The sequence below is a fragment of the Mucilaginibacter gossypii genome (genome assembly GCF_900100945.1).
Taxonomy (GTDB): Bacteria; Bacteroidota; Bacteroidia; order Sphingobacteriales; family Sphingobacteriaceae; genus Mucilaginibacter; species Mucilaginibacter gossypii.
On sequence record NZ_FNCG01000007.1, the window covers coordinates 104,091 to 161,761 of the forward strand.

Below are 57,671 nucleotides of genomic sequence, written 5' to 3' on the forward strand. Positions count from 1 at the left end.
GTTGTTCCAAATATCAGTTGTTCAAAGAATGAAAGCAAATCACAATGGACGTGCACTGGCTTAAAACAGTACGTAGTACTTTTGAATCTACTATTATGCTTCAGGTTTACAACCACCGGTTCCACATTTGCGATCCACAGCTTCGGCATAATTTTTAAAAAATCTCTTTAATAAATTGAAGCAAGACGCAACCGACTATTGTACAACTCTTAGTCTGCAGGGCCGGAAATTCCAGTCGCATTTGTCTATGAACTGATTTGGTCAGTTGCGGGTTTCCGCAAAATATGGTGTATGAGGTTGGCTATTTTTATATCCATTAATTTCCTTATATCATGAAACAAATAGTAGCAATTAAAACTGGACCAAAGCGTCAGAAAGAAGACGGCTCAGATGACAAAAGACAACGTGTTGATCGACCAAACGCGCCAAAGCACCCTACGCTTAAACCACACATTCACAAACCCGGTGAAAAGCGTTAATCTGTGACTGATGCTGATATATCTCACATATCAAGACAGACTATTTAACCGCCACATTTTTTAGAAATTCTTTTTTTACAAAATCATATTTATTATGGCAGCAGCATATGTAGAACACAGACCTCACGCTTCAAGCGAGCACACTCCGACTTCCCACTATGTAGTCATCGTTAATGGCTCTCAGGTTGGCAGTAATTTCTCCACCCAACTTGCAGCAAAAAACTATGCTTGTAATAATGGTTACCGCCCGGTACACGTGGCAAGGCAACGTCACTTGCAAGACAGGTCACAACCGGCTCATTGGCGATCTGATCCTTGTTGAAATCGTAAAGGTGCGGTCTGGCGGTATATCTCCGACCGCACCTTTACGATTTCCCTATCAACGAGCCTCCTCACAATTTGGATAGTGAGGAGGTCTTATGATTTACGGGCTATGGGCAAACCAAATAGTATATCCGATCCTATTTTGGTTTTCAGCATCTACATACATCCGAAATACTTATTATAAAAGCGCATGCCGCCGCCAATTGCAATGACACATTTATTCTTTTTTACGCATTTGTGAAAAGCAGTTGCCGACAGCCAGATTCCCGCGTTGATTGCTTAGCCTCCCTCCAAGTGACATAGTGTCCTCCCCGTTTTCTTTGCGCTATCCAGACTGACAGTGATGATCTCGTGCTTGCAATTCCGCAGGCCGCCGCAGTTCTTGCGTAAATGATACCTTTTGGCTCCCTGGCTATCGCAAATATATACGGAACCGGGTGGGGCCGGTTTGGGTGCCAGCATCCACAAAACCCAGGGGAAGGCCAAAAGGATCAATATAGCATTTTTCCATGCCATTGACCATCTTTTCTGACTAGAAGGCCTGGCTTCAATTTCTCCTCCGTTTTTTCCACTTCCAACTTCGGATTGCTGACTTTTGTATTCCCGAACCTGGCCTTCATCCACTCCTGAACCCGACCTCGCTGCATCGATAAGTGCAGTTATCGGTTTTCCGCCTTCGGGCGTTACAACAATATAATGTTGATAAGGTCTGGCTTCAAAATCCGTCAGCCAGGCCAGCAATTCTACTACCCGCTCTTCCGGCTTTTGCGTTCTGCCCTTTATAAAATTAATGAGTGGTTTAAAGCAGCTGACGTTAATTTCAGTTATGGCGCTCACATACCCAGTCTGATCCTGGTGACTTTTAAAAAAAGTAGCTAAAACTTTTTCATCTGATCGCTTAAATCTGCTGGTGCAGACAAAAATCGCCTCGTCTCTTAGCGTTACTGCTGTTGGGTGATCCATACCAAACCTAAGATTATTCGCTGCCTTACGCAGCTCATAATCCTGTAATACAGCAGCTCTATATTCATCAAAGCGAAACGACATGTCAAATCTATCGTTAAACCTTAACCTTTTCCAATCTTTGTATAACTGTAAGCAGGGCATCCAGATGGGAATAGATTTCATCTACGGACTGAATCTCATGCCTGACTTCTTTTTTGGCTTCATCCAGTACCACGAGGTATTTCCTGCCTGTTCCGAGATACAGCCGGCAAATGGTCTTGCGGTTGTTATCGTCGAGGAGGATGGCGAAATAGGATAAAGCGTCGCGGTAAGTAATGCGGTTCGCACCTACGTGCTGCCGGAGCATGGATTTGACGATATGGAAGCCTTCGATTTCCTCTTCGGTGGTGACGATACCGTTCTGCGGTTCAGCTACGGCTTCTTCCATTTTCACGGCCTCGGCGACTTCCATTTGCTTCTCCTGGTTCAATGCAGATTTCAGCCGCTCACTGATCGCATCGCTGACCAGCAGGTTCAGCGAACGTTTGACGATCGGGGTAAACTGTTCTCTTACCTTGGTCGTGATCACCCCTGAATAAACCTGTTTGGTCAGGAAGGTCACAAAAGCTTCTGAAGGCAGGATCAGCTCTTTATTCAGCAGGCCTTTCAGTTCATTCAGGTACTTCAGCTCGCTGGCGGTGTTCGTGATGCTCTCCACGTCGAAATAGGATTTATGGAACTTTTTCAGCTCCACAATTTCTGTTTCCTTGATCTCCGTAATATTGAACTCGAAGAAAGGGCTTGCATCCATCTTGTTCTTTTCTATGAGGTCAGTGTAGAACCGGTAGTTCAGCCCGTTGGTCAGCAGACCGAATTTCGCTTTGGTGGTATGGAAATACCGGAACAGCTGCGAATTATGCGGATCGAGGTCTTCGAGGTGGTGCTTGCACTCGATGAGGATGGCCGGTTCACGGTCTTTCATGATAGCGTAGTCGACCTTCTCCCCTTTCTTGATGCCGATATCAGCGATAAATTCGGGGTTGACCTCGAAGGGGTTGAATACGTCGTAGCCCAATACCTGTATGAAAGGCATGATTAGGGCGTTCTTGGTGGCTTCCTCGGTCTTGAGCTGTGGGATCAATTTCTCGACACGGGAGGCTAATTGCAGTATCTGATCTTTAAAATCCATTATCGTATTAAGTTTTAGCTGTAGCAAAATTGAATCATTAATTCCTGTGCGCTTTTATGTGCACTTTTCATCAGCCTGATTGGTTTCCATCCTTGGGCTTACCCCATGGGCATCCTTGCCTGAAGGTTGCCGATCTGCCCCAGAAAGCTTGCGAAATCGTCCATCGCACCTTTCTTCGAGGTGGAGATGATTTCGTAAATCCCGGTATCGGAAGTCAGAATATATTCAGAATAAGCGCAAACGGGGATTTGCCGGTTATTATTAAAACGCCTGTCCGGTCCCCCGCGTTTATTGACATACCGCCAGGTTTGATCAATTACCTGTGCATCCGGTGGCAGCCACTCATTTTCAATAAAACGCGTCGTATACCCGGTTATCCGCAGATTTTTATAAAACACCGCCGCGAATTTGTTTCCTTCCCTGATCAGCAGCCTTTCCGGCAGAAAATAAAATTCCAGGGTGTTCAGTTTAAGGCAGGGCGTGGATACGTTGGTGATGAAATACGGAAGCGGAGCTTTATTGGTGAAGACACCGCGTAATGATTTCCGTTTGATGAGCTTACCCGCTCCGGCATTCCGTTTATAATCACTTGTTTGTTGTGCGTTCAGATACTGCCAGATTTTTGCTGAACCGGAAAACCGGGCAAAATGAACACCAAATTGTTCATAAACCTTTCGAAACTGCGGATCCATGTCGTAATGCAGTTCCATCTCAAAGCGCTCTTTGTCCAGCTTCCGCAACCAGCGGATAAGTACCGTAAAAACAAGGATGCCAAACAGGAATTCATAAACGGCATATGGGTTGGCCAGGAAGACCTGCGTTTCTGCAACCGCTTCCAATGGCACATGATCTAGACGCACAAAACGCCGGTTGATATATCCGGTTGAATCATGAAAGCCTACCCCAACCCATTTTGTATTGGTCGAATCGGTCAAACGAAAAGCTTCGTCGTAAACTGCCGCTCTGACAATGTCAGAACCGGCATCCACGCGCTTCCGGATGTTTACACCTTCATAGGAGGTTACTATAACCGAGATACTATCCCTTGCAGGCCGCCTGACCACAGTACGGCTGCCAAAAGAAGTCCACAGCATGACCGCAATAAAAATCAGGAGCGGCAAAATACCGAGCCAGTTCACATAAGCTATCAAGCCCGCTTTTCGGGTCAGTTCAGCTACGAAGTCCATAGAATCCGTATCTGTCAGTTGCCCGATAGCTGCGGAAGCGATATCATGGCCTTTGTCCATTACGGGGGCTAATGCCCGATGCTTTTCTGGTGCCCCTGCCGATGCCGGCCCCTGTAACTTCCTCCGGTAAGTAATGCCATGCGCACTCAGGCTGACGAAGGTGCCTTTGGGCCCGACGTTAACGCGGGCCCCTTTCACCCCCATAGAATAGCTGATACCGCTTTTAGAAAAATTGACCCGGAATGGCCCCGATCCGAAAGACTTACGATATGACCAGCTCATTTTTGATAAGGTTTAGGTTGTTCATTAATAAGTTCAAGATTGAATTTTGCTAACGCCAAGAAAATTCAGGATGATCTGTTCAGCCTCGCCTGCGGAATTAGCGTATGGGTGCAGTTCGAAGCGCTTTACCCTGGATTGCTCCAGCCAGTCCGTCCAGAAAAGTTTCATGATCTCCATATCTGTCGGCTGAACGGTCGCACTGCCCCCTTTCGACATCGACCGGTCATAAAGCTCCATGACCAGCACCTCGAGGTTTTTAAGGTTCTCATTATTGACCGGCCTGATCCGGAACGATTTGTTTTTCCGGAAGAAAACTTTGATATCATTTTCACCGGAGGCCAGGAAAGCCTTTCTGAAACCGTTTATTGTTTTCTGGCTCAGATCGAAACCTTTCCCGAATATTCCCGCCTCGATGTAACCGTCTGTTGTCAAAACCAACACGTTGCGATAAGTATTCACAACGGTCAGTTCCTCATCTTTCTTGGGAGACTCTGCCGGGAGCACGCGTTTGTCATCGATCCCCTGGTTGAAATAAGTCCAGATATCCGCGCCGAAATTCTTGCTGCCAGCCGCCTGATTGATCCGCGTGAACTCTGCCGACATTTTCCCAATATCCTGTTTTAAAGTAGGCTTGGCTGGTACCTTGTTTAAGATATAACTTATGCGTTCGATCTGGTTGGGGAAACGCCCGAAATCAATGAAGAGCTTGTCGGTTTGTACGGCGTACTCGGTGATCAGCCCTTTATTGACAAAATCGACAAGCAGCTTATCCTTTTGGTTCTCCGACCGGTGGGTACGCAGAATCTGCGGGTACAGGTCAGCGGTGATGATGTTCAGGATCTGTACATCGTTGAGCGGCCGCCTGTATAAGTTAGGGTTGACCCGGTTAGACAGATCCGGCGCAAAAGTGATATTGTAATGCGTGATTACATAATTTCTTTTTGACGGAGCGGCCGGCTCATTTTCGCTTTTTAACGGGCTGCTGCAGTTCAGCGAAAGCAGCGCGATAAGCCCTGAAATGATATGCTTATTCACCAGTGTTTAGTTTTACCCTCTTGTCGAGTTTGTTCATATTTAGTTTTTCGTTCTGCCAGGCAAGCGCGACCCCTGCTGCCTCGGAAGTTTTCAAGGATGCTTTTGCTATGGCATATTCATTAAATAGAAAATCGTTCCAACCCTCCAGAAAAACATTAATACGGTCCTTCAATGCGTCAACCGAAATAGGCAGGTTGTCTGACTGGATATGCACGGTATAAATGGCAGCGATCTGGTCTATGATATTGTTGTCCGTGATCAGCTGGCTTTTTTTCTTTTGCAGGTTCTGGTTCAGGACTACAGGCAATCCGGCCAGCTCGTTTTCACTGAGTTTAATATCGGCTTTAAACTGAATGATCTTCTTTTCCAAAGCGGATACATCCTCTTTGAGCTGCATTATCTTTTCACCGTTAAGGTTGATTTCTTCCCGCAGGTGCGCAATAAGCAACTGATTGCGCTGCATTGAAATGTCCGGGTTCCGGTCTTCGAAAATTCCCATCAGCTTTTTAAAAGCGAGCTTGAACAGAAAAAGGCCAAATGCGCCAAAAACAAATACGAGATAGAAATTAGTATCTTTAAAAGCCATTCCATTGCGCCAGGCTTCCGTGACGTTCCCCCTTGCGAAGTTGACCTCATATACCGCCTGTGTGACTTTGAAAGCAACAGCCCCGTCCAGTAAGATAATGCCGAAAATAAACCCGGCGATCACAGCCCACTTATTGGTCAGAAAACGATCGATGACAGCAAAAGCAAGCGGTATAATCACAAATAGAAATATAAAGAGCGGGGCGGTACCACTTTTATGCAGTGCTCTGCCCATTGCGTCCGGATTAAATATCTGGGCAGCCGCTATTGGCATGCCCTGCGCTTCCGCCTCCCTGGCATCAGCGACGCTGAACAGTAAAATATAAGCGGCAGACGAATAAAAAACGATCAGGTAGACCAGCAGCGTCAGATTGAATATAGCCGTAGGAATAAAGTCAAACCATTTAAAACTTGGTTTGATAAATTCCCGTTCCGACAGTTTGATCTGCTGATCGAGCTCTGCATTCTTGTTTTCAAGAAAGGGTATTTTGATAAGCTTCAGGTCATCGATGTTTTTCAAAGCAACATCCGCTTCAACTTCCAATCCGGTACGCCTGGTTTCCAGGTTCGACTTAGTGATCTCATGCTCCCGCTGCAGGAAATCAATCTGGAGTTCACAATTTTTCGCCAGCAGGTCCAGGTTTTTTACGCGGTGTTCCTCGATCTTGGTCAATAAGCGTTTCTTTTTATCGTCGATCACATCAATATCGTTGATAAAAACAGAATACAGCGTATCAAAAGCCTTGTGCAATACCTGGTGGTCTCCATTGTTGGCGCTGCACCGTTCGTATCCCTGTTCCCGCAATAACCGCCTGTCGAAACTTCCTACTTCAGCCGCGATCATCGAATCCAGCACCTTTTCGAACTCCGCGCCTACCTTTGCCGGAACTTCGATGGGAATCCCCTTCGGTCTTTCATTTTTGGCAACAGGAGATCGCCCATCAGCAGTCTCCCCTTTTACCGCTTCAATTCTCTTTTTTATAGCCTCAAAATTCTCAATCAGCGAGGCTATGGTTTCCTGGTGGTTCGTACTAATGATACTTTCATGGTTGTTTTTCCGGGCGTTCACCGTCCAGTTATAAGACCCGTGCAGCGCGATCCGTTTATCGATCACACAGAACTTCTGATTCATGATACCGTAGCCAATATTTTTGATCTTATGGACTATGGCCCCTTTTGAACTCAAAAGGCTAAAATCCAGCTTTTCATTTTCCTGATTATCAGCAACAATGATTTCGAGGTGAATACCTTCGGCTAGTTTGTTGACCAGGATATTAAAGAGATCCTCGTCCGTAAACCAGGCCGTTGCGATAAGGATCTCGAATTCTGCTTTGAGCAACTCTGTCTGTATCCTGGCATAAATGTCCTTGTTATCATTGATAACCTGTTGATCGATCAACTCCATTGAAATTTAAGATGTAAATTTTTGATGTATCATGCGCCCCCGAAAGCTATTTGCCCGGGCCGCAAAAACGTTATTATCCGCCTTTTCCTGCTTCGTATTATAATTTGTCAAAAAAGCTCCGGTCCCGGCAATCTGCTTTGTAATGTTGCTTTCCGCATGTAAACTGAGACACAAACCGATGTGATAGCCAAACCTTTACACCCTGCATCAATCAGGAATAAAAGCAAGTAAAAATGTTTTCATCTCCTTTGTTGACGGGGTTTGACAATCGTTTACAACTTTATCGATACCGGAAAGATGGGATCAGGAATTGCAGTTTATTACCCTTTATTACAATCCCGCGAACAAATAGCACAGCCATCCGCTGTGGGATAAGTTTTCTTTGCCTCAGCAACCGCCCCTTTACAAGAAGGGAAAACACCCAGGTGTTTCCGGTTCGGAAAAACCGGCAGGAACCGGCAATCATCCTGATGAACCTCATGATCCCCGTTGGCCTGGGGACTGGTATTTACGTAATAAGTTTTCATAACCATGTTTGTTAATTAGTGTCGGTTCAAAATTAGTGCTCCCGGGGCCCCATTTTTTGCGGGAAACCGCACGGGATTGGGGCTTTGCGGTTTATCCGGCGACTGTGGGATCAAAGGGCTAACCGGGCGGGCCTGAAAGGAAGAAAATGAATGTGGGGGCTATACTTAAAAAAAGAAGCTGATAGCAGAAAACATCGCGGGTGCCCCGAAGGTGTTCAAAAGCAGCCTATACTGCCATAATGGTAAAAGGTTTTATTTACTCATAAAATTGCTTACTTTAGCAAAAGAAAAGGGCCATCCGGCCCGATTTGTGATAAGGTTTAGGTTTACAGGGGACGGGCGCGATGCTGCGTCCCCTGTTATTTTTATCTCTTTATTTCTTTATCCGGAGCTGGTATGGGCTGCCTACTTGTCGCTTGTTTCAGATGATGCCCATATCCTTGCAGAAAATCACGAGCTGCTCGTTCTTCGAAAAGTTCAGGGCGTCCCGCATCTGCTTCAGGCGTTTTTCAACGCTGCGTAAAGCTGAGGACTGCATGTTCTTTTGTTGCAGATAATCTGGGATGTTTTTTTGAAGCACCCCCTGGGACAACAGGGTGATGATCATTACGTCCAGCTCTGTGAAATCATAGGCATTCTTTCGGGCTGCAACCTGCCGGAGGTGTGCGGGGTAATGTACTTTCCCGGAAAAAATGGTTTCAATAGCGGTGCGCAGCTCCTGCGCGTCATGACGTGCCTTGCGGACGTAGCCGTCGATTTTCAGTTCTTCGAATAACGGTTCAATCACTCCCGCCCTGTGTTCCGCTGAAAACACCAATACCTTCAGGTCTGGCTGCACCTGCCGCACCGCCCTGATCAGCGCTTCGCCATCAGCCAGCCGCTGCGGGTTATCATCCGGTTCAAAAAACAGGTCCGTAACCAACAGGCCGTAAGGCCGTTTGTTCCTTAGTTCAATCGTCACCCGTTTCAGGGCCTCGTCACAGTAATAAGCAAAGTCCGGGTCCGGCATCCCCAAATCCGCCAGCGTCTTCCTGACGGAAATGCTGGCACTCTCATGGTCTTCGGCGATCAATACGTTTTTAAACATCATACAGCTTTTAGATGGCCGGGAAGGTTATATGGATTTTCAGGCCCTTTTCCTGGTCGGTGTCAAAGTTAAGTTCCCCGCCCATGCTTTTGATACGGTTTCCCGTATTCCGCAGGCCGTTCTTTTTTTTCAGGGTGCCGCTGATGCCCCTGCCGTCGTCGGTGTAGTGGATATGTATTTTTTTGCCTTCGACATTGAACCGGAGGGCTACGTTTTCTGCCTGGCTGTGTTTGCGCATATTGACCAGGAGCTCCTGCAGGATGTGCCAGAGTTCATCCTGCTGTCCGGCGTTGGTATGTTCCCAGAGGTTCTCCGTATTACCTGCGGACAACACCCGGATCCGGTCTGTGGCAAAGGAATTCAGCATGGTGCCGACACGCTCATGGAATGGTTTTATCTGGGGCCTTTGATCCTCATAGGAAATATCCCTCGACCTTTCATACAGGTTATCGATACTGTCCAGCAGCACGGCCTTGTCTATTCCGGACCCGTTTTCGACTTCCTTCATGATCCGGTACAGACCGTTCGCCACCACATCGTGTACTTTTTTAGAGGTTTTCAGCTCACTTTCCCTGATCGCGTTCGCCGCCTCCAGTTCCAGCCGTTGCCTCCTTTTACGATACCAGAACCGCAAAAAGAACACGCCCAAAACAATCAGGATAAAAGTCCCTACAATGACCGCCCTTTGCCGGTCGATCTGGTACTTTTTCTCCGTATTTTCTTTTTGCAGTTTGAGCTTGTCCGCCCGTTCTTTCTGTACGTTATAACGGATCAGGGCGAACTGGTTCTTGGATGCATTGCGTGCGGTTTGTATACTATCACCGAGCTCCCGGTATTTTACAAAATAGCCCCTGCTTTCTTTCGGGGGCGCCAGCCTGACCAGTTTTTCCAGGGCGTCCAGCCGGTTGTCCGGGCTTTGGAGCCGCTGCGCCATAGCATAAAGCCTGCGGGCGTAACTTAAGGCCAAATCCGGGCGGCTGGGGGTATAATAATCCGCCAGGTGCGCGAAACTGGAGTTCTGCCCCCATTCATCTTTTTCCTCCACGCGGATAGCCAGCGCTTTTAAAAGGTCCGGTGCGGCATCATAACGGGGATCATTCAGCCATTGGGTGGCCGCCATATTGGTCAGCGCCCGCGCGTAAGCAGCCTTATCCTTCCCGGTTTTCCCCGTAATAGTCCGATAGATGTTCAGCGCGGGGCCATAGGCTTTCTGCTCCCGGTAAGCATTGGCCTTATTGTTCAGGATCACCAGTTTCAGCTGCTCATCGGCAGTGGCAGCGAGCGCCCGGTCATAAAAGCGGATCGCGGCACCGTAGTTCTTCAGGTTAAAGCTGGTCATGCCCAGCTCGTTGTAATCGTTGACCAGGCTGCTGTGGTCTTTGCCGTCTTTTTCATCCAGGAACTTCAGCGAGAGCAGCAGGCTTTCCTGCGCACCGAAATCATCCCCCGCTTCAGACTGGATCATGCCCATATTGGTATAGGCCATGGCCACCTGCTGGCTGTCTTTGGAAGCCGATACGACTTCATTGAAATAGTAAAAAGCGGAATCCGGCTTATTGGAAAGGAAAGCATAGGCTTTCCGGTAAGTATCCCAGTTCGCCTTCGGTACCGGCCGTTTGGCTTCCCGGCAGGAACACAGTACCGACAGGCAGAGGCCTATCCATAAAGACAGCTTTCCCGGTGTGATCATGGGAGCTAAATGTAGGAAAAACCTTTGAAGTACTACAGGACGGAAACAAAAAAGGCAGGCCTTCCGGGCCTGCCTTGATAACAGTATTTAAAAACCACCCGGCGGCGGGGGCGGCGGAGGGGGCAGGTGCCCGTTATCGCCACCGCTGTCGGCGCTAAGGGTTACTGTGCCGGTGCCTGTTCCGGTCTGATGGTTATGTGCAGGGCATGCGAATGCCATAAATATTGCAAAGAATAGGTTAAACATTTTCCAAAAAATTTAAATAAGTAAGCTAATGGCCGGCACCCGGGGGGATCGGTCCCGGGCCTGGCAAACTGCGTAAGAAGCGCTTCTTACATTTTTTTGGGAAGTGCGGGCAACGATCGCGGGAGCCGGGTTACCGCTTCCCAAGCCGGTTAGCGACCGCCGCTTTCGCTGCTCTTTTTTTGAAACCTGGCGGATAGGTTTTCCCTTAGCTATCGGGCTGCCCGTCTGATTACGGAAGCAAATGTATAGCGGTCTAAACCGCTTTGCTGCAAGGAATTCCGGTAATTCCGCTCATTCCGGCAGGATTCCGTAAATGCTGCCGGAATTCCGAAAATTCCCTTAGTTTTACTGTAAATTTTTTTGGAAAATGTTTGCTGATTATCAAAAGCAAGTCCTGCTGACCTATCACGAAAAGAAAACGGCGAACCGGCTTTCGCCCAATTTGGTCCATACCACGCCCGGCAGGTTGCGGGAGGAATGTATGGCCGTTTTTACCGCGCGTTACGACCACCATCATGACGAAAAAATACTCCGGCAATTCTTCGGGCATCGCGAAGATGCAGCCGCGTATTTGCGGGCAATCACCAATCTTAAAGCAGAGAAATTCAAACCGCTTGATAATTTTTTAAAGGGGGGCACCTCCGTAACCCAGGAAAAAAACATCGAGCTTTTGGCCTGGCTGATCGACTTCAGCCCCCGCCCCTACGCGTGGGACCGTTCCTATGCCGAATTAGAAAGGGCGCATCATCCTGAAGCCGGACAAATGAATTTGCCGGGGAGGATCTTAGAAGAGGGAAAGTGGGAAAAAGCAAAGGAAGGGCCGGCTGTCATGACTACGCCCGGAGTACCTGCACAGACAAAAAATCAGTTGCCCGGTCACCACGCAGCGGAAACGCATGACCAGGCTGTTCTTCGCCCGTTCCCGATAAAAACTGCCCGAAACTCCAGGTTAAGAAATACGGCTGTTTTGATGCTGTTATTGTGCGCTTCAGGCGGAGGGATCTTTTGGGCCTGGAATGCGAAGAAAAGTAAGGAACAATGCATGTGCTGGGCAGGGGACCATTACCGTTCCATCTCCTGCCGGGAGAAATTAAGCGGTTCGGATATTTTTGGGATGGACAGCCTGCAAATGGCCCATTTCAAAAAGATCACCAGGCCGGACACGCTCAGCCAAAGGGCGCTGGGCCATGTCTGGTATTCCAAAATCGACGGAGCTGTCGAATTTTATACCGCGGGCGGCTTTCACCCGGTCCACCGGGAACGAAAGCTGAAGCCATTGACCATATACATCCTGAACAAATACGCCAGCCACGCTGTGCCGGTAACGGTGGCAAAGAACTAATGGCAAGCTTTGATCAGCACGGAAGGCGCTTCGCTTCCAACACGGCAAATGCAACAAATGCCAGTCCCGATTGACGATTACCAGACCGGCAGGAAAGCGGATGATTGTTACCAGTCTATAGCTTCGCCGATACTTCGATAAGGAAAACAGGCGTTGACAGCCATCCTGCCAGTAAAAATCCCTATCTCGTGCCGTGCTATGACCAACAACCCGGGCAGCCAGCCTTGTATCCGGTTAAATCGTTCAGCCTATTTTTTGCAAACCCCGCAGGTCAGCCCCTGCTTGGCACAACGCTTACAATATTTGCAATTCTTGCAGGCCCTGCATGGGTTCTCTCCCTTGCAGGTAGCGAAGCTGCTATTGGAGGCCTTAACAGGTAAATTAAAGCTTGCTTTACACAATAAGGTTCCGGCAACCAGGAACAGCAGGATAAGGTGTCTTTTCATGATCATTCAGTTTGGGTAGCTAAACTTACCAAACCCAGCTGACAAATCAAAGCTATCCAAGTCATTTGATAAACAAACACTTAGCATCATTAAAATACGTTTAACAAGGCTGGCTTTTCAAACCCTTTTCCGGCTTTTTGCAGTTTCTGACTTGTCATTCCACAAAGACTATACTAAATTAATTAGCAAAATTTCAAATAAAGATTTTCACCTGTCATTTGCTTTCCTACATTTGCCATATGAGAAAACAAGTATTATCTATTACTTTGATTGCCATATCGGCGGCTTTAATTTCATGGGGATACAAAGGGCACAGGGCGGTGGCAACGATAGCGCAAAAACATTTAACTTCAAATACCGCCTATGCGGTTTCCGCTTATTTGAAAGGCGAAAGCATGGCGGATGTGAGTACCTGGGCTGACGAGCACCGCAACCCTACAACGGGTAAATGGCATTTTTTAAACCTCCCTTTGGGGCTAAGCCACCAGCAATTTGTTGACTTTGTTAATCAGCAAAGCAACGACAATGTTTACGGGGCCATACTTAAAGAAGAAGCTATTTTAAAAGATCAGGCGTCGACACCGGATCAAAAGAACAGTGCGCTTAAATACCTGATCCATTTAGTCGGCGATGCGCATCAGCCCATGCATATCAGCCGTGCCGAGGATAAGGGAGGCAATACGATCCAGCTGCGGTTTGATAATGCAGGCACTAACCTGCACAGTTTGTGGGACAGCAAGTTAATCGATCATGAGGGATTGAGCGAAGAACAGATCGCCAAACAATATGACTGGGCCAATGATGCGCAAATCAAGAAATGGCAGGCCGCCAGTCCGATGGAATGGCTTTGGGAGAGCTATCAGATCAGTTCTGAACTTTACGCAGATATTAAATCAGGACAGCATATTGATGAAGCCTATTATAAAAAGTACATGCCAACCGTACACTTACGGATCGATCAGGCTGGCATCAGGTTGGCGGGAGAACTGAATAAGTTATTTAATGATACCAAAGTGGAGGCGATTAAAGCTGAACCGATAAATGCCCCTGCGCTGTCAAACAATGCAGCTCCGGCTCAGCAAATCAAACTTGAGGATGTAAAAAATAATGTTGGGAAAGCCGTTTCTGTTACCGGCAAAGTGTTTAGTAGCAAAGATATCAGGAGCATGGTACTGGTTAACCTCGGTGCGCCATATCCCAAGCAGCTGCTGACAGTGGTGTTAAAGGGCGATGCCAGGCAATTAACAACTCAATTAGAAAATAGAACGATAACAGTACAGGGAAAGATCATTGAATATCAGGGTAAGCCTGAGATTGTTGTTGAGGATACGCACGCTTTAAGTATTGAAAATTGATTTGACGAGGCTATATTATTTCGGAACAGGAAACGCCAGGCTGATTAGGTCTGGCGTTTATTTGTGTAATTTCAGGTAAATACTGTTTCCATATCCGAACGCTCTATCGTCAAATTAACGCTGCGTTCACCCTTCGGCCGGGTACAGTGAGGGACACCTTTGGGGATGGTGAGCACCATACCTGGCGATAACTCAAAAATCTGGTTTTGTGTTTCAATGATGACCACGCCCTCCGAGCCGATAAAGGTTTCGTCCGAATTCGGATGATAATGCCAGGGATAGGGTGCTGTCATTACCCCCATGCGCACCACATGGTCATTCAATTCGCTGATGGCCGTATTCAAATATGGGCTACTATTGGCTGCCGACAACGAAAGCGGATCGATCAATTGCATCCTCATATCAGGCCCCCTTTTTTGCTTTCAAACTGCTCATCAGCTGATCGTATAGATCATCGCTCTTGGCTGCTTTTGGCTTCAGCTTTTTGATCGTCGGCCGTTTACCTTTCGCTTTTGCCTCAATGATCTTCATCAACTCATCGTGGTACTGATCTTTATATCTGGACAGGTCCAGCGGCTCTGCATATTGGTTGATGAGCGCCAGGCCCATGTCCAGTTCTTTTTTACTCACGGTGATATCATCATCGAGCGCCAGGTCTTCCTGGTCGCGGATCTGTTGTTGAAAGCGGATACGGGTAACCACGATATCCTTTTCCACCGGGTGTACAATGCAAAGGCTCTCCGTGCTCCTCAGCACGAAACGCGCTAAGCCCGCCTTGCCCGACTTTTTCAGCGCCTCCAGCAACAATGCGTACGCCTTGTTTTTCTTCGTGGCGGGCTGGGTATAATAGGAACTTTCATAATACATCGGGTTCACCGAAGCCAGGTCGACAAAATTTTCGATTTCGATCACTTTGGTTTTCTCCGGCGCTGCCGCCTCAAAGTCTGCCTCTTCGATGATTACGTAATCATCATCATATTTATAACCTTTGACAATTTTGTCGTAGGGAACTTCCTTCCTGGTGTTTTCATTGACCCGCATGAATTTGATGTTCGCGTGGTCGCGGCTGTCAAGCATATCCAGGTCAAGCCTTGTTTCCTGCACGGCGGAGAAAAGCTTGATCGGGATGCTTACGAGCCCAAAACCGATTGATCCTGTCCAGATTGATCTCATTGTTCCTTGTTTTTTAAGTCCAGGTGCTTATTGCCGGGATGCTGTAATTGAGCTTCAATCTGGTCAGCCAGCAAATAAAGTAATTCTTCTTTGAACCCGGCTTTATTCTGGCATATATGAAGGAAATCCTGTGCATCCGGTTCAAAGCTCGCTACCATGCTACCTCCCTCGTAGACCTGATAACGGCACCGGGTTTCGTCGTGGTGCGGATATTCTCCGACCTCAAAATGATGAACCTCTTTATCTAATGTGATGGTGATGGGGTAATTGGCCATAAGGTTTCATAATAAATAACCCGGTAAATGACCGGGTTATTTTGTTGTCAATCAATTAAACTACCGTGGTATCCCTCCTGAGGAACCCCAGGATTAAGGATATAATCGCGATAACCAATAATACGTGGATCAGCCCCCCGGCTGCATAAGCGAATGTTCCGATAGCCCATCCGATGATAAGGATGACGGCTACGATGTACAGTAATGATCTCATTTTATCTTTCTTTAAGTAAATGATTTGATAAACAGGCAAAAGCTGTTTCAATTGCCTTGCCGGGTAGAAATTTTCTATCGCCGCATAGCATGATAAAAAAGCTGTCCCTCAAGACAGCCCTATAAAAACTACACGGAAATTAGATTTTTGCGGCATCCCGCAAGGCTTTGATCTGATCATGTGCAGCACTGATCTCCTGTGCCTGGCTGCTTACTGTTTCGCGGGCGTTTACCGGCAGGTCTTCACTGTTCAAAGCATCCTGATAGGCTTTTTTGATCGCATCCTCGCCCCTTTCGGCTTCTGATAAGATTCCGGCACGGTCGCTGCCCCCAAATAATGATTTGACATCGATCCAGGCGCGGTGCAAGGTACCGCTAACACTGTTACCGGTTTCTACGTCATCGACGTTACCTACCAGCGCCGCCAGTTCCTGGCTGTTTTTGCGGCTCTGTGCAGCATAACCCTGAAACAGTTCCTTAAGGTCAATATTTTCGTCTTTGATATCCGCGATTGCTTTTTCAAAACCGGCTACGCGGTCATTGTTGATCTCGATCAGGTCATTAATTACGCCTGTTGCTGCTGTTGTCGTACTCATCATGTTTTTCTTTTTGATAGGCTTGACTTATATCCAATACCGTGCCATTTACAAGAAATAAATTTAATCAGTAAGAAATTTCAATTAAAGTACTTGCGGTGTATTTTTTTCTAAACGAATGGGATGCCGGATCAGCCCTGCCCCCGCTCAAACTTTTCACCGAATTGGCCAGCGAGGCAACCACTGCCTGATAGCCTGCGCTTATCCATGCCATGGCGGCGGACGTCAGTATCGCCAGGATAAATATATCTCCGCCGGTACTAATCCTGCAGGTAGGCATAAAGTAATAAGCGATCTGTGCAAATATGACAAAGTCAACAACAATAAGTACCGTAAACGCCGGCTAAAAAGCTGCCTTATCCGATACGCGTACCCGTTGGTGACTTGGGTGACGAAAATCAATTCCTGGTGGGCATGAACCGATTACAGCGGCCGGAGTAAACCTTTTAGGAATAATAACCGCTTGTTGCCGAAACAATTAGGGCGCCCGATTGCTGTTATTGTGAACCCAAAACGAGTGACCAGCCGACAGCAAAAGTTTCTTTCTTTTTTTGGATTCCCAAAAACCAGCATTAGAAATTATGGAAACTATCGTCATTCAGGAAACCGACCAGGACGTTCTGGAAATTTTATATGCAGCACTCGAACTGGAAGGCTTTAATGTCTATGCCCTGCCCGGCTGCGAGCCGGATTACCTGCAGGTGATCGATAAAGCCCGGCCGCATGTGGTGATCCTGGACTTCCGCTTGAGCGGCGAGGAATGCAAAGCGCTTTGCCGCGAGATCAAGGCACGCTACCCGCACCTGCCTGTTGTAGCGATGAGCTGCAACAGCAATATCAACGAGGTCTATGACCGGCACGGCTTCGATGATTACCTGGAAAAGCCCTTTGACCTGGACAACCTGTACCGGGTGCTGCGCAAGCATATCCCAAAACAAGAACTACATAAATATAAGTTAACCTGATGGGACTGGAAAGATTCAAACCAGCACAGGAACAGGACTACGAGACGGCATTAGCCGAAAGTCAAAAACAGCCGCAAGCGGGGCCACTGGATAATGAAATGAATATTTACGCCATTGACCTTGGCAATAGCGCTGATGAAGCCTCTTGGTGGTTTTGCCGGCATTTGCTGGGCCGCGCATTCCACAGCAAGTAGACCCATCAGTAACATGAATGTATATAGTTTTTTCATATCCTACAAAGTTCATCCCTGTAGGCGAACCAATCAATGCACTTATTAGTACTTTTACTGGACATTTAGCCCTCTGACATAGGAGATGTAAAAAGCGATTTACTCATTAATGTATCTATCTATCACCTAAAATTTCTTCTTTTATGAAAAAATTCCTTCTACTTGGCTTCCTGACGCTGTCTTTTATTATTAAAAAATAATCGAATGCGCTAAGTCTTTTCTGGTATGCGCCGGTCAAACTTCTCTGGAATATTAAATATCAGTCCTATCTTTCTTTGCCATCTGTTTCTATTCGGCATCACCAACTTTTCATTCAGTTCAGCAGTACTTATCGAGGAATTTCAATTGCTTATCAATTCTACGCTGCCTCAAAAAGGCAATTGAAATATCCTTTATCAGTTTTTAGGTCGAATTCACAATGAGGCCAACAGGCATTTTCACCAACAAACGATATCCCGTCTCTGGTTAGTTAATAGAAGTTACTTTGAGGCTAAAAACATGACCAAATTTCTCGAATCAGAACACTCTATTTAGCCAATCTTTCGATCAATTATCGAAATAAGATGTAAAATTCAACTACTCAAACAGTAAGTGGCTTAAAATAAACTATTTACAACAGGAATAAACCTTGTATATCCAGTCACACTACGACGTATTGGATCTGTTATCAATTGACAACATACCCGACACGCAGAATAATTAACCCTCAAAAATTAAAAAGATGAACAGCGAACAATTAATTGAATTAACCCGCCAGCTAATTTATCATGCAACGCATTTTGATGTAGAATGCGTTGATAAAGCTTATGCCGACAAATTACTGATTGTAAAAGTTGATGAAAAAGGTATTGTTGACACCATGAACAAAGAGCAACTGATGGCCTTCATACAGGAAAACAAAGATTTGAATACAGAACCGCTATCTACCCAAACCGAATATCACTACGCAGTAGCCGATGGAAATATGGGCATGGTGGTAATAACGCGTGAACTTGTGTTTGATGGAAAATTGAACAGAAAATATTTTACTGTGATTTGGGAATATCTATCAGGCAGATGGCAGGTTGTTAAAGAATCGGCAGTGGTTCGTAATTAATCACAACCACATTTTACCTCATATTATCTTTCGTTTTCCGACCGCAATGGCCTGTAAAGGTCTTCATTATCAAACAACCAACAGCGTACCGCATTGCTGTTGGTTGTTTGCTTTATAAAACATACTTCCAATCTTAATCGGGCTCCCGGCTATTAAAAGCCTCCGTTTTAATTCAAATATCATTTCTTCAATTCCGGCATGCTTTTCTTAAGCTCTTATCCTTTCCTATCCATGCGCTGTATTTGGTGTAACACCAGCCCCTTCCACGAAATAAGGTGCAACTAAAGTACTTACAAAACCACAAACAACTAAAAACCAATAAATTAACAGATGGCACAACGCTTGCAAAAGCCAAATACCGCCGCGCCGGTGGTTCAGCATAGCAATTATAGATCTGAACCGGGCGATAAATGTGGCGCGAAACAGCTTAACTACTAAAAAATGAATCTCGAAAACTGGCTATTCGGATCGCACAGCGATCCTCAAAAAAAGAACGATCAATCAGAAGAAATGGCATCAGAAGATTACGATCCAAACGAAGAAAGCTTTGAGGAAGGAGGCGAATACATGGACGATTCTTTACGTATGGTTGAACAGCCGCTGCAGGATGAATAAGCGAGTTGATTATACATCCACATAAAATCGAATTAAAAACATTGAAGGAATGAACGAAGATCACAGGGGAACCATTTTTATCGTAGATATCAGCGGATATTCAAAGTTCGTCGCTGAAACCGAGAATGAGGCAGGCAGCCTAATTGTTTGCAGTCTGCTTGAATCAATTATCAACGCTAACCGGCTTTCATTCAATATTTCGGAAATTGAAGGTGATGCTATACTTTTTTACAGACATGGCCCGGCTTTCCCTGCTAAAGAAATTCTTTCACAATTTGAGCTTATGCTCGAGGCATTTAAAAACAGGCTCGAAACCTTTAAAGAAAGTTTTCCGCAAACCTGCAACCTTTCAATTAAACTGGTGGTGCATTACGGGGTTATCGGAAGATTTGCCGTGGGGAATTATTCCAAACTATTCGGTCAGGCTATTGTGGAAGCTCATCGGCTATTAAAAAACAGCATTGATACCCACACCTATGCACTGATTACTAAGGAATATTTTAACGAACAGGGACAAACCAGTTTTACCCCACCAGGCGGAGCCACCGAGGTTTGTGAGCTATATGATGTTGGCCGACTTTGCTACACCTATTTCCCCTACACTACCAGCCCGATCCCCTTATATCAACAAGATTTTAACCTTGGGCAAACGGGTACCTAAAACCATAAACTTAATTCAAGACAACTATCTATCGCTATGCACGCCGGAAAATCATATAAACTTCCAGAGTTCCTGGTTTGGACCAGACGAAAAATATACAAGCTCTTTATGCTTGGCCTTATACCTGTTATCCTTTACGAGGTGTTGGGGTTTAAATGGCTTGATATTCCATGGGCTATTATAGGATTGGTGGGTACAAGCGCCGCATTTATAGTTGGTTTTACTAACACGCAAACTTACCGGCGTACTGACGAAGGGCAACAAATGTGGACCAGTATATTCAGTCAAAGCCGGGCATGGGGACTGATCAGTCGTGATTTTTTTAATAACCCTGAAAAAAGCAAACTACTTATTTACCGCCATATAGCCTGGCTCACGGCTCTGCGGTATCAGTTAAGGGAAGAGCGCATTTGGGAAAGCGTTAGTAAAAAGCACAATGCCGAGTACCAACAATACTATACCGTACCCGAATGGAAAACGCCACTGGAGAGTGAACTCATAAATTATCTTCAGGACGATGATTTGAAGTACATCATCAATACTAATAATAAAGCCACCCAGATCATGGCCTTACAAAGCGTAACCATTAAACAATTGTATGAACAGGGCAAAATTGCCGTATTGCAGTTTGTGGAAATGGAACGTGCCATCCGCGATTTTTATACGCAGCAGGCTAAGGCCGAGCAGATCAAAAACTCGCCATATCCCCGCCAGTATGCCATTATCAATACCTTTTTTTGTTTGGCTGTTTTGCATCATCCTCCCTTTTGGCATGCTCAAGGATTTTGATCAGCTCAATAATGAGGTGCAAGGCATAATGAAAGGATATATGGTTTGGTTAGTGGTACCGTTCAGCACACTGATATCATGGATTTATACATCCCTTGAACAGGTTGGTGAAAGCACCGAAAACCCGTTTGAAGGTAGTGCTAATGACGTTCCCATTTCGCAAATGAGCCGGAGCATTGAAATTGAGTTGAGGGAGTTTTTGGGCGAAAAAGACTTGCCAATAGAATTACGGGCTCAAAATAACATTGTGATGTAAGCGATACCTGATTTAAAACTCCGAAACGTAATTAATGAACCTAAAATAAATTGAAGATGGAAACATTAAACATGGAAATTAAAAACACTGCACCTGTTTTAACTAATCTTTTACAGATTGTGGAAAGCGGTTTGCTTTCAGAAAACATTTATCTAACACTTACAGACGAAGGTTCAGAACAATCTCCATCCGGGTTAAGGATAAACAAACTGGGAGTTACCGAGGCACCACTCCCCGAAATTCTGAAGCTTTTGGGTATCCGCAGTATTACCTTAAATGCAAGCCATGATTTTACCGCGCTTTCAAAACTAACAGTAACATTACCACCTGCAGAGGTTGAACAATACTTGTGGACATTTTTTAGAGATGAAACCGTTATTGCCGAACTACGCTCATTATTTAGTAACTGCCGCACCATTGCTTTTGATGATTGGGCCGCCATAACGGGCGCATCAAACCTTTGGAATGGTTTATTGGCCGAGGTTATAAGGCCACTGGGCAAAAAAGATCTTGAATTTATCTTTTACCTGGGCGACCCTGGAAATAAACTTTCCTTCCAGGTAGATGAGGCAATTGATCTTATCAGCGAATTTTCGCACCACGGCCAGGTAACCTTCGCCCTTGATGCAAGCGAGGCGATGAAGTTATGGATGGTATTGAACGGCTTAAACCCCGATACGCCGTTAGAAGGACAAACCTCATCCGATCTTAACAAAAAATACTTCTCCATTTTTAGAACGATGGACGTTAGCCGCCTGCTGATATACTCAGCCGACAATGCTATATTATTCTCAAGCGATCAGCAATTTGTACTTAGCCGAAAAAAAGTTGAGCACCATATTGAAATAAGTGCAAACGCCAGGCAAGATTTTATTGCCGGCTTCAGCATTGGCTTGTTAAAGCACCTTGACATTGCTCAATGTATAGCACTCGGCCTTATTGTATTTGGCTGCTACGGCGAATTTAATTCACAACCCGATCAGCAAGATCTGTCGCTGTATATCCAAAACTGGATCAAAGACCTTGAAAAACCCGATAGCATACACCTTTACGAATAAATAACAATCTTAATTTAATTATCAATGGAACAAAGAATCGATCTATTTGCCAAAGGGGCAAACACCCTTAAATCGCTCTTTCAGGCTGGAGCTTACCTAAAACACTCAAAAATAGAAGCACCGCTTCAGGAGCTGATTTTTTTCAGGGTATCCCAAATAAATGGCTGCGCTTATTGCCTGGACATGCACTCAAAAGATGCCCGCGCACACGGCGAAACCGAGCAGCGTTTGTATGGCGTAAGCGCATGGCGCGAAACACTGTATTTCACAGATCGTGAGCGTGCAGCTTTAGGCTGGGCCGAGGCGGTAACCAAATGCGACATACCCGACAGCGTATACGAGCGGGTTAAGCCTCATTTCACCGAGGAAGAACTGATTGACCTTACCCTTGCTGTTACAACCATTAACACATGGAACAGGTTTAACCTTTCCTTTCCACAGGTTGCAGGAACTTACCAGGTAGGTCAGTTTGGCTGATCAATCTTTTGCATGGGCCGGGCTTTACCGGCCCATGCAAATTTTAACAAACAGCCAACACAACCATGACAATCACCGAGAATCTTGATATGGATAAGCGCCCCGCTTTTAACAATGAAAAACAACCACGGCAGTTAACGTTAGATGAACTGCTGGCAAACGCTCCCTTAGCAACGTTGCCGCTGGAATTTAAACCTATGAAACCGACCCTGGTTGATACTCCTTTTGACGATCCCGACTGGTTATTTGAAAACAAATGGGACGGCTACCGGGCAATTGCCGTTATCGATAAACATAACACCAAACTGCTTTCACGTAACGATGTTTCATTTGCCAAATACTACCCTATTATTAATGTGCTAAATACTTGGCCATGTAATGCAGTTATTGATGGTGAGATAGTAGTAATGGGTGACGATGGAAAAACCGATTTTGGAGCTTTGCAAAATTGGGAAAGTGAAAAAGGCAGTACACTGGTATACCAGGTATTTGATATCCTATGGTATGAAGGCCGGAACCTGATGGGTTTGCCATTAAAACAACGGCAGGCTATTTTACGCCATGTTATACCACAGGGCAACCATATCATACGCCAAAGCATACCTGTACCTGCTAATGGAACAGATCTGTTTGCAAATGCCGAAAAACATGGCTATGAAGGTATAGTTGCCAAACGCGCCAATAGCGTTTACACGCCCGATAAACGCTCAAAAGCCTGGTTAAAAATAAAAGTACAGCGCAGGCAGGAAGTAGTTATAGGTGGGTTTACTAAAAACAAAAGCACCATCAAGCCATTCAGCGCTTTACTATTAGGCGTTTATGAAAACGGTAAACTGCGGTTTGTTGGAAAAGTTGGAACCGGCTTTTCGATAGCTCAACAAACCAAAATGCTGCAAAACTTTGCACAATATATTACTGATACCAATCCTTTCTATATAGAAAACACGGGGCACATATTACCAATAAATAAAAAGGCACCGGGAGAAACAATTGTTTGGCTTAAACCTGAATTGATATGTGAAGTTAATTTTGCCGAGATCACTAAAGACGGACTTTTCAGGCAGGCATCATTTAAGGGGATGCGCATTGACAAACAGGCTATTGATGTAACTTTGGAAACACCTAAAAATACCACAGAAACAATTGCCGCCGAAGAAAGCAAAGAGGGCACTTCTTTATTATCTGGTCCGACACCAACAACCACCTTCATTCCGCGGGGCAATGATTGGGCAACAACTAATTTTAATGGGGTGGAATTGCAGTTTACTCATCTTAATAAAATTTACTGGCCGCAGGAAATGGTGACTAAACGCGATATGCTTAACTATTATATAGCTGTAGCAGAATATATGCTGCCCCACTTACGTAACAGGCCGATGTCATTAAATCGCTTTCCTGATGGTGTTGCCGGCCTGCATTTTTATCAGAAGGATGTGACAGGCAAGGCCCCAATCTGGGCTACCACATTTGGACACGACCCAGCCAAAGGCGAGCATCATAATTATATAGTGGGTACCGATATTTCGAGCCTGCTATGGATGGCCGGCCAAGGTTGTATTGAGATCAATCCATGGCTTAGCCGTGTTAACTCACCTGAAAGTCCGGATCATTGCGTAATTGATCTTGATCCTGATGGACACAATACTTTCGATCAGGTAATTGAAGCAGCCTTCGTTGTAAAAGGAATAGCCGATGCGCTTGGCATTCCTTCATTCCCAAAAACATCCGGATCAACAGGTATCCATATCTACATCCCGCTTGGAACGGGATATACTTACGAACAATCGCAGGTGCTTGCTAAACTCATAGTATCTGCCATTAACAACGAGTTATCCCATTTTACTACGCTTGAAAGAATGACGACAGCAAGGAATGGCAAAATGTATCTCGACTTTTTACAAAACCGGCCCGAGGCAACTATAGCCGGTGTGTATTCGCTCAGGCCCAAACCGGGTGCCACCGTTTCGATGCCGTTACATTGGGATGAAGTTAAACCCGGACTAAAAATGGGTGATTTCACCATTTTCAACGCCATCGACAGGCTAAAAGAAACCGGCGATCTTTTTAAAGACGTATTAAACAAGGGAATTGACCTGGTTAAAACAATTCAAAAGGCCGAAGCTCAATTTGGCAGCCGCTAATTATGGAAACCTCTTGAACAAGTATATATTAAAGGACAGCTTGCCATCCGCCGAAACGAAGATGACGGGTGCCAGCTTATCGGGGATGTTGTAATGGACATGCACTTTCCACCCGTTCGTGCATGAAATAAACCTACGCCGGCATAGCACAGCTGTGAAAACCGGTCAACAACGCGATAGGTCGGCGGGCGGTAACACCTTTAACGATGTTTGATTTATGAATCACTAATCCTTTTCATCAGTTCTGCAAATACCGTCACCGGCTGGGCACCGGTTATTGAATACTTTTCATTGAATAGAAAAAAGGGGATTTTGCCAATGCCTATACGTTGGGCCCGGTGTTCATCAGCCCTTACTTCAGCCGAATAGCTATCACTTTCCAAAAGTGGCTTCGCATCAATACCAATTTCAGAGGCCAGCGTGATCAATTGTTTTTTACTGCCGATATGTTTTCCCTCCTCAAAATAAGCTTTAAAAATCCGGTGATTCATTTCCACTTGTTTACCCTCATCTACAGCAAAATGAATTAGCCGGTGTGCATCAAAAGTATTTGTGCGGATCACTTTATCAAAATCGATGATCAATCCTGCTACGTGGCCAGCGGCTGCTATACTATCTATTGTTTGCTTTGCTCTTAGTGGAGATAATTTATATTGACGCGTTAAGGTGATATACTGTGTTTCATTATTATCAACCGCTATTTCCGGGTCAAGCTCAAAGCTACGGAGCACAACATTTGGCTGCTCACCGGCATGTAGCTTAATAGCGTTTTCTAAATGCTTTAAACCGATATAGCAATAAGGACATGCCACATCAAACCAAATTTCAATTTTCAATACTTTATGTTTAATCTAGATAACAACCAATATGACCGGATTGGACAAGATTTATAATATTTATTTCATACTTATAAATGCTATCTCCAATAATTGTCCATATTTAACTCTACCGACCTCATTTAAAACACCATATTTCGTGACTTCTACTGCCTGTCGTCGAAATGAAGTATAAAGCCCATTCACAAAACAAGATAAAATACTAACTAACAACACATTAAAGCATGGCACCTACATTGCCAAGTTCATGTTCAAATACAGCATTCTTGAGCATCGTAAAAGTGTTGTTTTATAAAATGAACCGATTATACCATGGAAAAAGATTTAAAAGGCAATACCTTAATTATTGATATCAGCTATTATATAAACTTTATTGAAGATATCGATACCGAGATACGCCCATGCATTATTGATAAACTATTAAGATCTATAATCAGGGCTAATCATTTATCCTTTCTGATATCAGAGATAGAAGACGATACCATACTCTTTTCTCGCTATGGGCCAGCCTTTCCGGTTCGGATAATTTGGGGACAACTGGAGGCAATTCTTGCCTCGTTTAGCTGCGAATTGGATTTGCTGAAATATTATGTGCCTGCAGCCCATCAGCCATCTGTTAATATAGTTATACACTATGGTAACCCTGGTAACTTTTCAAAAAAAGAGCGCTCGGAGTTGCGGGGAACTATTATAGCCGGTACTTATAGTTTGTTAAAAAATAAAACGGTACTGCATACGCATGCCTTAATTACAAATCAATACCTCGAGGCGCAAGTACAGGAAGCAATACCTACCGAAGGCCAGGTTTGTGAATTATACCATGCAAGTACTCCTCGCAATTTGTCGCTGCACATTGGCACCTTTTCAAAAACGGCATAAACCAACGGTAATTATTAATGCTAAATATTAAAATAATGCAAGCGTTTGAAATGGAAATTGTGAACTCGGCCCCGATATTATCAGCACTAGTTGAAACAATAACACAGGCGGGCAAATCAAAAGATAAATACCTGCTATGTGAAAAGCAAAGAAGAATGACGGATCCAAAATTTCACGAAACGCAAAAAAACTCATTAGGGATAAAGGAATTAACGTTACCAAACTTTTTTAAAAAATTAGGTATAAAAAGCCTGATGATGTGCAATGGTTACGATGTTTCTTCACTAACCAAATACGAGTTTATTGTTTTAGATGAAAATAAATGTGAAAACTTCTGGAATGATATAAAAAATGACCAGCTAATTGCCGATTTACTTCTTCTATTCAAAAAATGCAGCGCAATAACTTTTAACGATTGGACGGATCTGGTTGGCACATCGGGCTTGTTGACCGGACTATTTGACGATGTAATAAAACCACTTAATAAATCAAACCTTGATTTTATTTTTTACCTGGACGATCCCGGCAAAACACTTTTTTATCAGATTGATAACATCCATCAAATAGTTAACAAATTTGGCATTAAAGGCAAAGTTACTTTTGTACTTGACGAGTTTGAGGCGGTTAACCTCTGGATGGTGCTTAATGGTGAAATGCCTAATACAACATTCAGTATAAATACGCCTTATGGTTTAAAAAAGAAATGCTTTTCCATATTGCGAACTATGAGCATCAATCGCTTGCTCATCTATTCAGTAAATAGCGTGATCCTGTTTTCAGAAGAACAGCAATTTATATTTGCACGACGAGACTTTGATCAGATCGCTGAAATTGCCGCGGATGCACGGGATAAATTTATTACCGGCTTTAGTTTTGGTTTACTCAGCAAGCTTGATATTCAGCATTGCATAGCACTTGGCCTTATTATGCTTGGGGTACAAACCGAAATGAAGATCCCCGCTGGTACTGCAGAACTGCTTATGTATGTAGAGAAATGGCTTGCCGATCACGATCAAAATAATGATAAGTATTTGTACCAGTAAATACCGACTTTTGTTTAACCATCACATCAAACCCTAGAGGAAAAATCATGAAAGAATTTCTGTTTCTGTTTAGACGGGATTACAAAACAGCCGAAAACCAACCAGCTCCCGAGGAGTTAAAAGCACATTTAGAACATTGGCAAACCTGGTTTGACGAGCTTTCAGAAAAAGGCATACTTGCCAGGCCAACTCAACGCTGGGATGGAGTAGGAAAAGTTATTGAGCGTGGTAAAAGTGCTACCAATGGTCCATTTGCCGAAATTAAGGAATCAATCGGTGGCATGATCATCATTAGGGCACATGACTATGACGAAGCTGAAAAAATTGCGCAGGGCTGCCCTATTTTTGAACTTAATGGGTCGGTAGAGATCAGGATGGGATTATAAAACAAGTGAGGCCAAAGAAAATGGTTGTAAACATCGTGGGCATTTTATGAGTAAACCGGATTTAATCCCAAACCTGTTCCGCACCGAATATCAAAAAATAGTATCGGTGCTCATTTATCTATTCGGCATCGAATATATTGAAATAGCCGAAGATATTGTAAGCGACACCTTTCTTTCGGCAACCGAACTTTGGGCTACAAAGGGCATTCCTGAAAATCCAACCGGCTGGCTCTATACAGTTGCAAAAAACAAAACCCGTAACTATATCAAACGCCACAAGTTTTTTGAAGAAAAGCTTGTGGCCACTTTGAAAACTAATGAGACTATAAGCAAAGAAATTGAGATAGATCTGTCCGTCAAAAATATAGCCGACAGCCAATTGGCCATGATCTTTACTGTCTGCAATCCGGTTATATCCAGCGATTCGCAGGTGGCGCTCGCTTTAAACCTGCTTTGCGGCTTCGGAGTGCAGGAAATTGCCGATGCGTTTTTGACCAACAAAGAAGTGGTGTACAAACGAATAAATCGCGCCAAAGAAAAACTTAAAGAAGCCAAAATAACTATTGAACAGCCCTCGCTTAGCCAGATCACCGCCCGGCTTGATAATGTTTTGAAAACCCTTTATCTTCTATATTCCGAAGGATATTATTCTACCTCAAAAAATATCCCTTTGCGCAAGGAACTTTGTGAAGAGGCCATGCGACTCACTTTATTACTTGCCGGCAACAACGCAGCAAACACTCCCGAAGTTAACGCGCTAATGGCTTTAATGAGTTTTCACTCATCACGTTTTGATGCCCGGTTCAGCGACGCCGGCGATGCTATCCTATACCAGGATCAGGACGAAAATTTATGGAACCAGGAATTGATTGAAACGGGCTTGTATTTTTTAGACCGGTCATCACGCGGCGACCATCTGAGTAAATACCATTGCGAAGCCGGAATTGCCTATTGGCACACCCGCAAAGCCGATTCGCCCGATAAATGGGAGAATATCCTACGGCTGTATGACCAGCTACTGCTCATAGAATACTCCCCTACCGCTGCGCTTAACCGCCTTTTCGCACTATCAAAAGTAAAAGGAAAACGAAAGGCTATTGCAGAGGCAGAAAAACTAAACCTTACGGATAACGTTTTTTACTATTCGTTACTGGGAAACCTGTATACCAACGTTAATGATAGTAAAGCATTGAGCAATTACAAAGCTGCATTGAACCTTTCAGCCTCAAATGCCGACAAAGCTACGATTCAAAAAAATATTGAAGTTTTAAAAATAAAGATGGCTAATTAAGCCGGCGATTGCTTTCAAAATGTCTTTTGGTTATTAAAGAAATTGGCAAACCAACCAGTACCATGTGCCAGATAACGCTGATGACAACAGCACTTAATTCAAATGGTACCGGCTGAATTTTGCTGAATGGAATGATTACAAGGTTCATAAATAGCCAAATGGCATTCCCCAGTAAAAGCCCCGAAATAACAGGCCATTTTCTTAATGGACTTATTACAGGGTACAGGAAAAAATAAACTGCGGCGATAACGAACGCTATCATGAAATGCAGTAATGTGCCGATAATAACCGTGTTTGCACCTCCTGAAAATGCTTCCGCGCCATAAATCGCGCTTGCAATGTATTGCATAACCTGTGCAGGGTTCAGGCCCTGCTTAAAATAAAATACTACCGATGCTGCCACACTATCCAGGATACCGGCAATGATTCCCGCTGTTAATATTGTGCGCGCGGCACCTGTTTTTTGTTCGGTTCCTGACAGGATGTTTTGTCTCATATCCGTTTTAGTTGAATTGAAAACCTAACAACAACCGACATTTTATTTTTGGACAAAACGCAATACTTTTTTACGGCGAGTTTCTGTTCGAAATTCTTGGTTCAGATACAACGGAGAGAATATAGCTAAAAGGAGTTAGGCGTTATTTGGTGGCAGAAGTCACAGCCGGGCGGTATTTCGTTCGTGTGCTATACCCCTTATCCCATCAAAACACTTACCATTAAGCGTTTATCATAACTGGCATAGTTTTATACAAATCAATTTGGCTTTTAACCCTTCGGCAAAGTCATTTTAATTTATATGAAAGATACAAGTACCGAATATTTTGCAGATGATCTGATCATAGTAGGAGAAGGCATGGTGGATGCCGAACCTGTAACCGAACACGGATGGGAAACTACGCTCCTGCTTGATTTTGGTAACGCGATAGCTGCCGTACGGAGCAAAGAAGATCTTTTCGATACCGTAAAGCTGTTTCTGCGAAGATTAAATATACTGCGGGGATATGCCATCAGGATGATTAATGATGATGGCAAAACCATGAGCACCTACGTACATGACCGTACCGTTACCGCTCCCGATGATCCCCTGATATTGGAGGTGGCCAAAACGCGCTATCCTATTAAAGATGGCATACAGGATAGGGTGTTAAATAGCGACACACCCGTTTTTTTAATGGTTGATGAAGAGATTGCCCAGGGACGCGATGCCGGGTACCTGCATTTTTGGAAAAGCGTGGGCTTTGTAAAAGTAGCCGGAATGCCTTTACAAACTGCCTCCCGAAAATGGGGTATTTTGTGGCTGGCCATGCAAGAAATTAATGTTCCGCTTGTTGAAAGCCTTTGCTCGCTGATCTCAATTGCCATATCAAACATCAAAACCAACGAACAGATCCTCGTTCTTAAAGAAAAACTGGAACAAGAAAACCAATACCTTAACGAACAGCTTAGCAATAGCTATAGCGCCGAAATTGTAGGGCAACATCCCGCAATGCACCATGTATACAAACTCATATCGCGGGTAGCAGGCGCACCTTCATCGGTGTTGATACTTGGCGAAACCGGTACGGGAAAAGAACTTATAGCAAGGGCTATACATCAGGCCTCTCCCCGAAACAACAAATTAATGATCAAGATCAATTGCGCGGCGATGCCTGCAAACCTGATAGAGAGCGAACTTTTTGGACACGAAAAAGGGGCGTTTACGGGTGCCTTTGAACGCCGCATAGGTAAATTTGAGCAGGCAAACAACAGTACGCTGTTTTTGGATGAGATTGGTGAACTCCCTTTAGAGCTGCAGGTAAAACTACTAAGGGTTATCCAGGAACGCGAATTTGAGCGGATAGGCGGAAAAACCACCATTAAGGTTGATGTACGAATCATAGCTGCTACAAACAGAAACCTTGAAGATGAGGTAGAGGCCGGCAGGTTCCGTGCCGACCTTTATTACCGTTTAAATGTTTTTCCTATTCAGCTACCGGCGTTAAGGGAACGCAAAGAAGATCTGATTCCTTTGGCCAACTTTTTCATCAGCCGCTACAGCAGGCAAACCGGCATATCGGTAAAAGGCATGACTGCCGAAGTAGCCCGTGCCTTGCAAGGCTACGACTGGCCGGGCAATGTACGCGAATTGGAACACTTGATTGAACGCAGCATTTTGCTCACAAACGATAATACGCTAACAGCAGTTCATCTTCCCGGAATTAAAAATGAACCATCTGTACAGGACGACGCTCCGCCATTAACCATGGAAAGCAGGGAGCGCTATCACATAATTGGTACGTTAAAACGCTGCAGCGGAAAAATAGGCGGCGAAGGCGGAGCAGCCGAAATATTGGATATTCCATCAACCACGCTCCATTCAAAAATGAGAAGGCTGAAGATCACCAAAAAAGATTACAAGTAATATCCCCTTTTTGACGACGAACAGGTAAAAAGGAATCTTACTTAAGATAAAAAGCAAGAAAAAGGAGGCTAAATGCTAATGGAAAGTGAAGACGACCGGGACGAGATATTGCTTTTGTTAAAACGCGCACTGGCAAAAGTTAAAACGCAGGCGCAATTAATGATAACGATTGACAACATCCTAAAAAAACTGGTAAACTTTAGCCAGGCCACATTGCTATCATGCCAGGAAGATGAAGGTACTTACCGGATCTTTTTTATGGATAGGGCCTCTGGTGGCTCTACCGGATATTCAAGTTATAATGAGAGCATATCCCGTTCGTATTCGTTTTGCGATAATTTATCTGAATTGGTTTCAAATGCCGATACGGCGCGAATTTACGATATCCGCACTTTTAATTTAACAACAGCACCGCAATGGGTAAAATTGAATTACGCTTCCGGGGCACGTGAACTTCTTATAAAAAACCTTCCCGGTCCCGGAGATTCTAAGCACACACTTATCCTCTTTGCAGATAAATTAAACTCGCTTACTGATGCACATGTACAGTATGTAGAAATGATAGCAGTGCAACTGGGCGAAGCCATTAACAACATCGCTGTCCATGAAGCGGCATTATATAGAGAACGCGACAAAGCATCCCTGCTTAAATTCGCTATTGATCTGGCCTCGGTGAGAAAAAAGGAAGATCTGGAAGCTGCTATTTTTAATATTTTGGATCAACTTATGGGCATCAAGCTATCCATGATCAGGCTGATAGACGATGATAGAATTACTTTGGTTCCTTATTTATATGATAAAAATGCCGTTTTTAAAGATGACGAGCTTTTCAAAAAACTATTGGCCCAAAATATAACTATTGACGAACCTACTTCGGCCAGGGTACTGAATAGTGATGAGCCCGTTGTATTTAATATTGAAGCTGAGCAAAAGAATGGCAACAGCAGCCCGTATATAATGCTTTGGAAAAAAGCAGGTAAAAAACAGATGTACGGCGCACGCCTACGTATTGGAAATGAAAACATAGGAACACTTTGGCTTTTGGTAAACGAACTGAATACCGAATTAATGAGAGGGCTTTGCTCGCAAATATCGGTAGCGATATTTAATATCAAAGCCAACCAAAAGTTACTGGTCTATCAAAAGCAACTGGAAACAGAAAATGACCTTTTGAAAGAACAGATCAATACCGCCTACAATTTTTCGGAGATAATTGGCAGCGGTCCGCGAATGAAGAAAGTTTACGAGTTGATGTCGCGGGTGGCGGACTCAAATTCTACAGTGCTTATTTTAGGCGAAACTGGTACAGGCAAGGAATTGATTGCCCGCGGCATTCATAACGCTTCGCCACGGAAAAACAAATTGATGATAAAAGTAAACTGCGCCGCGCTTCCTCCCAATCTCATCGAGAGTGAGCTTTTTGGCCATGAAAAAGGATCATTTACCGGCGCATTTGAACAACGGACAGGCAAATTTGAACTGGCCAATAACAGCACTTTATTTTTGGATGAAATTGGCGAACTGCCGCTGGAGCTGCAGGTTAAATTACTCCGCGTTCTCCAGGAGCGCGAGTTTGAACGTGTGGGTGGAAAAAATACGATAAAGGTAAACGTGAGGATTATAGCGGCAACCAACCGCAACTTGGAAAATGAGGTGGCAACCGGTAAATTCCGATCCGATCTGTATTACCGGCTTAATGTATTTCCAATCAATTTACCATCCTTACGCGAACGAGCCGAAGATATACCCACATTGGCAAACTTCTTCCTCAATAAATATTGCGGTCTTTCAGGATGCAAAGTTAGCTCGATAGCGCCCAAAGTTTTGCAGCAATTGAAATCATATCTATGGCCGGGAAACGTGCGTGAACTTGAGCATATTATTGAAAGAAGCATTTTAATGGCCAGCGGCAACATATTACGGGAGGTACATTTGCCGAACACTAAACAAAACGATACTCAGGCAATTCCAAATTTCAATCAAACCATTGAGGAAATGGAACGAAGCCACATCATTAATATCCTGAAACAATGCGGGGGTAAAATTTCCGGAACAGGCGGCGCAGCTGGTGTCTTAGCTATTCAGCCAACCACCTTGCATTCTAAAATGCGAAAATTAAATATTACTAAAAGGGAATACCTGAACTACACACAGTAAGTACGATCCCCCCGATAGTAACAGGAATAAAAAAGGATCCTTTTATTAAAACAAAGGATCCTTTTATTTTGGGGGGCGATCGAAGATACAAAAGTAAAAAGGCCAGCCCGGCACCCTCAATCAACGCTAATGTTTTGGCACCGGGCAATAGCTGCCTTTTAATTATCATTAAATTATATCGCCATCTGCAAGCCTGCGGATAATAACCCGCTGTTTAAACCCGGCACTTTCAAGCGTTTTTTCAACTTCAGGAAACTCGGTGTAAGTTGGCGGGTTATCAAACTGTGCGTAATGGATTGGCACCAGGTATCCGGCTTTTAAAATTCGCGCTGCTGTAACCGCCTGTTCGGGGTTCATGGTTCCGCTCATATCGCTGATAAGGTCTTGTCCAGGTAATGAGCCAACAACGCCGTTTACCGGTAAAAACGCAGCATCAAACGGGCCAAAACGCTCTGCTATTGTCCACCAGTAACCATGCCAGTTGGTATCCCCTCCATGGAAGATCGTTTGCTCACCATCACTGATTACGTAAGATACCTGGTCTTCACCAACCCAATCTACCGCCGGTACCGGGGTAACTTTGAAATCACCTACGTAAAACGTATCGTAAAGCCTGGCAATCGATGCTCTTAACCCTATGTTGGCTGCGCTTTTACGCACAGCTTCCGGCCCCCAAAGCAGGCCCTTATCTGCCAGTAACTGCTTCAGCAACTTTTCGTCAAAATGATCTGCATGAATGTGCGTAATAAGTACATTGGCAGTCCCTGCCTTTGGGTACGGCACAGGAAGTGCCGGAAATTTGGCATCGCCAACAAATGGGGCAATCACATCGATATTCTGTAAAGGATCAATGTAAAGGGTAGTGTTGCCGCTTTCCAGTATCAAACCAGCCCAGGATAGTTTCGTAATTTTCATGTTTCAATAGATATTAAGATTCCGTAGTTTCAGATAATCATTTCAGCAAAAACAAAAGCAGGGATTAATCTTAATTGCCTTACTGTCAATACAAAGTTCCTGTAATCATTTACCTCAAACAATGGACAATGAGCCCCAAACGCTGGCATTTTGCGCCCTGAAATAAGGAGCCATAAAAAAGCCGCTCCCTAAGGAACGGCCATATCAGGAGGCCCTATGGCTCTGATTAGAAAACCAGGCGGCATTTAGTTTGAGTTACATGAACCTACCTCAACTTCTCCTGAAAATATCGTACCGAGTTAACTAACTGAGATACCACCGTCTACGGGCAGCACAACTCCGGTAACCCAACTGGAGCCAGAATCAATTAATAGCGCGGCATTAGCTACGATATCTTCAACGTCTCCTCTTTTTTGTAAAGGGATGGTTTTTGCTTCGCTTTGCTGAATAGCAAGGATAATATCAGCTGATAGACCGGCATTTTCTAAAACGGGGGTATCTGTAGGGCCGGGTGCAACACAATTTACACGAATGCCGAGTGGTGCCAGTTCCAGCGCCCATATTTTTGTAAGCATATTAAGGCCGCTTTTTGCCGAGCCGTAAGCGCTAAGCTGAGCGTAAGCTTTTATACCATGGCTACTGCTTACGTTAATAATTTGCCCTTTAGTGGCAGATAAAAACGGCACACAACCTGCAGCAAGCAAGCTGGGTGCGATCAGGTGAACCTGGTACATCTCCTCTAACTGGTCCCTGCTTATTTCGGGCAGGGGTGTAAGTGCTACGTGGCCTGCATTATTTACCAGCACATCAAGCCTGCCGTTCCATTCATCTTTTATAAAATCAATGATCATGTTCTCCTGGCCATTTTTCAGACTATCATATACTATGGTGTAAATACCGGGTAACTCTGCTGCCAGTTTCAATAGTTTAGCGTTGTTTCGCCCGGTTATCAATACCTGCCAGCCTTTGTTATAAAAATGTTTAGCAAGCCCCTCTCCTATGCCCGAAGAGCCTCCTGTTATTACAATGTTCTTTTGCATTTTTTTGGTATCTAAAATTTGTATTTGAATTATTTATTTAAGTTCTTTCCAATCAGGCTACTGCGTTAAACGATCCCTGGAAATGAAGCCTGAAAGTTTGCGGAGCCGTTTTAACCTGTTTACTAAAAAAACGAATGAAATAAGAAGGATCCTCATAACCAAGCTTATAACCAATTTCCTTTACCGAGAGATGCGTATAAACCAAAAGCCGCTTCGCTTCCAGTATGATCCGCCTCTTTATTATTTCATTGGGAGTATAGCTACTGTGTTTACAAACCCGCTTATTTAATGCTTTTGCGCTGATGTTTAGCATATTTGCATAAGACGCCACATCATGATGTTTAAAAAAATTGCGCTCGACCAACTGAATAAAAAACCTGCAAAAAACCGAATCCTGTTGAGCAGACAGATCAGTTGTGCCCTGTATGTGTTGACAAATACGCGTCGCCCTGATAATGATCTGTTTTAATAAAATGCGAACCATCTCTTCCAGGTTAATATCATTTTGAACGACCTCTTTTCTTATCTCATTAAAAATGGATAAGATGGTATCTGCATCCACAGTGCTCAGCGATATACTCTGTACCTTTTGAACTTTATCAAAAAGCAGTTCGTCGCAGGCTATTTCCTGGCCATACAGGCGTACTCCATAAAGATCCTGATCATAGTATATAATGCTGCCACTAAAATTTTCAGAAAGCCTGAGTATTTGCGCAGCGGTTACAAAAACCATCCCATCCTGCTGTACCTGAATATCTGTAAAATCGATACTCAATCTGCTTCCCTGTTTTACATACATTATCTTAATAAAATCTCTGAGCTGATCGATGAACTGGTCGGGCTGGTTTCGCCCATGAAAATCCAGTATCCCGAATCTTGTAAAGGCCTTTTGTTTGAGGTGTTCCATCGTAATAATCTGTACTGGCAACAGTGCCGCTCTGCATAATGGAATACAATCAATATACCACATATTAAATTATTGATTATCATAAGTATAAACAAATTCAACCTTTCACAGTACACCTAATACAGCGGATTAAAAAGCGCTTTAACGATATTGCGAGTAATTGTTATCAGGAAGCCTGCGACAAGTAATCTGTTTTAGAGATCTTCAGCTTTTTCATTTTAGCATGTAAGGTAGTTGAAGGTGTACCCAACACATCGGCAGCCCCGCCAGATCCCGCTATTTTCCCGCCGCATATTTTGAGTGTTTGGATGATATGCGCACGTTCAATTTCTTCGAGCGTTTGATTAACCGAAAGGTCTTTTCCAAAACGGGTTTTAGGCAGGTAGATCTCCCTCAGCGTACTGCCGTTGGTTAACAAAACACTTCGTTCCAGCAGGTGTTCAAGCTCCCTTACATTGCCCGGCCATGGGTAACTTTTCAGTTCCTGTATGACTTTGCCCGATATGGATGTTACCTTTATTCCGGTATTTTTACTGTGGCGGGCAAGAAAGTAATTGGCCAGCGGAGCTATATCTTCAATCCGTTTGCGCAAAGGCGGCAAGCTGATGGGAAAAACGTTAAGCCGGTAATAAAGATCAGCCCTGAACCGGCCTGCATTTACTTCCTCTTCAAGGTTACGGTTTGTCGCCGCTATAATCCGTACATCAACCTTAATGGTAGTTTTACCGCCGATCCGTTCAAATTCACGCTCCTGTATAACCCGCAACAGTTTTACCTGTAATTCTAAAGGCAACTCCCCTATTTCATCTAAAAATAAAGTGCTGTTATGCGCCTGTTCAAATTTGCCAATTCGCCGTTCAAACGCCCCTGTAAAAGCACCTCTTTCATGCCCGAAAAGCTCACTTTCAATCAAGTTGGCAGGGAGCGCGGCACAGTTAACTTTTACCATTAACTTATCTTTTCGCGGTGAGCCTTTATGAACTCCACGTGCAACTAATTCCTTGCCTGTTCCGGTTTCACCCATCAGCAATACAGTTGAATTTGTTTTGGCTACAATCGACATCAATTGATAAACCTGCTGCATTTCGGGGCCGCTACCAACAATTTCGGCAGAATTATAAATCGTGTTTATCTGTTCTTTCAAATGATCATTTTCAACCTCCAGCATGCTTTTGTAGGTAATAAGCTGCTCGTTAACCAATACATTTGAAATTGCGGTAGAGATCTGCGCGCAGATCCCTTTTAATATGGGCAGATTAACTACATCTGTTTCCATAAAAAGAATCCCGAGATCTTTACTTCCTGTCCGTAACGCTACACCAATCATTTTTCGCAACCCCATATCGCTCCAGGTACGAACGTATTGCGGAACCACGGGGCGCCTCATTTCCTGATCCGTAATGAAAAGAATTGGTTCGGCACTGCACAACACCTTATCCTGTATTCCATCCTTAATGTCAAACCTCGTAGCGATCATTTGCTTAAACCCAGGGTCATTTATAAAAGTGGCCGTGCTGTCATAAACATACGAACTGGTTGTAACCCCATCGTTATCGATCAGCCTGATGATATAGCCCTTTACCGAGCTCAGCTTTTTTACTGCTTTTTCAACAGCCACAGAAAAATCGTATTTGCTGCGCACGGCAGCTATATCATGACTAAAATTCAGCAGGAAAGATTTTTCTCTTTCCTTATTCACGATCTCTTCATTGGCTGCAATGTTGCTTGCCGCCGTAAATAGTTGACTGGAAATACGTTCAATAATGTTCAATGCAGCGGCATCAAATGTTCCCTTTTTGTCGGCAAATAAAATGAAGCTTAATTCGCGTTCGGCTTTACCGGGAAGCAGATTGATCACCATTTCACGGGCTCCGGCAGCATAATTTAGTTTAAACCAGAGCGGAGCTTTATCAAGATCAAATGAGGTCATATCAAGCACTACAGGTCCCTCACTACCTGATGCTGCAGTATAGACACCATCGTTAACCGGGTTTGATCTCATCAGTGCTTCGGGGTATTTCGGGAATTTTTGCGTGGGCGAATCCGGATCAGTTACGTACACCTGGTAGTTTTCGCCCGTCTCGTCCAGGATAGTCATTACATTATGTGTAAACTTTACAAGCTTTTTAAGCCCGGCATTTACAACGGTAAGTAAGTCTTTTCTGTGCCGTACCGTTGCCAGGTTATTGCTTATATCCAGTAAAACTTCATTTACCCACTCTTTAAATTCAATCTCTTCATTTATTTTAATGTTAGATACCGCGCTGGAAAGCTGGGAGCTGATCATTGATATAAAAGCCTTAAAATCGTCAGAAAAAGCGCCTATACGGTCTGAATACATCAAAACATGCCCGATAGTTTCCATTTTGCTTTTTAGCGGAACTATCATAGCTTCCTTTATCCCGCACTCGTAATTCACTTTTAAAAAGCCGGGAATATCAGGTTTATGTATAATATCATCCAATAAAAATGATACAGGCATATCAGAACCATGCGCCTGGCTTATAAACGGATCGTCGAGAAAAAAACGTGAGGCGAGTAATGACGGCAACTCGTCACGATGCTTGATCTGCAGCGCCTCCCTGTCAATTAAAAAAGGATAATAGGTTTGCTGCTGTTTATCTACCAGTGATACAACCGCGTGTGTAAAGTAAAACAGGCTCTTGAGCCTCGATGAAAAAACGGTAATTAAATCTATCTTGGTTCTTACCTGAGTGATATCATTGCTTAGCTCCAGCAATACTTCCTTTTCATTTTCATAACAACTAACATGCTTTTTGAGTACTTTGAGAAAATTCTTTTTGTCTGTCAACTGATTTTCGAAATCATCAATCACATTTAAAAATCCAGGCTTTTCCATCTTGCAAAATTGGGGTAAATAGGGCACCAAAGCAGATTTTACCGCCCCCCATGGTACAGGCCGGCAAAACCAACAATCATAAAAATGCAGTGGCGGGTTCAATTTAAAGTGATTTACCTCACAGCAACACCTTCACCCATTTGTAACGGGCGTAGGTTGAGCTCTTGCACTTCGGTATCCCTAAAACACACTTTTATCCTACCGCACTTCAAATCTCATCACACCGAACACATCCGCTGCTTACATTTACAGGTGATTGACAATCGACCTTTCAGAATTGGACATAACTTATAATATTTACCGAAACCGGGCTTAAAAAGCAACGCCCCCGGTTGTTCCGGAGGCGTTACTTTTGATAAAAATGACAGAAAGGGCTACTTAAGCGCCTTTTTAATTTCTGACGCTATCTGCAACATCGCGGCCCGGGTACCGGGCACATTGGCGATTGGGTTAAGTAAGCCAAAATCGTGGATCATGCCATTGTGCCGTACTGATGTTACGGGTACCCCAGCTTCATCCAGCTTGCGGGCGTAAGCTTCGCCTTCGTCACGCAGCACATCGTTTTCGGCTACTAAAATAAATGCCGGCGGCAGGCCTTTTAACTGTTCCGTTGTTGCCTGTAACGGTGACGCGTAGATCTGTTTGCGTTCATTAGCATCGGTGGTGTAGTTATCCCAAAACCATTGCATCATTTTTTTGGTGAGGAAACGTTGGGTGGCGAATTGATTGTAGGATCCGGTTTCAAAATTGGCATCTGTAACCGGCCACATCATCACCTGTAACTTAATTTGGGGGCCTTTTTTATCTTTTGCCATAAGGGCTACAGCCGCGGTCATGTTGCCGCCAACGCTGTTACCTACTACAGCCAGGCGCTTTCCATCTACACCTATTTCCAATCCATTGGCGGCAACCCATTTTAAGGCGGCGTACTCCTGGTTAATTGCGGTTGGAAAACGAGCTTCGGGTGATGGCGTATAGTTTACAAAAACCGCCGCCACGCCTGAGTTAACCACAAGGTCGCGTACCAAACGTTTGTGGGTAGGAAAATCACCCAATACCCAACCGCCTCCGTGGATAAAAATAAATACCGGCAATATCCCTTTGGCATTGGCAGGTTTAACTACATTCAAAACCAGGGGACCACCTTGGGCAGTAATTGTTTTTTGGGTTACCTCAATATCGGAATAATCGAACTTTACTGATTCCTGGGCACCTGTAAGTACAGCTCTTGCTTCGACAGGGCTAAGCTCTTCAATCGGTTTGCCCTTGCCTGCATTCAAAACATTTAAAAAAGCTTTGATATTACTTTCAATGTGCGGGTCCTGTGCCGGATCAATAGTTTGCGCGTCAACTTTACCGCAAACAACAACCGCGAAAAGGGCGGCTAAAATTGTAATTTTTGTCTTCATTTTTTTGAGTTAGTGTATGAGTTTAACACCACAAAATTACCTTGCCCGCTTAGGCCGCTCAATGCACATACGGCTAAAAGCAATGGACTTTTTTCCCATCAAAGGCGGCTAACCCACAAAAAAGCCCCATCGCTTCGTGCGATAGGGCAAACTGTTTTGTCAAGGTAGATAGGGTCAGCTTATTTTTTTTCGGCAGCAGCAATGATCACCTTAGCTACGGCATCCGGGTGCGATATAAAAATCACATGACTTCCTTTGATCTCGGTGGTGTGGGTATTTGAACGTTTGTACATATTCCGTTCAATCTCCGGGTTGATACTTTTATCTTCGGTTGCTACAATGCCATAAGCCGGTTTGGTTCTCCAGGCTGCATCAGCAACAGCGGTTTCAAAGCTTCCGCCAAAAATAGGCTCTTGCGAGGCAAACATAAAGTCGGTTTCGGCCTGGCTTAAATCGCCTGCAAAACCTCCATGAAATTTTGCTTTGTCATAATATACAAAACCATTTTCGTCCGGAGGCAAAATGCCGTATTCGGGCAAAGTTGGCGCAGTGGCAGCCCATTGTAAAGTATTTTCACCTTTATCGGGCTGATATGCGGCAACATAAACAAGACCGGCAACTTTTGGGTGCATTCCGGCTTCAGTGATCACTACACCTCCCCATGAGTGGCCAACTAAAATAACAGGGCCGTCCTGCTTGTCAAGGATGCGTGTAGTTGCATCCACATCATCCTTAAGTGAAGTTAGCGGAATTTGTACAGCTGTTACATGATAACCTTTTTTTGTAAGAATCTCAAAAACGCCTTTCCAGCCAGAACCATCTGCAAAAGCACCGTGTACAAGTACGATGTTTTTGATCTTATCCTGCGCGTTTGACAATACTGGCGCCAGCAGTAAACAGCTTAACACGAATGCCGTAATAAACCTCCGGCCCATACTTAATGTTGATTTGTTTGATTGTTCCATTTTCATAGTTAATTTTTTTGACAAAGGTATTTTACCTTCAAAAGCTCATCAATGGACAAAGGGGTGCTACTAATGGACATTTTTCCCTATAGAGACACATAATGCGTCTGCCGCAAGAAAGCCGCTTAGCAAGACAGGAATTTGCACGTTATTTGCATATGTAAATTGCATGTGGGAGATGCAAAAATGCGTCTCTACGGTTCAAAAAAATATTTTAAAACAGCGTTTCAAAAAATAACGGACAAAAAAATAGCGGGATAATCTCCCGCTATAAAATAATAAACCGTTGTAAAATTTACACTGTTAGATGAGCCCTTAACATCCAGCCTATTTCTTCGTGCGTTTCTAAAAGCGCGGTTAGGTAATCGCTCGAGCCCATGTCCTGGTATTTTTCGGCAAAGAGGGTGATGTTGCCACGTAAAACATGACGATGCTTTCATGATCGGCCAACAACTCCTTAGTATAACCCTGGCTGTTATTACTGTTTTCAAGCTTTTCGGTTAAATGGCTAAGCTGCAAAAACTGCGTTAATGTGGCCGGAGCATAGTGGCCAATTTTGCGCATCCGCTCGGCAACGCCGTCAACTACCTCATCAAGCTGCTGATATTGCAATTCAAAAAATACGTGAACGGTGTGAAAGTCGGCACCCTCGATATTCCAATGTGCGTTTCTTGTTTAGTATACAGGATAAATTCGTCGGCCAATAGTTTTGCCAGTTCGTCGGATACAGCCTTTCTGCCAGCTTCATTAATTCCAATGTTTGTTTTCATGTTGATGCAATGGTTATTTTTTTGATGGTTAATTTTTATCGTCGGTAAAATTGTTGTACCAGTGCGTACCATCGCAAAACGGTTTGTTTTTTGAGCCTCCGCAACGGCACAGGGTATAATGCTCTTTTGAGGCGCCTTTCAAAAACTCAGCATCCAGTTTTATGCTGCCTTTTACGCGATACGGACCATTTTTTGAAACCGTAATAGTAGGTTCGTTAATTACAGGCAGGTTGAGCTTAGGATCAGCAAAACTGAAGCTCAATGCACCCGAAGGGCACCGTTTGGTTTGCTGACTAATTCTTTCTCCGCTGGCCGCAGTTTGATCAACAAATGGTTCTTTTCCAAGTCTGAAAACTTCGGGCAGCTCATCTGTACAAAAGCCCGAATGCTGGCAGATGCCGCGGTTATCGCATACCGTAAAATCAGTTGCGGGATATTTATCAAGCCTATCAGCAGTTCGTCCAGGTAGTTTACGGCTATCAAAACCTATGCGGGCATGGGTACCATCACAAAACGGTTTATTTGCCGAGCCACCGCAACGGCACAAAGCCATTTGAGGCTCGACAGGCAGCCGCTCACCTTTTGAATTAAGCAGATTGCTTACGCCTTTTACAAGGTACGGCCCGTTGGTAGATGCATTTATTTCAGGCTCAAGTTTTGCAGGATCGGCAAATTCAACCTTCGGAATAATTTTTTGTGCCTGCGCTGTTTTTTTTATAAAAAGCTCAGAAAGTGCCTGTAACGCGGCCGATGCTTCTTTAACCTCTGGTGGTGATTTTTTTTGCTCTGCTAACGCAGTGGCTTCTTTAGCGAGGTTAAAAAGCCTTTCGCAGAAAAATACCCATGCCGATTCCTTATGTGGTAGTAGCGTTATGTCCCGGTTATACCCAAATCCGGGGCCTGCCATTAACGCGGCATTTGCCGGATCGCCAAGCGGCATTTTGGCAAGCGCCTCACCCATTGGACGTATAACGGTAGTCATGATCCGCAATGTTGCAAGGGATAGCATTTCCAACTCTTCCTCGGTTTCATCGCTATGGGCGAAAAAGCGGAGTAACATTTGCAACATGGTATCATAACTCATGTTAAAGATATCAGCCGCACAATGCGTATCCTCATCCAGTATCAGCGTGCCGCCGGTTGCATCGTCATAAAACCGGGTCATGGGGTTGGCGGCCATTTTCCTTACCGGATCAAACACGGTTTTGGTATTCGCGGCCTTTTCCATTTCGCTGATGTATTGCTTCCTGATTGTATCAAAGATCTCAAAATGGCAGTCGGGATGCTGCTGTGTCGGCGCTTCTCCCTGCTCAACAATCATTTCAATAGCCTGCAAAGCCGATTTCCTGTTTATCACCGAGATCAGTTTTCCGCCAAGGTCAACATAGCGCGCGTTGGCCTGCGCTTCCTTTGGCCCAATAAACAGCACATCTTCCGGAATACATTTAAAACCCGATGCCACCTTGTGGTAAAACTCTCCCACAGTTGTAAAGTCAATTTCATAAGGCTCCTGAAATTTAAAAGCCTCGGAGCCAAAACGGGCTATTAATTCAGGTTCGGCCTCGAATTGCCGGGGTTTTAATTCAGCATACTCCAATTCCTGTTCCCTCACTACTTTATTTCGGAGTTCATCGTATTGTGCGTGTACAACCGGTTCCAGCACGCCTTCTTCGGGTAGCTCAAATATCACCAGGCGCTCAATTGTTGCAAGCGAAAAGGGTTCGAGCGTTAACTTTATGCCAAAGGGGAAAGCGGATACTGGCAAAGGGAAATTAGCCCTTTTAAAATTAGGTGCACCACCTATTGCGGTGAGCATGTTGTTAACCTGGGCAAGGTGCAGCATTTCTTCTACCGCTACCATGGCTAATTTTCGCTTCCAGGTTTTTACCATGGCAAGTTGCTCTCCGGTCATTCCCCCTTCATCAAGGTTCGATTTTAGGGAGTATGCCGCATAGAGGTACACACAGGCCAGGCCATGTTCCAGTTCGGATGCCCGCGAGAGTAAATAAATAAGTTCCTCCCTGCTTTCTACGTCTTTAACTGCCGATTCACGTTGAGTTGCGTTATTCATATTTTAGGATGTTTTAATGCACAAAATTATTGAGGGCTGACCTGCCTGAAGGGGACCAGATGGATACCCTACAGGTAATCCAGGTATCTGTACTATTAGCAACGGCGAATATTTTATCCGTCGTTGCAATTCAAAATCAAGAAGTTAACTTAGCCAGGATATCCACTGCTTTTGACATTTCCTCATCCGAAAGTGATGCAAAACCAAACCGGATCCCGTTATCATTTGGATTGCCGGCAAGCCTGAAAGACATGCCGATCATACACAGCCCTGCATGAGCGGCGTCACTAATTATTTTGTTTACAGGATATTGCTGCTTAAACCTAAGCCATACGGCCATCCCGCCAAGCGGCCGGGTAAACTCAACAGCATGCGATAATTTTTTGGTAAACAGATGACAAATAAATTCACAGCGCCGGGCGTATAATTTGTTCGACCGGTTAATATGCCGTACCAGGTCGCCATTGATAATCATTTGCGCCAGCATCAATTCAATAAAGGTATCCCCTCTTAAATCAATCAAACGCTTCAGATCCATCGCTTTTTTTACGATATCGGGCGCGGCTATCATATACCCCACTCTTATGGAAGGCGCAAGCAGCTTTGTAAATGATCCTATGTAAATTATTTTACCGCCATGAGGGCTGCTGGCCAACGGAAGGATGGGATTGTTTGTGTAATGAAAATCGTAACCATAATCATCCTCAATAACATAAAACCCATATTGTTCAATTAATTGAAGCAACTGCTGCCTCCTTCTGGCCGACATGGTTATGGTAGTAGGATGATGCAGGTGCGGAACAATATAAAGCATTTTTACCGGTGATTTCTTCAGGATTTGCTCCAGTTGACCCAGATCCGGCCCTTCTTCGTCAATCCCTATTTTTGAGATGCGGGCGCCGGTGTTTTCAATAATCTCATCAGCATACCGGTAATTGGGTTCCGATACTACAACATGATCCCCATTGGCAAGTAACACCGTAGCGGCTATATAAATGGCCATTTGCGCACCGCGGGTAATTACCAGATCATCCTTCCTGATATTTAAGCCCCTGGTTTCGTTTAAAAATAAAGCAGTTGCTTCTTTGAGCAACGGAAGGCCACCCTGATCCCTTAAACACATCAATTGTTTAATTCTCGAACTGGTGGCCTTGTCCCGGTAAATTTTACTGATTTCATCAAAAGGCGCAAGTTCCGGATCGGGATAACCATCATTAACAACAATATCTGAACTCTTGGTTACGCGGTGCTCTGGTTGTAACGCTGCTTGTAAGGCAAGGTTTCGTGAGGTGATGTTATCCGGAGATGAAAAAAAGTTTTGCGGTTGAAATGATCGTGGTTTAATTACCGGAAGCTCGGGAGCTACCCTGTAGCCCTTTCTATCTACCGGTTCTATCCAGTCTTCCGTAATCAGTTCTTCATAGGCATTTATAATTGTTTTACGATTAACAGTTATAAATTCGGCCATTTGCCGGGTGCCTGGGAAGAATGTACCGGGCGGAATTAAACCTTCCCTTATCAGGCTTATCAGGCGATTGGTAATTTGCCTGTAAACCGGGAGTTGGTTTTGCTTATCAATAACAATCAGGTTGTGGTAAGGAAGCATCTTATTTGTAATTAAATTGATTTGCCGCCCCGTTTAAAAAACTATTCAATTTTACAGGTACGGACCATTACCGTTTTGCAACCCGCATGCCTAATGTTAATTATTTAATTGTCAACTTCTTACAGAGTCAGCCAATATTAAACTACTCCATATTTGGTGCTCCCCTATTATCTTACACTATATAAAGCCGAAATTTTTCCATAGAAAAACGCCCGCCACTTTGATGATGACGAGCGCTCAAACCATAAAACAAAAAGATGAACTATGCCTTTTTAGGCTGGTTCATGTACCAATTTTCGAAGTTGATATTAAAGATCTTACCATCTTTGCCCGGTACCAGCGTATCGTCATTTAGTTCTACCCCATAATAACTTGCATGTACATCAGCAACCACTTTACGCGGATCACCGTTTTTGGTTAAATACATCTGAACAAGATCTGATAGGTTGAATTTATCCGGCCCTGCTATTTCCACAATTTTATTAAGAGGTTCCATCAATGCTACTTTAGCAACCGCGGTAGCTACATCAGCAGATGCAATTGGCTGAATATGTGCCGGCGACAGGCGAACAGTATTGCCTTCAGTTGCAGCGTTGGCAATTCCACTTAAAAACTCAAAAAACTGAGTTGAGTGGATAATTGAATAGGGAACACCAGAAGCTTTGATCAAATCTTCCTGAGTTTGTTTAGCGCGGAAGTATCCGCTATCCTGTAAGCGATCTGTCCCTACAACTGATAAAGCCACGTGGTGCTTCACACCTGCTGCAATTTCGGCAGTAAGCAGGTTTTTGCCCGATGTTTTGAAAAACTCCATTACAGCGGCATCTTCAAATGAAGGGGAGTTTGCAACATCTATTACAACTTCAGCACCATTCAAGGCGCCGGCAACACCTTCACCGGTTATTGTATTTACGCCTGTTGCCGGCGAAGCTGCTATAACTTCATGACCTTGCTCTGTAAGTTTATTTACAACCTGCGAACCTATCAGCCCGCTGCCACCTATTACTACTATTTTCATAATTTGTATTTTTTTATGGCCATTACCGGCCGTTTTGTAATTTCTGTTATTTATTGATTATGCAGAAAATGATCCTCAAAAACCTTTTCATCAAAGCCAAACAAAAGAAAGCTCCCATCTTCAACAACCGGGCGTTTGATAATACCTGGTTCTTCAACCAACAGCGCAAGCGCATTTTCGCTGTTTTTTATCGACTCCCTGACTTCAACCGATAATTTTTTCCAGGTAAGGCTCTTTTTGTTGAGGAAGGTGGCGTAACCGGATCTTGCTTCCCATGCATTGAGTTTATCCGGCGAAATGCCTTGCGTTTTAAAGTTTTGAAATTCAAAACCTACATGATGAGCTTTTAGCCAGGCTAAAGCCTGCCGGGTACGCTTGCAGGTGGTCAAACCGTAAACTTTCATAATGTTTGCTAATGTTTGATGTGGTTAATCGGTGTTTACTTTGCTGCGGTTATGAACGGTAACTCTTTAGGGCCGATGAAGTAAACCAGCAGCTTGGCCTCCTCGGTTTTGCTCATATTTTTGCTTTCGGCATGCAAACCATTAGGATCTTCCCAAAATGCTTCGCCTTGTTTGTAAATGTGGGTTTTGCCGTTAAAAGTTGAAGATATATTTCCTTGCAATACATAGGCGATAGTAGGGATCGGGTGTCTGTGTGCTCCGGATACTTCGCCGGGCGCGAATTTCACAATCACCATTTTAACTTCCTGACTTTTAATTTGGGGCGTGGTAATGATCCTCTTAAAAATAACCTCAGGTTCGTACTGTGTAACATTCACGTTTGCACACTTGGGGTCTTTTTTTGCCTGGGCACTAACGCCTAAAGCTGCGCAGAATGCCAATAAGGTTAAACTTATTTTTTTCATAATAGAATAATTATACTCAAACCCGTTATTGAGTTTGTAAGGCAAAATTATACCATGAATGAGGGCTTAAACTGGTCCAGAGATCAACCCTGTGAGGGTCCAGGAGGGAATACGTGGCAAAGCGGTTTATGGTAATTAAACTACATTGCCGGATATGGTAGCAGAGGTATTTTCAATTTTAAACTGTATGGTTACAACTACTCCCTGGCTGCTTTTTATCTCAAAGCTGCCACCCAATTGTTTACTAAGGGCCTTCATCATCTCCATACCCAATGAGGAAGTTTCGGCCAATTTAAAGTCAGGAGGCAGGCCTTTGCCGTTGTCTGTAACGCTTAGTGTAATCATATCCGGCAATGATAACCGCGCTTTAATAAAGATCTCGCCGCCCATCTCATCAAATCCGTATTTGATACTATTGGTAATAGCTTCGTTTAATATCAGGCCCATAGGTACCGCCTGCGCAATATCCAGGTTTACGGTATCAAGCTCTTCCCTGAATTTAATTCTTCGCCGGTTACAATCGTAGCAGGTGTTGAGGTAGCGGGTCAGATCATTAATATAATCGGCCATTACAATAGTGGCCACATTACTTTTGCTGTAAAGTTTTTGATGGATGATAGAAATGGCCTGCACCCGGTTCCGGCTATCCTGAATCGCCTCAATGGCATCGGTATTTTGCAAATAGGCCGATTGGGTGTACAGCAGGCTCATCACTATTTGCAGGTTATTTTTAACGCGGTGGTGCACTTCACGTAGCAGCCATTCTTTTTCGGTAAGCAAATCTTCCTGCTGTTTCAATAACGTGTCCTTATCAATAAGCAGTATCTCCTTTTCTGCAAGCAGGTCTGATAGTTTATGATTTTGGTTGTCAATCTCTTGCTGTTTAATTTGCAGGCGCACATTACTGCGTTGCTTGGCGCGATAGGCAATATATATTATAACGGCAAACACCACTGAAATAAGCACCCCGGCAAGCGTGATATTTTTTTGCCGGTTAGCCTTTTCCAGTTTATCTTTTTGTACTTGGGCATTGCTATTAAGCACTTGGATGGTTTTGTCTTTTTTAATCGAATTATAATTGGCCTCTAATTCGTTAATTTGTTTAGCGGTGGCAGCATTAGTAAGCGAATCCTTCATGCGCCTCATATACTGAAACTCCTTTAGCGCGATATCGAACTTCCCACCTGCCGAATCAACTTTATACTTATATCCGGAAATAATTATACGGGAAGGAGCTGACAATCTTTTTAAAGGCAGGCTCTGAATAAACTTTAATTCTTCCGAGAGATTACCCCATTCTTGGGTTTGAATATAGTGCTGGGGGAGGCCATCGTAATTCTTAACAAACTGGTCTACCAAATAAAATGAAGGATTGTCATTAAGGGTATGATAAAGCTTATTAAACACTTTCTTAAATGTTGGCACAAATTTACCTGCCTCTGCGTTCCTGTTAAGGAAATTATACAATTGCATTTTTCGTGCAACATACATGCTTTGCTCTTCAATAGTTTGTGTAGGAAACTTCGTTGGAGTATTGTTGAGATAAGCGAGCGCAGTTTTATACCGCTTTATAGCAATACTGGAAGCAATCGCGCCATCAACGGCATCATAATAATATTTTTGATCTTTTATTTTGAACGCTAATTCGGCGGCTTTAATATAATGTGATAATGCACTACTGTCCTTGTTGTTTTCCCTGTACGATGAGGCCAACGCGATATGGAAAAAAGATGCGTCATAGTCACTCCTGTGTACATCCGCGTCACAACTATTCATGCACTCAATTCGGGAAAGCAATTCTTTTTGAGGCTGGTCTTTACGTGAATACACTTCGGCCAAAAGGTAGTAGCCGTAATAGATCCTCGGAAACTTTATAGCTTTATATTGTTGTATTACGCTTAACAATTCTTTTTCAGCCTTATCAAACCGTCCCTCGTTAAGGTCAGCATCCGCAATTTTGCCAAGCGCGTCGGCTATCTTGAGCCGGTCTGTTCCTTTTTTATAAAGCACGTAAGCTTTATCATAACATTTTGCGCGGATGGCAAGCGTGCGTTTATCATCATAACTTAAATTATTTCCATATAGTGTCCAGTATTCAGCCTCTTTTGAGTAATTATCGGTTTTATTGTAGTAGCTGGTTATTTGGTTAAATAACGAGTCGGCATTTTTAAAATCTTCCTGAAGAATAAACACAAGCGCTTTTTCAGATAACGCCCGTTGTAAAAAATCGGTCGATCCGATTGCCTGGCTCAACGTTATTGCAGAGTTAAAATAGGAACGAGCAGTATCAAGGTTTTTTCGGTCGCCAACAGGCTTCTCTTTAAAATATCGTCCTAATTTAATAAGCGCCACTACTCTATTGGTATCCTGTTGGGTTTTGTTGAGTTCGGTTGTTAACGTTTTAAAATCCTGGGCATAAGCTGATAACGACAAACAGCAAAGTAAAAACAGAATGAAACAATGTCGTACCAGTGAACGCTTCATGAAAATTGACTATAATAACTAAGATGTAGCAAGACCTAAGCAAATGCTTAGCACTAAAAATAGCTATTTTTCATGACCCGCGGCAGATAATACCAAAACTTACGTTTATGGTTTCTGCGGAACATAATCCTGCTTAACAATATTGAGTTTTTTCATTTTAGCGTGAAGCGTGGTTGAAGGGACATCCAGCCATTCGGCCGCACCACCCTCGCCGGCAATTTTACCATTGCATTTTTTTAATACCGCTATGATATGGAATCTTTCAACATCAATAAGTGTTTTGTTCTTGAAAATTCCCTGGTCACTTAAGTTTTTGCTTGTGTTATTCGGCAAGAAAACCTCTCGTAATACACTATCGTCAGCTAACAGGATACTTCTTTCAATCAGGTGTTCCAGTTGCCTTACGTTTCCGGGCCAGGAATAGCTTTTGAGTTGCTGCAGTACTTTGTTGGATATAAAACTGATTTTTTTACCGGTTATTTTGCAATAACGGAGCAGAAAAAAGTTTGCCAGTTCGGCAATGTCATCCTGCCTTTCTCTCAATGGCGGCAAGCATACAGGGAAAACATTAAGGCGATAGTACAGATCTGCCCTGAAACGATGCGTATCAACCTCCACCTCCAAATCGCGATTGGTAGCTGCAATGATCCGGATATCCACCTTTACAGTCGTTTTTCCACCTACCCTTTCAAACTCCCGCTCCTGGATGGCGCGCAATAATTTCACCTGTAACTCCAGCGGGAGTTCACCTATCTCATCGAGAAAAATCGTGCCGCCGTTGGCCATTTCAAATTTACCAATTCTACGGTCCATAGCTCCTGTAAATGCACCTCTTTCGTGTCCAAAAAGCTCACTCTCTACCAGATTTGCTGGTAGCGCCGCGCAGTTTACGGTTACCATTGGCTTATTTTTTCTGGATGAGGCCTGGTGAATCCCCCTTGCAATAACTTCCTTCCCCGTTCCTGTTTCGCCAAGCAGCAAAACTGTTGAATTACTTGGCGCAACCATATCCATCAGCCTATACACTTTTTGCATCTCGGCACAGTTGCCAATAATGCCGGGATATTGATTGCTGAAAACAGCGCTCCGCACCGGGCGATTTATACCCGTACTTACGGCCGAATCAATCAGTATACCTTGAGGTAGGTCAAAATGTAAAGTCAGGTTTTTCATTTCGGCTTCCGGGTTGGATGTTATTCTTTCTGTAATCATTTTGATTTTGTTTAGGGAGATTTCATTGCAACCGCTTCGAATTTTATGCCACAGCCATAACAATGAAAAAAAGAACATTTTAGCCCGTTAGGCGACGATATATCGGCGCTTTCGTTTATTTGTGAATTTTATTTCGTCTGTTTACATCGCGAGTATCGGGCGCTTATTGTAGCCGCTGCTTATAAAATTCGGCGAAGATTTTCAAATACCTTAATTTTCAGGATACATTTGGCATATTATTAAAATAGGCGGAAATTGTGTAAGGTTATTTTGCGTACGGCACACATATTGGATTGGATATTTCATAACACAAACACCATTTAACTAAATTTTCCTGGCCAAACGAGTTTCGTTGAGGCTAATGGCGTTCTGAAATAGCTTTATTTGCATAATATATAGATGAAGAAAATATTGATAGTAGAAGACGAATCACTTGTAGGCCATCATTTAAAACTGATTTTAACATCTGCCGGATATAAAGTTACCGGCATATCAGAATCAGTTAATGAGGCGTTAACTTCTATCGACGAACAAAAGCCCGACCTGGTGTTACTTGACATTCACCTTAAAGGGGTTTCAAACGGCATTGATCTTGCCAGGAAACTTACTGAACGGAATATGGCCTTTGTGTATCTCACTGCAAACTTTCAGGGTGCCTTACTGGAAGAAGCTAAATCAACAATGCCGTTCGGTTTTATAGTTAAGCCATTCCGCGAGGACGATTTACTCACTACGCTTGATGTTGCGTTTTACCGGCATCAAAACAGCCTCGAATCCAGCAGGCAGCAGGAAATGGAGCTAAATCAAAAGCTAAAAGAAATCCGTAATTACGATGGAGATAGGGTACAAAAACTATTGCGGGTTGCCGATAAAATACAAGCGTATGTACCATTTGATTACCTTAATTTTATACTCAAAAACGCAAACAGCACAACGGTAACCAGCATTGGTTTTTTAAGGATAGGTTTTGATGAATACCAGGTACTTGGAGAACAGGAATTACTGAATGTAACCGGCATCGATCATATCTCATTAAAAAACATCTATTCATCTTTACCTACTCTAAACAGGGCAAAGTATTTTAATGACGAGGAGTTTGATCACCTTTGTAATCAAAATTCATTGAGCAAAATAATTGCCGACACCTATGATTTTGAATCGGCATTATTTTTTCCGGTTTTACAAGACAACTCAGTATTGATAAGGTATGAATTTTATAGCCGAAAGGGCAACACCTATGGCCAGCAACATGTGGCCTTATTAAGCCGTCTGCTTAACGTTTTGGGTAGCATACTTGAGAATGACAGGCAAAAGATCATTACCGATCATCAGCCTTCAGTTCTCTCTACCGAACCGTTATTGCCCAAAGAGCGCATCCGAGATTTTGACGGCATTGTTGGGCAAAGCCGCCCCATGCTAACTGTACTTGATCATATCGACACGATTTCGCCGCTGGACACTTCTGTACTTATCCTTGGCGAAAGCGGCACGGGCAAAGAACGGGTGGCTAAGAGCATCCATGCGCTATCAGGTAGATCAGGCAAGCCGCTGGTGGTTGTCAATTGTGCCTCTCTCCCGGCTAACCTTATCGAAAGCGAGCTTTTTGGGCATGAAAAAGGTGCCTTCACAGGCGCCCTTGAAAAACGGACCGGTAAATTTGAAATGGCCAGCGGTGGCACCATTTTCCTTGATGAGATTGGCGAACTTCCGATAGACCTGCAGGTGAAGCTGCTTCGCGTATTACAGGAACAGGAAATTGAACGTTTGGGCGGCAGGGGCCCAATAAAAATAGATGTGAGGATCATAGCCGCCACCAACCGCGACCTGGAAAAAGAAATGGAAGAAGGGCGGTTTAGACTGGACTTATATTATCGCCTCTTTGTATTCCCTATCATTATCCCTTCTTTACGGGAAAGAATTGACGACATACCTGCACTCACCAATCATTTCATCTCATACTTTTCAAAAAAATATAAAAAACAAATTAGCGGTATATCTCCCGAAGCAATAGCCCAAATGCTTGATTATGCATGGCCTGGAAATGTGAGGGAACTGGAACATCTTATTGAACGAACTATACTGTTATCAAAAACTTCCATTATAGAACAGGTTTTACTGCCCAAACACCCAAGCGATAAAACAAGTTCTGAACCTCAGGCAGGCGCGAGAATGAAAACGATTGACGAAAATGAAAGGGACTATATCATCAATGTACTTAAAAACTGCAATGGCAGGATAAGGGGTGCCGGCGGCGCCGCGGCCGTAATGGGACTACCTCCTACCACCCTACATTCGAAAATGAAAAGATTGGGTATCAAATAACCAAAAACTCAATACAATACCTCACGAGCGATTATAATTTGAGCTTACCCGGATACCTATGCCGGCTACATATCGGACGCGAGCTTAAAACCCGTCCGATATATCGCCCGTTTCCATCTCCAGGCAAATACAAACAACTGATTTTCAAAACTATAATCAGCTGGCACGATCTTTCGTTTCCATTACTTGATCTTAAGCTATGAGAAACCGAAAGGGGCAACCGTAATTAGCAATGCCCTGACAGTGTCTCGCATTTTGAATTGCGATGATCACAAACGAGGTAATTAAACCATATATCACAACGATGAAAAAGCTTGCCATTTGCATTTTTTTGATAAGCTATGCCTTCATCGCGGGCGCTCAAAATTTAGCTGGGCTGCTTCAAAAGCTTCAAAACACAGGAAATGAAACCAACAGGATCAATGCGTTAGCCCGGCATTATTTGTACAAACGAGGTCAGGCACATGGCAACCCGGATAGCGCTGCATATTATATAACCAAGGCTGAAATACTCAGTAATGCTATTCATAATACAGCCTACCTGGATAGCGTGGTTTTTATTAAAGGGGAACTCGCCATAGTCAGGGGCGATTTTACCCTGGCAACTCAAATTTTTACGGAAGCGGCTAATCATTATCAAACGCTCCGTCAACCTTTAAAAGAAGCCAATACGTGGCATTATTATGCTAACCGTATACCGGAATCAGATAAGGCTCAGGTTGATAATAAACTAAAGATCCATAACAAGGCCTACGGAATTTATTTAAAAAACGGATTCAAATTGCAGGCGGCTGATGAACAATTTCGAATTGCTTTTACCTATCAAAATGCAGGTCAGTTTGATAAGGCCGAAAAATGGTTTATAGCTGTTATTAAGCAGTATCAGGTTTTAAAAAGCCCCGAAATTGCATTGGTGTACTATAGGCTGGCAGATAACTATTATCGCAAGGGTGATATGCCAAAGGAATTACTTGCCCGGATCAATTGTGTAAACGCTTATGAAGCCAGCCCTAAACGCGATCTTTATTGGGGGCAATACTATTATATTACATTGGGGGTTGCCTATTATAACAAACGCCAGTTTGAGCAGGCACTGATCTATCACCAAAAAGGCGTTGAAATTGCCGCTAAACTGAATGATCAGGAAATGTATAATATTGGCGTTCATGAAATACTTACCTGTTATATTAATTTAAAAAAATACGCAGCGGCATTGGCATATCTTAAAAAAACAATCCAAAGGTATCCTAAAAAAACAGACGTTCAGGAAGGTATGTATGTCTCGGCCGAGCTGAAATTGTATAACCATATGAACAACAGCAGGGCTGCCGAAAAAATGATTCCTAAGTTTAAAGAGGTATTTCAGAAAGTTAAAAAAAGCGTCGCTGGGGAAACGAAAGCAAATTATTACGCAATGGATAATTTCATTGCAGCGTATGACCCCTTGCCTAAGCACTACCTGCTTACCAAACAATGGGCAAAGCTGGCTGATGAACTAAAGATGCTGGAAGCGCTGCCTGCTGATAAAATGTCGGTACTATCAAAAATGACGATTTATCAGCACCGGTTCAAGGTCGACTCGGCAAATGGCGATTTTTTGTCGGCTTTGAGAAGCTTTCAGCGGATAAAAGTTATCAAAGACTCGCTTACAAATGTTGCAACCAGCAAACAAATAAGTGAGCTTGAAACCAAATATCTTTCGGCACAAAAAGACAAAAAGATCCAGGATTTAAATAATCAATCAACAATTCAAAAAAACAACCTCGATAAAGTTCATCAGCAAAGAAATATCACCTTAGCTGGTGTATTGATAGGTTTTGTATTGGCAGGAATATTATATTTTGCTTACCGAAGCAAGCAGCGTAGCAACTTTAAGCTAAAGGTTAAACAGGAAGAGATTAATATACAGAACAGTTCACTCTTTTCCCTGCTGAACGAAAAGGAAAAACTACTTCAGGATAAGGATAATTTGTTAGGCAGCCAACAGGATCTGCTCATTGAAAAAGAATGGCTATTGCGGGAAGTACATCACCGGGTTAAGAACAATTTGCAGATAGTGATGAGTTTGTTATACACACAATCTGCGTATTTGCAGAATACCGACGCCAGGGACGCGATAAGAGATAGCCAAAACCGGGTGCAGGCCATTTCTATTATACACCAAAAACTATACAGTAAAAGCAATGTGGCTACTATTGTAATAGCCGACTATATAACCGATTTAATTAGATATCTCTACACTTGCTATGATTGCGGGAATCGCAAAATCAGGTTTAAAGAAAACCTTGATCAGGTGAATCTTGATATATCGCAGGCAGTACCTATGGGCCTGATATTGAACGAAGCTATCACCAATAGCATCAAATATGCATTTGACAAATCCGGAGGTGAGATACTTATTAATGCTAAGCTGTCGGCACCGGAAACCATTGAATTGCTTATTCGTGACAACGGCAAAGGGCTTCCTTCAAATTTTGACTTGACAGAAACATCATCCTTAGGAATGGAGATGATGAAAGCACTTAGCAAACAACTAGGCGGAACCTTTGAGATTAAAAACGAGCCAGGGGTAAACGTACTTGTAATATTTAAAGTTGAAAATCAAGTAAGAGCTGAAGCATGACACTATATTCAAAAAACTGCTAAATTTCATTTATCTCAATTTCAAAGTTTTTTTAATAATTGCTTAATGTATTAATTGCGCTGTTTAACACAGATTAATATACTTTGGGAAATAATCAATATTTAAATATCAAACCTAACTGATAGATCGTGTTATTATATACCTGGTTAGGCGACGCAAACAGCAAACCTCCTTCATCAAAAGGCCTTTTATCCTGATCGCAGTTATTACTGTTCCTGAAGCCGCGATCATGCGCGGAAGGCCGTTATCGTTGTATTACCTGCCGCCCAATCTGTGAAGCCGCTGTATGAAAATTTCTTAATAATCAAATAATTTACTTATAAATAGGAATTACAGAAAACTATGCCGACCTTTGGACCGTATGGTTTGAGGATCTGATCCCGGTCATTTTGCGAAGATGAGCTTTAGCATCGTTCTTCCGCGTGACTTTATCGCTTTCAGCTTTTTGAGCTTAACACCATATTGAAAGCGTTCCTATGAAAAAAATCTTATTGTTGGACGACAACCTGGATATTGTCCAGATCGTAGCAGAAGTGTTGACCTATGAAGGCTACCAGGTGCAGAGTGTTAGCACCTGTACCGGCTTTTTATCGGTCATTGCGGGCTTTGAGCCTGACCTGATCTTACTGGACTATCGTTTACGGGATGGTAACGGAGGCGAACTCTGCCGGCAGATCAAAAACCACACGCAGTTCAGCTATATTCCCGTTGTCCTGTTCACCGCCTATGCCCAGCGCGATTTCGGGTTCGAAAATTTTGGCTTCGACGGTTTTATCGCCAAACCGTTTGACCTGGACGAGCTCATCGAAACCGTTCAGGGACTGCTGTATAGCGATAGCCATGGCTTTGACCTGGCAGATCACTGAGCCATGCACTCCAGCCTGCTGATATCAAAACCGAGGCTGATCGCCTTTAGGA

Annotated in this window: 55 protein-coding genes (1 of these 55 only partly in view); 22 read left to right on the forward strand and 33 right to left on the reverse strand. The window is 43.7% G+C overall.

Annotated elements, in window-relative coordinates; all coding sequences use genetic code 11:
• The first annotated feature begins 332 nt into the window (after positions 1-332).
• Positions 333-479, forward strand: coding sequence for a hypothetical protein (locus BLS28_RS31190; protein ID WP_218134424.1), 147 nt, complete (start codon positions 333-335; stop codon positions 477-479).
• A 603-nt stretch (positions 480-1,082) separates the two neighbouring features.
• On the opposite strand, the gene BLS28_RS31195 is transcribed toward BLS28_RS31190, so the two are convergent.
• The 9 genes from BLS28_RS31195 to BLS28_RS30845 form a co-directional block, all read right to left on the reverse strand.
• On the reverse strand, positions 1,083-1,850 hold the full coding sequence (locus BLS28_RS31195; RefSeq protein WP_218134425.1) for a hypothetical protein: 768 nt from the start codon (positions 1,848-1,850) through the stop codon (positions 1,083-1,085).
• 13 nt (positions 1,851-1,863) lie between these two features.
• Entirely contained in the window at positions 1,864-2,937 is a 1,074-nt protein-coding gene (locus BLS28_RS14930; RefSeq protein ID WP_091168641.1) for a type I restriction endonuclease, read from the reverse strand.
• Positions 2,938-3,035: 98 nt separating this feature from the next.
• Positions 3,036-4,406: a DUF4236 domain-containing protein gene (locus tag BLS28_RS14935; protein WP_091168644.1), complete on the reverse strand. Its 1,371-nt coding sequence runs from the start codon at positions 4,404-4,406 to the stop codon at positions 3,036-3,038.
• A 33-nt stretch (positions 4,407-4,439) separates the two neighbouring features.
• The gene (locus tag BLS28_RS14940) at positions 4,440-5,441 is read right to left on the reverse strand and encodes a hypothetical protein (protein ID WP_091168647.1); all 1,002 of its coding nucleotides are present in this window, start codon (positions 5,439-5,441) and stop codon (positions 4,440-4,442) included.
• Positions 5,434-7,431: a phospholipase D-like domain-containing protein gene (locus tag BLS28_RS14945; RefSeq protein WP_091168651.1), complete on the reverse strand. Its 1,998-nt coding sequence runs from the start codon at positions 7,429-7,431 to the stop codon at positions 5,434-5,436. The genes BLS28_RS14940 and BLS28_RS14945 overlap by 8 nt, the downstream gene beginning before the upstream one ends.
• A gap of 320 nt (positions 7,432-7,751) precedes the next feature.
• Positions 7,752-7,958 carry a hypothetical protein gene (locus BLS28_RS14950; protein ID WP_091169056.1) on the reverse strand — a complete coding sequence of 69 codons (207 nt, stop codon included), beginning with the start codon at positions 7,956-7,958 and terminating at the stop codon, positions 7,752-7,754.
• Positions 7,959-8,379: 421 nt separating this feature from the next.
• The gene (locus BLS28_RS14955; protein WP_256337438.1) at positions 8,380-9,048 is read right to left on the reverse strand and encodes a response regulator; all 669 of its coding nucleotides are present in this window, start codon (positions 9,046-9,048) and stop codon (positions 8,380-8,382) included.
• 7 nt (positions 9,049-9,055) lie between these two features.
• Entirely contained in the window at positions 9,056-10,735 is a 1,680-nt protein-coding gene (locus BLS28_RS14960) for a tetratricopeptide repeat-containing sensor histidine kinase (RefSeq protein WP_256337439.1), read from the reverse strand.
• 87 nt (positions 10,736-10,822) lie between these two features.
• Positions 10,823-10,981 (reverse strand): hypothetical protein, encoded by a 159-nt coding sequence (locus BLS28_RS30845; protein WP_176844472.1) that lies wholly within the window; start codon positions 10,979-10,981, stop codon positions 10,823-10,825.
• 367 nt (positions 10,982-11,348) lie between these two features.
• Here BLS28_RS30845 and BLS28_RS14965 point away from each other — a divergent pair, with 367 nt between their 5' ends.
• Both BLS28_RS14965 and BLS28_RS14975 read left to right on the forward strand, forming a co-directional pair.
• Entirely contained in the window at positions 11,349-12,323 is a 975-nt protein-coding gene (locus BLS28_RS14965) for a hypothetical protein (RefSeq protein WP_091168654.1), read from the forward strand.
• A gap of 685 nt (positions 12,324-13,008) precedes the next feature.
• On the forward strand, positions 13,009-14,124 hold the full coding sequence (locus BLS28_RS14975) for a S1/P1 nuclease (RefSeq protein ID WP_091168661.1): 1,116 nt from the start codon (positions 13,009-13,011) through the stop codon (positions 14,122-14,124).
• Positions 14,125-14,195: 71 nt separating this feature from the next.
• Here BLS28_RS14975 and BLS28_RS14980 read toward each other — a convergent pair whose 3' ends face one another.
• From BLS28_RS14980 to BLS28_RS15000, 6 genes are all read right to left on the reverse strand, one after another.
• Complete coding sequence (locus BLS28_RS14980) at positions 14,196-14,525, reverse strand: cupin domain-containing protein (protein ID WP_256337440.1); 330 nt, start codon at positions 14,523-14,525, stop codon at positions 14,196-14,198.
• Between the two features lies 1 nt (position 14,526).
• On the reverse strand, positions 14,527-15,297 hold the full coding sequence (gene ku, locus BLS28_RS14985) for a non-homologous end joining protein Ku (RefSeq protein WP_091168664.1): 771 nt from the start codon (positions 15,295-15,297) through the stop codon (positions 14,527-14,529).
• Positions 15,294-15,572 carry a hypothetical protein gene (locus BLS28_RS14990; protein ID WP_091168666.1) on the reverse strand — a complete coding sequence of 93 codons (279 nt, stop codon included), beginning with the start codon at positions 15,570-15,572 and terminating at the stop codon, positions 15,294-15,296. Before BLS28_RS14990 ends, ku begins: the two co-directional genes overlap by 4 nt.
• Positions 15,573-15,627: 55 nt before the next feature.
• Positions 15,628-15,786, reverse strand: a complete 159-nt coding sequence (locus tag BLS28_RS30545; RefSeq protein ID WP_143020773.1) for a lmo0937 family membrane protein — start codon at positions 15,784-15,786, stop codon at positions 15,628-15,630.
• A 139-nt stretch (positions 15,787-15,925) separates the two neighbouring features.
• On the reverse strand, positions 15,926-16,384 hold the full coding sequence (locus BLS28_RS14995) for a ferritin-like domain-containing protein (protein ID WP_256337441.1): 459 nt from the start codon (positions 16,382-16,384) through the stop codon (positions 15,926-15,928).
• A gap of 64 nt (positions 16,385-16,448) precedes the next feature.
• Positions 16,449-16,661, reverse strand: coding sequence for a hypothetical protein (locus BLS28_RS15000; protein WP_091168670.1), 213 nt, complete (start codon positions 16,659-16,661; stop codon positions 16,449-16,451).
• A gap of 301 nt (positions 16,662-16,962) precedes the next feature.
• Here BLS28_RS15000 and BLS28_RS15005 point away from each other — a divergent pair, with 301 nt between their 5' ends.
• From BLS28_RS15005 to ligD, 10 genes are all read left to right on the forward strand, one after another.
• On the forward strand, positions 16,963-17,346 hold the full coding sequence (locus BLS28_RS15005; RefSeq protein ID WP_091168672.1) for a response regulator: 384 nt from the start codon (positions 16,963-16,965) through the stop codon (positions 17,344-17,346).
• Positions 17,346-17,540 (forward strand): hypothetical protein, encoded by a 195-nt coding sequence (locus tag BLS28_RS15010; protein WP_091168677.1) that lies wholly within the window; start codon positions 17,346-17,348, stop codon positions 17,538-17,540. Before BLS28_RS15005 ends, BLS28_RS15010 begins: the two co-directional genes overlap by 1 nt.
• 757 nt (positions 17,541-18,297) lie before the next feature.
• Positions 18,298-18,672: a hypothetical protein gene (locus BLS28_RS15015; protein WP_091168681.1), complete on the forward strand. Its 375-nt coding sequence runs from the start codon at positions 18,298-18,300 to the stop codon at positions 18,670-18,672.
• Positions 18,673-19,113: 441 nt separating this feature from the next.
• A complete protein-coding gene (locus tag BLS28_RS30850; protein ID WP_176844473.1) occupies positions 19,114-19,287 on the forward strand; it encodes a hypothetical protein in 174 nt (57 codons plus the stop codon).
• A 49-nt stretch (positions 19,288-19,336) separates the two neighbouring features.
• Positions 19,337-19,948 carry a DUF2652 domain-containing protein gene (locus tag BLS28_RS15020; protein ID WP_091168683.1) on the forward strand — a complete coding sequence of 204 codons (612 nt, stop codon included), beginning with the start codon at positions 19,337-19,339 and terminating at the stop codon, positions 19,946-19,948.
• A gap of 108 nt (positions 19,949-20,056) precedes the next feature.
• A complete protein-coding gene (locus tag BLS28_RS15025; protein WP_218134426.1) occupies positions 20,057-20,737 on the forward strand; it encodes a bestrophin family protein in 681 nt (226 codons plus the stop codon).
• Positions 20,664-20,993, forward strand: a complete 330-nt coding sequence (locus tag BLS28_RS31200) for a bestrophin family protein (protein ID WP_218134427.1) — start codon at positions 20,664-20,666, stop codon at positions 20,991-20,993. Before BLS28_RS15025 ends, BLS28_RS31200 begins: the two co-directional genes overlap by 74 nt.
• Positions 20,994-21,049: 56 nt before the next feature.
• A complete protein-coding gene (locus tag BLS28_RS15030) occupies positions 21,050-22,051 on the forward strand; it encodes a hypothetical protein (protein WP_091168687.1) in 1,002 nt (333 codons plus the stop codon).
• Between the two features lie 24 nt (positions 22,052-22,075).
• Positions 22,076-22,528 (forward strand): carboxymuconolactone decarboxylase family protein, encoded by a 453-nt coding sequence (locus BLS28_RS15035; RefSeq protein ID WP_091168691.1) that lies wholly within the window; start codon positions 22,076-22,078, stop codon positions 22,526-22,528.
• A 65-nt stretch (positions 22,529-22,593) separates the two neighbouring features.
• Positions 22,594-24,669 carry a DNA ligase D gene (gene ligD / locus BLS28_RS15040; protein ID WP_091168694.1) on the forward strand — a complete coding sequence of 692 codons (2,076 nt, stop codon included), beginning with the start codon at positions 22,594-22,596 and terminating at the stop codon, positions 24,667-24,669.
• A gap of 215 nt (positions 24,670-24,884) precedes the next feature.
• Here the strand turns inward: ligD and BLS28_RS15045 are convergent, their stop codons facing one another.
• Positions 24,885-25,505, reverse strand: coding sequence for a DsbA family oxidoreductase (locus BLS28_RS15045; protein WP_176844474.1), 621 nt, complete (start codon positions 25,503-25,505; stop codon positions 24,885-24,887).
• A gap of 312 nt (positions 25,506-25,817) precedes the next feature.
• Here BLS28_RS15045 and BLS28_RS15050 point away from each other — a divergent pair, with 312 nt between their 5' ends.
• The 4 genes from BLS28_RS15050 to BLS28_RS15065 are packed head-to-tail and all read left to right on the forward strand — an operon-like array spanning position 25,818 to position 29,104.
• A complete protein-coding gene (locus tag BLS28_RS15050) occupies positions 25,818-26,384 on the forward strand; it encodes a DUF2652 domain-containing protein (protein ID WP_091168699.1) in 567 nt (188 codons plus the stop codon).
• Positions 26,385-26,419: 35 nt separating this feature from the next.
• Positions 26,420-27,427: a hypothetical protein gene (locus tag BLS28_RS15055; protein WP_143020774.1), complete on the forward strand. Its 1,008-nt coding sequence runs from the start codon at positions 26,420-26,422 to the stop codon at positions 27,425-27,427.
• Between the two features lie 47 nt (positions 27,428-27,474).
• The gene (locus BLS28_RS15060) at positions 27,475-27,813 is read left to right on the forward strand and encodes a YciI family protein (protein WP_091168704.1); all 339 of its coding nucleotides are present in this window, start codon (positions 27,475-27,477) and stop codon (positions 27,811-27,813) included.
• A 46-nt stretch (positions 27,814-27,859) separates the two neighbouring features.
• Entirely contained in the window at positions 27,860-29,104 is a 1,245-nt protein-coding gene (locus BLS28_RS15065; RefSeq protein WP_091168707.1) for an RNA polymerase sigma factor, read from the forward strand.
• On the opposite strand, the gene BLS28_RS15070 is transcribed toward BLS28_RS15065, so the two are convergent.
• Positions 29,097-29,600 carry a hypothetical protein gene (locus BLS28_RS15070; RefSeq protein ID WP_091168710.1) on the reverse strand — a complete coding sequence of 168 codons (504 nt, stop codon included), beginning with the start codon at positions 29,598-29,600 and terminating at the stop codon, positions 29,097-29,099. The genes BLS28_RS15065 and BLS28_RS15070 overlap by 8 nt on opposite strands.
• A gap of 300 nt (positions 29,601-29,900) precedes the next feature.
• Here BLS28_RS15070 and BLS28_RS15075 point away from each other — a divergent pair, with 300 nt between their 5' ends.
• Positions 29,901-31,505 (forward strand): sigma-54 interaction domain-containing protein, encoded by a 1,605-nt coding sequence (locus BLS28_RS15075; RefSeq protein ID WP_218134428.1) that lies wholly within the window; start codon positions 29,901-29,903, stop codon positions 31,503-31,505.
• 78 nt (positions 31,506-31,583) lie between these two features.
• On the forward strand, positions 31,584-33,662 hold the full coding sequence (locus tag BLS28_RS15080) for a sigma-54-dependent Fis family transcriptional regulator (protein WP_256337442.1): 2,079 nt from the start codon (positions 31,584-31,586) through the stop codon (positions 33,660-33,662).
• 168 nt (positions 33,663-33,830) lie between these two features.
• Here BLS28_RS15080 and BLS28_RS15085 read toward each other — a convergent pair whose 3' ends face one another.
• From BLS28_RS15085 to BLS28_RS15150, 15 genes are all read right to left on the reverse strand, one after another.
• Positions 33,831-34,577, reverse strand: coding sequence for an MBL fold metallo-hydrolase (locus BLS28_RS15085; RefSeq protein WP_091168714.1), 747 nt, complete (start codon positions 34,575-34,577; stop codon positions 33,831-33,833).
• A 299-nt stretch (positions 34,578-34,876) separates the two neighbouring features.
• Entirely contained in the window at positions 34,877-35,617 is a 741-nt protein-coding gene (locus tag BLS28_RS15090; RefSeq protein ID WP_091168716.1) for an SDR family NAD(P)-dependent oxidoreductase, read from the reverse strand.
• A gap of 52 nt (positions 35,618-35,669) precedes the next feature.
• Positions 35,670-36,524 (reverse strand): helix-turn-helix domain-containing protein, encoded by an 855-nt coding sequence (locus BLS28_RS15095; protein ID WP_176844475.1) that lies wholly within the window; start codon positions 36,522-36,524, stop codon positions 35,670-35,672.
• Positions 36,525-36,690: 166 nt separating this feature from the next.
• Entirely contained in the window at positions 36,691-39,384 is a 2,694-nt protein-coding gene (locus tag BLS28_RS31205) for a sigma-54-dependent Fis family transcriptional regulator (RefSeq protein WP_218134429.1), read from the reverse strand.
• 374 nt (positions 39,385-39,758) lie between these two features.
• Positions 39,759-40,793: an alpha/beta hydrolase gene (locus BLS28_RS15105; RefSeq protein ID WP_091168722.1), complete on the reverse strand. Its 1,035-nt coding sequence runs from the start codon at positions 40,791-40,793 to the stop codon at positions 39,759-39,761.
• 179 nt (positions 40,794-40,972) lie between these two features.
• Positions 40,973-41,764 (reverse strand): alpha/beta hydrolase, encoded by a 792-nt coding sequence (locus BLS28_RS15110; RefSeq protein WP_091168724.1) that lies wholly within the window; start codon positions 41,762-41,764, stop codon positions 40,973-40,975.
• Positions 41,765-42,115: 351 nt separating this feature from the next.
• Entirely contained in the window at positions 42,116-42,370 is a 255-nt protein-coding gene (locus BLS28_RS31350; RefSeq protein ID WP_256337443.1) for a ferritin family protein, read from the reverse strand.
• The gene (locus BLS28_RS31355; protein WP_256337444.1) at positions 42,343-42,528 is read right to left on the reverse strand and encodes a hypothetical protein; all 186 of its coding nucleotides are present in this window, start codon (positions 42,526-42,528) and stop codon (positions 42,343-42,345) included. The genes BLS28_RS31350 and BLS28_RS31355 overlap by 28 nt, the downstream gene beginning before the upstream one ends.
• A 28-nt stretch (positions 42,529-42,556) precedes the next feature.
• Positions 42,557-44,599, reverse strand: coding sequence for a ferritin-like domain-containing protein (locus BLS28_RS15120; protein ID WP_091168728.1), 2,043 nt, complete (start codon positions 44,597-44,599; stop codon positions 42,557-42,559).
• A 136-nt stretch (positions 44,600-44,735) separates the two neighbouring features.
• A complete protein-coding gene (locus tag BLS28_RS15125) occupies positions 44,736-46,205 on the reverse strand; it encodes an aminotransferase-like domain-containing protein (protein WP_091168731.1) in 1,470 nt (489 codons plus the stop codon).
• A 262-nt stretch (positions 46,206-46,467) separates the two neighbouring features.
• Positions 46,468-47,223, reverse strand: a complete 756-nt coding sequence (locus BLS28_RS15130; RefSeq protein ID WP_091168734.1) for an SDR family oxidoreductase — start codon at positions 47,221-47,223, stop codon at positions 46,468-46,470.
• A 50-nt stretch (positions 47,224-47,273) separates the two neighbouring features.
• Complete coding sequence (locus tag BLS28_RS15135) at positions 47,274-47,627, reverse strand: ArsC/Spx/MgsR family protein (protein WP_091168738.1); 354 nt, start codon at positions 47,625-47,627, stop codon at positions 47,274-47,276.
• 35 nt (positions 47,628-47,662) lie between these two features.
• Positions 47,663-48,091 (reverse strand): cupin domain-containing protein, encoded by a 429-nt coding sequence (locus tag BLS28_RS15140; protein ID WP_091168741.1) that lies wholly within the window; start codon positions 48,089-48,091, stop codon positions 47,663-47,665.
• A gap of 135 nt (positions 48,092-48,226) precedes the next feature.
• Positions 48,227-50,524, reverse strand: coding sequence for a tetratricopeptide repeat-containing sensor histidine kinase (locus BLS28_RS15145; RefSeq protein ID WP_176844476.1), 2,298 nt, complete (start codon positions 50,522-50,524; stop codon positions 48,227-48,229).
• A 156-nt stretch (positions 50,525-50,680) separates the two neighbouring features.
• The gene (locus tag BLS28_RS15150; RefSeq protein WP_256337445.1) at positions 50,681-51,787 is read right to left on the reverse strand and encodes a sigma-54 interaction domain-containing protein; all 1,107 of its coding nucleotides are present in this window, start codon (positions 51,785-51,787) and stop codon (positions 50,681-50,683) included.
• Between the two features lie 399 nt (positions 51,788-52,186).
• Between BLS28_RS15150 and BLS28_RS15155 the strand changes: the two genes are divergently transcribed.
• The 3 genes from BLS28_RS15155 to BLS28_RS15165 all read left to right on the forward strand — a co-directional run bounded on the left by BLS28_RS15155 (position 52,187) and on the right by BLS28_RS15165 (position 57,619).
• Positions 52,187-54,109 carry a sigma 54-interacting transcriptional regulator gene (locus tag BLS28_RS15155; protein ID WP_091168750.1) on the forward strand — a complete coding sequence of 641 codons (1,923 nt, stop codon included), beginning with the start codon at positions 52,187-52,189 and terminating at the stop codon, positions 54,107-54,109.
• A gap of 304 nt (positions 54,110-54,413) precedes the next feature.
• Positions 54,414-56,732: a histidine kinase dimerization/phosphoacceptor domain -containing protein gene (locus tag BLS28_RS15160; RefSeq protein ID WP_176844477.1), complete on the forward strand. Its 2,319-nt coding sequence runs from the start codon at positions 54,414-54,416 to the stop codon at positions 56,730-56,732.
• A gap of 497 nt (positions 56,733-57,229) precedes the next feature.
• Entirely contained in the window at positions 57,230-57,619 is a 390-nt protein-coding gene (locus BLS28_RS15165) for a response regulator (protein ID WP_091168756.1), read from the forward strand.
• On the opposite strand, the gene BLS28_RS31585 is transcribed toward BLS28_RS15165, so the two are convergent.
• On the reverse strand, positions 57,613-57,671 hold the 3' portion of the coding sequence (locus tag BLS28_RS31585; RefSeq protein WP_176844478.1) for a lipocalin family protein. Its footprint extends 112 nt past the window's final position; the window shows 59 of its 171 coding nt (coding positions 113-171); its start codon lies beyond the right edge, outside the window; it ends in the stop codon at positions 57,613-57,615. The genes BLS28_RS15165 and BLS28_RS31585 overlap by 7 nt on opposite strands.

Bases quoted from the DNA above. Each gene is read 5' to 3' on its own strand.
- BLS28_RS14945 (WP_091168651.1), bottom strand. From the start codon at position 7,431: ATGGAGTTGATCGATCAACAGGTTATCAATGATAACAAGGACATTTAT.
- BLS28_RS15000 (WP_091168670.1), bottom strand. From the start codon at position 16,661: ATGCCTACCTGCAGGATTAGTACCGGCGGAGATATATTTATCCTGGCG.
- BLS28_RS15120 (WP_091168728.1), bottom strand. From the start codon at position 44,599: ATGAATAACGCAACTCAACGTGAATCGGCAGTTAAAGACGTAGAAAGC.
- BLS28_RS14965 (WP_091168654.1), top strand. From the start codon at position 11,349: ATGTTTGCTGATTATCAAAAGCAAGTCCTGCTGACCTATCACGAAAAG.
- BLS28_RS15065 (WP_091168707.1), top strand. From the start codon at position 27,860: ATGAGTAAACCGGATTTAATCCCAAACCTGTTCCGCACCGAATATCAA.
- BLS28_RS31355 (WP_256337444.1), bottom strand. From the start codon at position 42,528: ATGAAAACAAACATTGGAATTAATGAAGCTGGCAGAAAGGCTGTATCC.
- BLS28_RS15085 (WP_091168714.1), bottom strand. From the start codon at position 34,577: ATGAAAATTACGAAACTATCCTGGGCTGGTTTGATACTGGAAAGCGGC.
- BLS28_RS14930 (WP_091168641.1), bottom strand. From the start codon at position 2,937: ATGGATTTTAAAGATCAGATACTGCAATTAGCCTCCCGTGTCGAGAAA.
- ku (WP_091168664.1), bottom strand. From the start codon at position 15,297: ATGAGATCAATCTGGACAGGATCAATCGGTTTTGGGCTCGTAAGCATC.
- BLS28_RS15075 (WP_218134428.1), top strand. From the start codon at position 29,901: ATGAAAGATACAAGTACCGAATATTTTGCAGATGATCTGATCATAGTA.
- BLS28_RS30545 (WP_143020773.1), bottom strand. From the start codon at position 15,786: ATGAGATCATTACTGTACATCGTAGCCGTCATCCTTATCATCGGATGG.
- BLS28_RS31190 (WP_218134424.1), top strand. From the start codon at position 333: ATGAAACAAATAGTAGCAATTAAAACTGGACCAAAGCGTCAGAAAGAA.
- BLS28_RS15150 (WP_256337445.1), bottom strand. From the start codon at position 51,787: ATGATTACAGAAAGAATAACATCCAACCCGGAAGCCGAAATGAAAAAC.
- ligD (WP_091168694.1), top strand. From the start codon at position 22,594: ATGACAATCACCGAGAATCTTGATATGGATAAGCGCCCCGCTTTTAAC.
- BLS28_RS15160 (WP_176844477.1), top strand. From the start codon at position 54,414: ATGAAAAAGCTTGCCATTTGCATTTTTTTGATAAGCTATGCCTTCATC.
- BLS28_RS14960 (WP_256337439.1), bottom strand. From the start codon at position 10,735: ATGATCACACCGGGAAAGCTGTCTTTATGGATAGGCCTCTGCCTGTCG.
- BLS28_RS15055 (WP_143020774.1), top strand. From the start codon at position 26,420: ATGCAAGCGTTTGAAATGGAAATTGTGAACTCGGCCCCGATATTATCA.
- BLS28_RS15015 (WP_091168681.1), top strand. From the start codon at position 18,298: ATGAACAGCGAACAATTAATTGAATTAACCCGCCAGCTAATTTATCAT.
- BLS28_RS15050 (WP_091168699.1), top strand. From the start codon at position 25,818: ATGGAAAAAGATTTAAAAGGCAATACCTTAATTATTGATATCAGCTAT.
- BLS28_RS31205 (WP_218134429.1), bottom strand. From the start codon at position 39,384: ATGGAAAAGCCTGGATTTTTAAATGTGATTGATGATTTCGAAAATCAG.
- BLS28_RS15135 (WP_091168738.1), bottom strand. From the start codon at position 47,627: ATGAAAGTTTACGGTTTGACCACCTGCAAGCGTACCCGGCAGGCTTTA.
- BLS28_RS15080 (WP_256337442.1), top strand. From the start codon at position 31,584: ATGGAAAGTGAAGACGACCGGGACGAGATATTGCTTTTGTTAAAACGC.
- BLS28_RS15030 (WP_091168687.1), top strand. From the start codon at position 21,050: ATGGAAACATTAAACATGGAAATTAAAAACACTGCACCTGTTTTAACT.
- BLS28_RS15140 (WP_091168741.1), bottom strand. From the start codon at position 48,091: ATGAAAAAAATAAGTTTAACCTTATTGGCATTCTGCGCAGCTTTAGGC.
- BLS28_RS14935 (WP_091168644.1), bottom strand. From the start codon at position 4,406: ATGAGCTGGTCATATCGTAAGTCTTTCGGATCGGGGCCATTCCGGGTC.
- BLS28_RS15060 (WP_091168704.1), top strand. From the start codon at position 27,475: ATGAAAGAATTTCTGTTTCTGTTTAGACGGGATTACAAAACAGCCGAA.
- BLS28_RS15020 (WP_091168683.1), top strand. From the start codon at position 19,337: ATGAACGAAGATCACAGGGGAACCATTTTTATCGTAGATATCAGCGGA.
- BLS28_RS15095 (WP_176844475.1), bottom strand. From the start codon at position 36,524: ATGGAACACCTCAAACAAAAGGCCTTTACAAGATTCGGGATACTGGAT.
- BLS28_RS15130 (WP_091168734.1), bottom strand. From the start codon at position 47,223: ATGAAAATAGTAGTAATAGGTGGCAGCGGGCTGATAGGTTCGCAGGTT.
- BLS28_RS30845 (WP_176844472.1), bottom strand. From the start codon at position 10,981: ATGTTTAACCTATTCTTTGCAATATTTATGGCATTCGCATGCCCTGCA.
- BLS28_RS14990 (WP_091168666.1), bottom strand. From the start codon at position 15,572: ATGGCCAATTACCCCATCACCATCACATTAGATAAAGAGGTTCATCAT.
- BLS28_RS14980 (WP_256337440.1), bottom strand. From the start codon at position 14,525: ATGAGGATGCAATTGATCGATCCGCTTTCGTTGTCGGCAGCCAATAGT.
- BLS28_RS31195 (WP_218134425.1), bottom strand. From the start codon at position 1,850: ATGTCGTTTCGCTTTGATGAATATAGAGCTGCTGTATTACAGGATTAT.
- BLS28_RS15155 (WP_091168750.1), top strand. From the start codon at position 52,187: ATGAAGAAAATATTGATAGTAGAAGACGAATCACTTGTAGGCCATCAT.
- BLS28_RS30850 (WP_176844473.1), top strand. From the start codon at position 19,114: ATGAATCTCGAAAACTGGCTATTCGGATCGCACAGCGATCCTCAAAAA.
- BLS28_RS15010 (WP_091168677.1), top strand. From the start codon at position 17,346: ATGGGACTGGAAAGATTCAAACCAGCACAGGAACAGGACTACGAGACG.
- BLS28_RS15105 (WP_091168722.1), bottom strand. From the start codon at position 40,793: ATGAAGACAAAAATTACAATTTTAGCCGCCCTTTTCGCGGTTGTTGTT.
- BLS28_RS14955 (WP_256337438.1), bottom strand. From the start codon at position 9,048: ATGATGTTTAAAAACGTATTGATCGCCGAAGACCATGAGAGTGCCAGC.
- BLS28_RS14995 (WP_256337441.1), bottom strand. From the start codon at position 16,384: ATGATGAGTACGACAACAGCAGCAACAGGCGTAATTAATGACCTGATC.
- BLS28_RS15005 (WP_091168672.1), top strand. From the start codon at position 16,963: ATGGAAACTATCGTCATTCAGGAAACCGACCAGGACGTTCTGGAAATT.
- BLS28_RS31200 (WP_218134427.1), top strand. From the start codon at position 20,664: ATGCCATTATCAATACCTTTTTTTGTTTGGCTGTTTTGCATCATCCTC.
- BLS28_RS15025 (WP_218134426.1), top strand. From the start codon at position 20,057: ATGCTTGGCCTTATACCTGTTATCCTTTACGAGGTGTTGGGGTTTAAA.
- BLS28_RS14975 (WP_091168661.1), top strand. From the start codon at position 13,009: ATGAGAAAACAAGTATTATCTATTACTTTGATTGCCATATCGGCGGCT.
- BLS28_RS15110 (WP_091168724.1), bottom strand. From the start codon at position 41,764: ATGAAAATGGAACAATCAAACAAATCAACATTAAGTATGGGCCGGAGG.
- BLS28_RS15165 (WP_091168756.1), top strand. From the start codon at position 57,230: ATGAAAAAAATCTTATTGTTGGACGACAACCTGGATATTGTCCAGATC.
- BLS28_RS14950 (WP_091169056.1), bottom strand. From the start codon at position 7,958: ATGAAAACTTATTACGTAAATACCAGTCCCCAGGCCAACGGGGATCAT.
- BLS28_RS15090 (WP_091168716.1), bottom strand. From the start codon at position 35,617: ATGCAAAAGAACATTGTAATAACAGGAGGCTCTTCGGGCATAGGAGAG.
- BLS28_RS15035 (WP_091168691.1), top strand. From the start codon at position 22,076: ATGGAACAAAGAATCGATCTATTTGCCAAAGGGGCAAACACCCTTAAA.
- BLS28_RS15070 (WP_091168710.1), bottom strand. From the start codon at position 29,600: ATGAGACAAAACATCCTGTCAGGAACCGAACAAAAAACAGGTGCCGCG.
- BLS28_RS15125 (WP_091168731.1), bottom strand. From the start codon at position 46,205: ATGCTTCCTTACCACAACCTGATTGTTATTGATAAGCAAAACCAACTC.